Annotated in this window: 42 protein-coding genes and 8 pseudogenes (2 of these 50 running past the window's edge); 24 read left to right on the forward strand and 26 right to left on the reverse strand. The window is 59.4% G+C overall.

From position 1 onward, the window contains the following. Positions 1–444: the 5' portion of a phosphatase PAP2 family protein gene (locus CES87_RS06570; protein ID WP_128605480.1), read on the reverse strand. The gene continues 300 nt to the left of window position 1, outside the view; 444 of the gene's 744 nt are visible here — the first part of the coding sequence; its start codon is at positions 442–444; its stop codon lies off the left edge, out of view. Between the two features lie 54 nt (positions 445–498). Next, positions 499–2,448, reverse strand: coding sequence for an LTA synthase family protein (locus CES87_RS06575; protein ID WP_128605481.1), 1,950 nt, complete (start codon positions 2,446–2,448; stop codon positions 499–501). A gap of 203 nt (positions 2,449–2,651) precedes the next feature. Between CES87_RS06575 and colR the strand changes: the two genes are divergently transcribed. The 4 genes and pseudogenes from colR (at position 2,652) to CES87_RS06595 (ending at position 5,000) form a co-directional block, all read left to right on the forward strand. Next, positions 2,652–3,335, forward strand: a complete 684-nt coding sequence (gene colR / locus CES87_RS06580) for a two-component system response regulator ColR (protein ID WP_128605482.1) — start codon at positions 2,652–2,654, stop codon at positions 3,333–3,335. Then, complete coding sequence (locus tag CES87_RS06585) at positions 3,325–4,608, forward strand: HAMP domain-containing sensor histidine kinase (RefSeq protein ID WP_128605483.1); 1,284 nt, start codon at positions 3,325–3,327, stop codon at positions 4,606–4,608. Before colR ends, CES87_RS06585 begins: the two co-directional genes overlap by 11 nt. Before the next feature lie 48 nt (positions 4,609–4,656). Next, positions 4,657–4,773, forward strand: a pseudogene (locus CES87_RS32950) (InaA protein); the annotation flags it as partial. A gap of 2 nt (positions 4,774–4,775) precedes the next feature. Further along, positions 4,776–5,000 carry a hypothetical protein gene (locus CES87_RS06595; protein ID WP_128605484.1) on the forward strand — a complete coding sequence of 75 codons (225 nt, stop codon included), beginning with the start codon at positions 4,776–4,778 and terminating at the stop codon, positions 4,998–5,000. A gap of 190 nt (positions 5,001–5,190) precedes the next feature. Here CES87_RS06595 and CES87_RS06600 read toward each other — a convergent pair whose 3' ends face one another. The 7 genes and pseudogenes from CES87_RS06600 to CES87_RS06635 all read right to left on the reverse strand — a co-directional run bounded on the left by CES87_RS06600 (position 5,191) and on the right by CES87_RS06635 (position 17,167). Next, the gene (locus CES87_RS06600; RefSeq protein WP_128605485.1) at positions 5,191–8,223 is read right to left on the reverse strand and encodes a multidrug efflux RND transporter permease subunit; all 3,033 of its coding nucleotides are present in this window, start codon (positions 8,221–8,223) and stop codon (positions 5,191–5,193) included. A 14-nt stretch (positions 8,224–8,237) separates the two neighbouring features. Beyond that, the gene (locus CES87_RS06605; protein ID WP_128605486.1) at positions 8,238–9,386 is read right to left on the reverse strand and encodes an efflux RND transporter periplasmic adaptor subunit; all 1,149 of its coding nucleotides are present in this window, start codon (positions 9,384–9,386) and stop codon (positions 8,238–8,240) included. Positions 9,387–9,591: 205 nt separating this feature from the next. Continuing rightward, complete coding sequence (locus CES87_RS06610) at positions 9,592–10,689, reverse strand: DUF1513 domain-containing protein (RefSeq protein ID WP_128605487.1); 1,098 nt, start codon at positions 10,687–10,689, stop codon at positions 9,592–9,594. Positions 10,690–10,703: 14 nt separating this feature from the next. Then, on the reverse strand, positions 10,704–11,768 hold the full coding sequence (locus CES87_RS06615; RefSeq protein ID WP_128605488.1) for an imelysin family protein: 1,065 nt from the start codon (positions 11,766–11,768) through the stop codon (positions 10,704–10,706). 27 nt (positions 11,769–11,795) lie between these two features. Further along, positions 11,796–13,222, reverse strand: a pseudogene (locus CES87_RS06620) (di-heme oxidoredictase family protein). A gap of 297 nt (positions 13,223–13,519) precedes the next feature. After that, positions 13,520–14,873: pseudogene (locus tag CES87_RS06625) on the reverse strand (imelysin family protein). 244 nt (positions 14,874–15,117) lie between these two features. After that, positions 15,118–17,167, reverse strand: a pseudogene (locus CES87_RS06635) (putative bifunctional diguanylate cyclase/phosphodiesterase). Between the two features lie 953 nt (positions 17,168–18,120). Here CES87_RS06635 and CES87_RS06640 point away from each other — a divergent pair. After that, on the forward strand, positions 18,121–19,179 hold the full coding sequence (locus tag CES87_RS06640) for an IS110 family transposase (RefSeq protein WP_128605791.1): 1,059 nt from the start codon (positions 18,121–18,123) through the stop codon (positions 19,177–19,179). Between the two features lie 532 nt (positions 19,180–19,711). Here the strand turns inward: CES87_RS06640 and CES87_RS06645 are convergent. From CES87_RS06645 to CES87_RS06655, 3 genes are all read right to left on the reverse strand, one after another. After that, positions 19,712–20,308, reverse strand: a complete 597-nt coding sequence (locus CES87_RS06645) for a superoxide dismutase (protein WP_128605490.1) — start codon at positions 20,306–20,308, stop codon at positions 19,712–19,714. Positions 20,309–20,483: 175 nt separating this feature from the next. Beyond that, positions 20,484–21,086, reverse strand: coding sequence for a LysE/ArgO family amino acid transporter (locus CES87_RS06650; protein ID WP_128605491.1), 603 nt, complete (start codon positions 21,084–21,086; stop codon positions 20,484–20,486). Between the two features lie 5 nt (positions 21,087–21,091). After that, complete coding sequence (locus CES87_RS06655; RefSeq protein ID WP_128605492.1) at positions 21,092–21,493, reverse strand: ACT domain-containing protein; 402 nt, start codon at positions 21,491–21,493, stop codon at positions 21,092–21,094. Between the two features lie 95 nt (positions 21,494–21,588). On the opposite strand from CES87_RS06655, the gene CES87_RS06660 reads away from it, so the two are divergent. The 3 genes from CES87_RS06660 to CES87_RS06670 all read left to right on the forward strand — a co-directional run bounded on the left by CES87_RS06660 (position 21,589) and on the right by CES87_RS06670 (position 24,508). After that, positions 21,589–22,482: a LysR family transcriptional regulator ArgP gene (locus tag CES87_RS06660; protein WP_128605493.1), complete on the forward strand. Its 894-nt coding sequence runs from the start codon at positions 21,589–21,591 to the stop codon at positions 22,480–22,482. 54 nt (positions 22,483–22,536) lie between these two features. Next, on the forward strand, positions 22,537–23,529 hold the full coding sequence (locus tag CES87_RS06665) for an NAD(P)-dependent oxidoreductase (protein ID WP_128605494.1): 993 nt from the start codon (positions 22,537–22,539) through the stop codon (positions 23,527–23,529). A 103-nt stretch (positions 23,530–23,632) separates the two neighbouring features. After that, positions 23,633–24,508: an ATPase gene (locus tag CES87_RS06670; protein WP_128605495.1), complete on the forward strand. Its 876-nt coding sequence runs from the start codon at positions 23,633–23,635 to the stop codon at positions 24,506–24,508. Positions 24,509–24,641: 133 nt separating this feature from the next. Here the strand turns inward: CES87_RS06670 and CES87_RS06675 are convergent, their stop codons facing one another. Beyond that, positions 24,642–26,159 (reverse strand): MDR family MFS transporter, encoded by a 1,518-nt coding sequence (locus CES87_RS06675; protein WP_128605496.1) that lies wholly within the window; start codon positions 26,157–26,159, stop codon positions 24,642–24,644. 79 nt (positions 26,160–26,238) lie between these two features. Beyond that, positions 26,239–27,423 carry a 4-hydroxybenzoate 3-monooxygenase gene (pobA, locus tag CES87_RS06680; protein WP_178081400.1) on the reverse strand — a complete coding sequence of 395 codons (1,185 nt, stop codon included), beginning with the start codon at positions 27,421–27,423 and terminating at the stop codon, positions 26,239–26,241. A gap of 190 nt (positions 27,424–27,613) precedes the next feature. Here pobA and CES87_RS06685 point away from each other — a divergent pair, with 190 nt between their 5' ends. Beyond that, complete coding sequence (locus CES87_RS06685; protein WP_128605498.1) at positions 27,614–28,510, forward strand: helix-turn-helix domain-containing protein; 897 nt, start codon at positions 27,614–27,616, stop codon at positions 28,508–28,510. A gap of 23 nt (positions 28,511–28,533) precedes the next feature. Here CES87_RS06685 and CES87_RS32350 read toward each other — a convergent pair whose 3' ends face one another. Then, positions 28,534–28,710, reverse strand: a complete 177-nt coding sequence (locus tag CES87_RS32350) for a hypothetical protein (protein WP_172901564.1) — start codon at positions 28,708–28,710, stop codon at positions 28,534–28,536. A gap of 189 nt (positions 28,711–28,899) precedes the next feature. Next, positions 28,900–29,805 (reverse strand): LysR family transcriptional regulator, encoded by a 906-nt coding sequence (locus CES87_RS06690; RefSeq protein WP_218196255.1) that lies wholly within the window; start codon positions 29,803–29,805, stop codon positions 28,900–28,902. A 232-nt stretch (positions 29,806–30,037) separates the two neighbouring features. On the opposite strand from CES87_RS06690, the gene CES87_RS06695 reads away from it, so the two are divergent. Together CES87_RS06695 and CES87_RS06700 are read left to right on the forward strand one after the other, a co-directional pair. After that, positions 30,038–30,913, forward strand: coding sequence for an MBL fold metallo-hydrolase (locus CES87_RS06695; protein WP_128605499.1), 876 nt, complete (start codon positions 30,038–30,040; stop codon positions 30,911–30,913). A 45-nt stretch (positions 30,914–30,958) separates the two neighbouring features. After that, on the forward strand, positions 30,959–31,573 hold the full coding sequence (locus CES87_RS06700) for an NAD(P)-dependent oxidoreductase (protein WP_128605500.1): 615 nt from the start codon (positions 30,959–30,961) through the stop codon (positions 31,571–31,573). A gap of 133 nt (positions 31,574–31,706) precedes the next feature. Here CES87_RS06700 and CES87_RS06710 read toward each other — a convergent pair whose 3' ends face one another. Beyond that, positions 31,707–32,588, reverse strand: coding sequence for a LysR substrate-binding domain-containing protein (locus CES87_RS06710; RefSeq protein WP_128605502.1), 882 nt, complete (start codon positions 32,586–32,588; stop codon positions 31,707–31,709). A gap of 159 nt (positions 32,589–32,747) precedes the next feature. Here CES87_RS06710 and CES87_RS06715 point away from each other — a divergent pair, with 159 nt between their 5' ends. From CES87_RS06715 to CES87_RS06750, 6 genes and pseudogenes are all read left to right on the forward strand, one after another. Continuing rightward, entirely contained in the window at positions 32,748–34,385 is a 1,638-nt protein-coding gene (locus CES87_RS06715; protein WP_128605503.1) for a 5-guanidino-2-oxopentanoate decarboxylase, read from the forward strand. Further along, positions 34,382–35,839 carry an aldehyde dehydrogenase family protein gene (locus tag CES87_RS06720; RefSeq protein WP_128605504.1) on the forward strand — a complete coding sequence of 486 codons (1,458 nt, stop codon included), beginning with the start codon at positions 34,382–34,384 and terminating at the stop codon, positions 35,837–35,839. Before CES87_RS06715 ends, CES87_RS06720 begins: the two co-directional genes overlap by 4 nt. Positions 35,840–36,125: 286 nt before the next feature. Then, positions 36,126–37,228, forward strand: a pseudogene (locus CES87_RS06730) (ABC transporter substrate-binding protein). A 175-nt stretch (positions 37,229–37,403) separates the two neighbouring features. Continuing rightward, positions 37,404–38,312 (forward strand): ABC transporter permease, encoded by a 909-nt coding sequence (locus tag CES87_RS06740; protein WP_128605507.1) that lies wholly within the window; start codon positions 37,404–37,406, stop codon positions 38,310–38,312. Continuing rightward, positions 38,309–39,157 carry an ABC transporter permease gene (locus CES87_RS06745; RefSeq protein WP_128605508.1) on the forward strand — a complete coding sequence of 283 codons (849 nt, stop codon included), beginning with the start codon at positions 38,309–38,311 and terminating at the stop codon, positions 39,155–39,157. The genes CES87_RS06740 and CES87_RS06745 overlap by 4 nt, the downstream gene beginning before the upstream one ends. Positions 39,158–39,175: 18 nt before the next feature. Then, complete coding sequence (locus CES87_RS06750; protein ID WP_128605509.1) at positions 39,176–40,231, forward strand: ABC transporter ATP-binding protein; 1,056 nt, start codon at positions 39,176–39,178, stop codon at positions 40,229–40,231. Between the two features lie 120 nt (positions 40,232–40,351). Here the strand turns inward: CES87_RS06750 and CES87_RS06760 are convergent, their stop codons facing one another. Then, on the reverse strand, positions 40,352–41,293 hold the full coding sequence (locus CES87_RS06760) for an AraC family transcriptional regulator (RefSeq protein WP_128605510.1): 942 nt from the start codon (positions 41,291–41,293) through the stop codon (positions 40,352–40,354). A 338-nt stretch (positions 41,294–41,631) separates the two neighbouring features. Between CES87_RS06760 and CES87_RS06765 the strand changes: the two genes are divergently transcribed. Together CES87_RS06765 and CES87_RS06770 are read left to right on the forward strand one after the other, a co-directional pair. Further along, positions 41,632–41,985, forward strand: a complete 354-nt coding sequence (locus CES87_RS06765; RefSeq protein WP_128605511.1) for a putative quinol monooxygenase — start codon at positions 41,632–41,634, stop codon at positions 41,983–41,985. Positions 41,986–42,025: 40 nt separating this feature from the next. Then, entirely contained in the window at positions 42,026–42,256 is a 231-nt protein-coding gene (locus CES87_RS06770; RefSeq protein ID WP_128605512.1) for a hypothetical protein, read from the forward strand. Here the strand turns inward: CES87_RS06770 and CES87_RS06775 are convergent, their stop codons facing one another. After that, positions 42,257–42,886, reverse strand: coding sequence for a flavin reductase family protein (locus tag CES87_RS06775; RefSeq protein ID WP_128605513.1), 630 nt, complete (start codon positions 42,884–42,886; stop codon positions 42,257–42,259). A 222-nt stretch (positions 42,887–43,108) separates the two neighbouring features. Here CES87_RS06775 and CES87_RS06780 point away from each other — a divergent pair, with 222 nt between their 5' ends. Then, positions 43,109–43,864 (forward strand): hypothetical protein, encoded by a 756-nt coding sequence (locus tag CES87_RS06780; RefSeq protein ID WP_128605514.1) that lies wholly within the window; start codon positions 43,109–43,111, stop codon positions 43,862–43,864. Between the two features lie 136 nt (positions 43,865–44,000). Here CES87_RS06780 and CES87_RS06785 read toward each other — a convergent pair whose 3' ends face one another. From CES87_RS06785 to CES87_RS06805, 4 genes and pseudogenes are all read right to left on the reverse strand, one after another. Next, a complete protein-coding gene (locus CES87_RS06785; RefSeq protein ID WP_128605515.1) occupies positions 44,001–45,320 on the reverse strand; it encodes an MFS transporter in 1,320 nt (439 codons plus the stop codon). A 289-nt stretch (positions 45,321–45,609) separates the two neighbouring features. After that, entirely contained in the window at positions 45,610–46,935 is a 1,326-nt protein-coding gene (locus tag CES87_RS06795; RefSeq protein ID WP_128605516.1) for a sigma-54 dependent transcriptional regulator, read from the reverse strand. Further along, positions 46,920–48,694, reverse strand: a pseudogene (locus tag CES87_RS06800) (ATP-binding protein). The gene CES87_RS06795 and the pseudogene CES87_RS06800 overlap by 16 nt, the downstream one beginning before the upstream one ends. 232 nt (positions 48,695–48,926) lie before the next feature. Then, positions 48,927–50,450, reverse strand: a complete 1,524-nt coding sequence (locus CES87_RS06805; RefSeq protein ID WP_128605517.1) for a fumarate hydratase — start codon at positions 50,448–50,450, stop codon at positions 48,927–48,929. Positions 50,451–50,858: 408 nt separating this feature from the next. Between CES87_RS06805 and CES87_RS06810 the strand changes: the two genes are divergently transcribed. Beyond that, a complete protein-coding gene (locus CES87_RS06810) occupies positions 50,859–51,965 on the forward strand; it encodes a diguanylate cyclase (RefSeq protein WP_128605518.1) in 1,107 nt (368 codons plus the stop codon). Next, a complete protein-coding gene (locus CES87_RS06815; RefSeq protein WP_128605519.1) occupies positions 51,958–52,896 on the forward strand; it encodes an iron-sulfur-binding ferredoxin reductase in 939 nt (312 codons plus the stop codon). The genes CES87_RS06810 and CES87_RS06815 overlap by 8 nt, the downstream gene beginning before the upstream one ends. 8 nt (positions 52,897–52,904) lie before the next feature. Here the strand turns inward: CES87_RS06815 and CES87_RS06820 are convergent, their stop codons facing one another. Continuing rightward, on the reverse strand, positions 52,905–54,248 hold the full coding sequence (locus CES87_RS06820; protein ID WP_128605520.1) for a hypothetical protein: 1,344 nt from the start codon (positions 54,246–54,248) through the stop codon (positions 52,905–52,907). A gap of 151 nt (positions 54,249–54,399) precedes the next feature. Beyond that, positions 54,400–55,851 (reverse strand): pyruvate kinase, encoded by a 1,452-nt coding sequence (gene pyk, locus CES87_RS06825; RefSeq protein ID WP_128605521.1) that lies wholly within the window; start codon positions 55,849–55,851, stop codon positions 54,400–54,402. A 268-nt stretch (positions 55,852–56,119) separates the two neighbouring features. Here pyk and CES87_RS06830 point away from each other — a divergent pair, with 268 nt between their 5' ends. Next, the gene (locus CES87_RS06830; RefSeq protein ID WP_128605522.1) at positions 56,120–56,503 is read left to right on the forward strand and encodes a tol-pal system YbgF family protein; all 384 of its coding nucleotides are present in this window, start codon (positions 56,120–56,122) and stop codon (positions 56,501–56,503) included. 243 nt (positions 56,504–56,746) lie between these two features. Beyond that, positions 56,747–57,105 (forward strand): annotated as a pseudogene (locus tag CES87_RS06835) (PilZ domain-containing protein). A 111-nt stretch (positions 57,106–57,216) separates the two neighbouring features. Here CES87_RS06835 and CES87_RS06840 read toward each other — a convergent pair. Further along, positions 57,217–57,671, reverse strand: a pseudogene (locus CES87_RS06840) (DUF58 domain-containing protein) (it continues 876 nt past the right edge of the window).

Consider the following 57,671-nt stretch of genomic DNA (forward strand, 5'->3'; position numbering starts at 1 on the left):
GGTGTGTGGGCGAGGGCTCAGCAATTCACTGTAGGTTTCGTGACCGCCGAACTGCTCAAGGCTCCACGGGCACTGCACCGCCGTCACTGCTTTCATTGGCGTGACAAAGGAGGTTGCCAGGCCCAGAGATAACACCAGGCAGCCCAGTTCCCGCTTGAGCGGTTTGAGCCTGTCAATGAAGAACGAACCGATGAAGCCGAGAATGGACAGCACCGAGAAGCCGATGACCACTTGCTTGGCGCGGGTATGCAGGATGGTTTCAAGGAAGTAACTGTGCCTCCCGATAAAGTCCCCGACAGTCGGGTCGTAGAACAGTCTGGCGAGGTCCATGTCCAGTGAGGTCAGTTCGAGCAGTACTAAAATGATCGCCGCAATGACGGGAACGCCCAGGTACACCCATAAGTTGAGTGGGCGAGAGGCAGGGCGGACAACGGTTGATGACATGGTGGATCCTGGACAATGGAAAAAGCCCCGGGGCATCAGCCCGGGGCGATTCGGTTATCGATCGCTGACTTGCTTGGCGCCCTCCTTGGGCACCCTCCAGCCAAGCAGCTGTTGCTTGAAGCCATAACTGGCGGTTTGGTAATACGTAATAGCGCGGGTGATCAAGGGGTCACTGGCGCTGGAGCGGGACTCGCGACTGTCAGTCAAGGCGTCATCATGACGACGCAATCCCTGGCGCGGACTCAGGATCGCAAGGTCTTTGCCGTCGAACAATCCAAGATGTTGATAATTACCAACCACCACTCGCGGGGGCAACGGATTGTCCTGCAACAGGTTACGCCCAAAGAACGTCGACTCGTAATCCAGATTCAGCAGGCCCAACAAGGTTGGCGCGAGGTCGATCTGGCTGGCCAGTTGTGCAGTCTCGCGGGCTTCTATCAACTTCGGTGCATAGATGAACAGTGGAATCTGGTAGTTACTGATTGGTAGGTCTTCTTTACCGGCACTGCCTGCGGTGTGGTCAGCGACAAAGATGAAAATAGTATTGTCGAACCAGGGTTTTTGACGTGCCTGGTCGAGGAACTGGCCAATCGCATAGTCGGTATATTTCACTGCGCCGTCGCGCCCGTTACCGGATTTGATATCGATCCGATTGTCCGGATAGGTATAGGGGCGATGGTTGGACGTTGTCATCAACTGCAATAGAAATGGTTGTTGCTTTGCATGGTCGGCGTCGGCCAGCTTGAGAGTCTGTTTGTAGAGATCCTCATCAGCCATGCCCCAGGCATTTTTGAAATGAATCTCTGACTCATCGATACTGCTTTGGTCGACAACGCGATAGCCATTGCCACTGAAGAAAGCATTCATGTTGTCAAAGTAACCGCGTCCGCCATAGACAAACACACTGTCGTAACCCACGGCAACGAGCTGCTGGCCGAGGCTGGCGAAGCCGCTTTCGCGACCCACACGTTTGACGATCGAGCGCCCGGGCGTTGGCGGAATGGCCAGGGTGATGGCTTCCAGGCCGCGATCGGTGCGGGTGCCGGTGGCGTAGAAGTTGTTGAAATACAAGCTCTGCTTGCGCAGCGCGTCCAGATTTGGCGTCAAGTTGCGTTCATCACCATTGCTGCCCATGTACTTGGCGCTGAAGCTTTCAATAGTGACCAGCACGATATTGGGCTTGCGTGGCGTACCCGGATTATCGATTTGTCGACGAATGTCCTGTGGATCTTCACCAATGAAACGGGCATTGGGTTCATTCAACTCGGCGCGAATCTGTTGCGCAACGACCGCCGATGGCCGCGTGCTGTAGAACTGTGGGTAGTCCAGTTCATTGTTACGGAAAGCGGCAAAGAACTGATACGGGCCGTTGCTTGCCAGTTCGTTCTGATAAGCGTTGCCGCCCTGGGCGCGCGGGGCGTCCTGGCTGAGCAGTTGCAGGCTAAGGCCGGCGACAAGTAAAAGGCCCAGCGCATTCAGCAAGCGCCCGCGCAGGGGCGGCAATGGTGCTGCGAGCGAGGCATTGAAAGGTTTGCGCAACGCGAAACTCAGGGCCACGGCCAGCACAGCGAGGATGCTCAGCAGCTTGCCGATCGGATACGACTCAAGCAGGTTGTTCAGCACTTCGTCTGAATACACCAAGTAGTCAACCGCAATGAAGTTGAAGCGCACACCGAACTCATCCCAGAACAGCCACTCGGCCACCGAGGTGAACAGCATTGCGAACAGGCTGACGGTCAGCAGTCCCTGAAGAAACCAGTGATGACCACGACGGCGCCACAACGCTGGCGGGCACAGCAGCAGGTAGAGCCCCATGGGCAGCGCCGCGTAGGCAATGAAGCCGAGATCGTAGAGCAGACCAATGCCGAAAACCGAGAGGAACCCACTACCGGCCTCATCGAGATGGGTCAGGAGCAGAACCGCTCGGGTCAAAAGAAAAATAATCAGCCAGGAGCCGGTTACCAACAGTAGAAAGCGCATTGGCGCCGTCTTCAAGAAGTCCATTATTTGCATTCCTTATATCAATGCTATGACAGTATCAACTAATCACTATAATTATGGTGTAAATCGATAGTGAAAAACTTGTCATTCTAGTCCTTCGGTTGAGCGAGTCGATTCCTGAATTTCCCTTCCCCTAGCCGTGAGCCACACTTGGCCTTAAGCTGCGCGGGCCAAGACGGCCGCTACTGTGTACGGAGAAGATGCCCATGCGAATTTTATTGGTTGAAGACAACCGCGATATCCTGGCCAATCTGGCCGATTATCTGGGGCTCAAAGGCTACACCGTGGATTGCGCGCAGGACGGTTTGTCGGGCCTGCACCTGGCGGCCACTGAACATTACGATTTGATCGTGCTCGATATCATGCTGCCAGGCATCGACGGCTACACCCTTTGCAAGCGTCTGCGCGAAGATGCCCGCCGTGACACGCCGGTGATCATGCTCACTGCTCGAGATCAACTCGACGACCGGCTTCAGGGCTTCAAGTCTGGTGCCGACGATTACCTGATCAAACCTTTCGCCCTGTCTGAACTGGCGGCGCGGATCGAAGCGGTCATGCGCCGTACCCAGGGTGGCGGTCGCCGCACCTTGCAAGTCGGTGACCTGAGCTATGACCTCGACACGCTGGAAGTCACCCGCGAAGGCCGAATGCTGAAACTCAACCCGGTGGGCCTGAAGTTGCTGGCAGTATTGATGCAGAAAAGCCCTCATGTATTGCGCCGTGAAATTCTCGAAGAGGCCCTTTGGGGCGATGACTGCCCGGACAGCGACAGCTTGCGCAGCCATGTCCACCAATTGCGGCAGGTGATCGACAAGCCATTCGCCAAACCGTTGCTGCACACCGTGCACGGCGTGGGTTATCGCCTGGCCGAGGGGCGTAATGGAGTTTAAACAGAGCCTTGCTCAACGGATTATCATTGCCTTTGCGCTGATGAGCGCACTGGTGGCGGGCGCCTTTGCCATGGGCATTGTGGCGACCGTGCACCTGGTGGAAGAAAAACTGATCTCGGCAGGCCTGGGTGGCGATTTGCAGCGTCTGTTGCTGATGGATAACCTTTCGGACTGGAACCATCGCCCCGAACCGGACCAGTTGTTTTATTTCAGCGGCGGGCCGGGGGATTTTGCGTTGCCCAAGGATTTGCGGCACCTGGATCCGGGTTTTCACGAGGTGTTCCGCGAGCAGCTGTCCTACCACGCGATGGTCGAAATCGTCGACGGTCGGCGCTATGTACTGCTGCAGGATCAGAGCGACTTCGAAGAACGTGAGCGAGTGCTGTTTGCCGTGGTGCTGGTGGGCTTCGTGCTCAGCCTGGCGCTGGCGGTTTTCCTCGGCTGGGTCCTGGCGCGCAAGGTAATGGCGCCGGTTGTACGACTGGCCCGTCAGGTGCGTCATCGCGACCAGTTGCTGGGTTTGGCGCCCCCGCTGGCACCGGATTATGCCGCTGATGAGGTGGGTGAGCTGGCGGTGGCCTTCGACGCGACACTCGGACGCCTGCGCCAGGCACTGAGCCGGGAGCGGTTGTTCACCAGTGACGTCAGCCACGAATTGCGCACGCCGTTGATGGTGCTCGCCAGTTCCTGCGAGCTGCTGCTGGAAAACCCGGTGCTCGATCAGCGAGGCCGCGCTCAGGTCGAGCGAATCGCCCGCGCCAGTGAAGAAATGCGTGAACTGGTGCAAACCTTCCTGATGCTGGCCCGTGCCCAGCGCGAAGACGCGAGCATGTCGCCGCAGCAGTCTGTGGGCCAGGTGGCCGACGGATTGCTCACTCTGTGGCGTGAGCCGATTGAGGAGAAAGGGCTGAAGTTGATCTTCGAGCCGGGTCACTCGCAGAACACCGGTTACAACGCGACCCTCCTGCACGCGGTTATGGGCAACCTGCTGCGTAACGCGCTGCATTACACCGAATACGGGTTCATTCGCCTGACGCTGACAGACAGCGGTTTCACGGTTGAGGACAGTGGCGTGGGCATTCCCGAGGAAAAACGCGAAGCGATGTTCGAGCCTTTCGTGCGGGGCAGCGAGAAACGCGGCGAGGGCCTTGGGCTTGGGTTATCGTTAGTCCAACGAATATGCGAAAACCAGGGCTGGAGCGTCACTCTGACGACCATGGAACCCAATGGTTGTCGTTTTCAGGTGCAATTGAATACCTCGGACGTGAATTGATCTGTCTGTAAAGGGCAATCCTGGTCACCCAAGTCTCTCTGTAAAGCCTCGGCGGCCCACGACATGAAGCAGTTGCGTCGCCACTCGTCGTTCAGCCCGACGGACTGGGAAAAACTCGTCTACTTTTATAGGACGGCGTTTGGCAGCGCTATCAAAGGTTTATAGCAATGAAACTCGAAGTTGCGCGAGGTTTGTTTCTGGTAGGAGCCTTGGCGGTTGCTTCACTTGCGGTGGCTGCCTGGGAGCAGCCACGCATGCAAGTTCTAAGTTCAGTGAATGGCGATCATTGTCCGTTACCACGGGTTGCCAAGACATCCGTGGCCACTCAGCCCGATGGTGATTTATTGCTGTTCGTGTTCGGACTTTCTCAAGGACTGAGGCCGCAAAGTTGAAAAAATTGAAGCCCAAATAAAAGGCCTCGCTGATGCGAGGCCTTTTTTATGCGCGATTTTAAATATGTCGTAGATCAAATGTGGGGGCGGGGGTGCGACGGTTCGACTTGCTCGCGAAAGAGGTGTACTAGTCAACACCAATGCTGAATGACACACCGCTTTCGCGAGCAAGCCCGCTCCCACAGGTACATCAGTGTCTGGGCTTATCCGGTTTTGCCAGCAGGGTGTATACGCACGGCAATACAAACAACGTAAACAACGTGCCGATCGACATCCCTGTCGCGATCACCATACCGATATCGAACCGGCTGACCGCACCCGCGCCCGTGGCGATGATCAGCGGCACCATGCCGAACACCATCGCAGCAGTCGTCATCAATACCGGCCGCAAGCGGATGGACGCAGCTTCCTCCACGGCCTCGCGCGGTGTCAGACCTTTGTCCTTGCGTAACTGGTTGGCGAACTCGACGATCAGGATCCCGTGCTTGCTGATCAGCCCGATCAGTGTCACCAGCCCGACCTGGGTGTAGATGTTCATGCTCGACCAGCCCAGAAACAACGGGAGCAACGCGCCGCAGATCGACAGCGGCACAGTTACCAGAATCACCAGCGGATCGCGGAAGCTTTCGAATTGTGCAGCCAGCACCAGGAAAATGATTGCCAATGCCAAGGCAAAGGTGACCCACAACGCACTGCCTTCCTGCACGTATTGTCGCGACGCACCGGCGTAGTCGAACGCAAACCCCACTGGTGCTTCTTCCCGGGCGATCTGGCGCACGGTGTCGATGGCTTCCCCCATGCTGACCAGCGGTACGCCGGAAAGAATGGCCGAGTTGAGTTGCTGGAACTGATTCAATTGCCGCGGCCGGGCCCGGTCGGTCACGGTTATGAGGGTCGACAGGGCCAGCAATTCCCCCTTGGTGTTTCTGACGTAGTAGTTGTTCAGCCAGTCAGGGTTATCGCGGAAGGGTCGTTCAACCTGTGCAATGACTTTGTAGCTGCGACCTTCGATGGTGAAACGGTTGATTTCCGCTTCACCCAGTAACGTCGCCAGCGTACCGCCCAGAGCCTGCATCGACACGCCCATCTGCGCGGCCTTGGCCCGATCGATATCCACCACCACTTCAGGTTTGTCGAAAGCCAGGTCGACGTCGATAAAAGCGAACTTGCCGGACTCTACCGCGCGTTTCTTCACCCGGTCCACCACTTGCAGCAGCAACTCGTAATCCTTGGCGGTATTGATGACAAACTGGAATGGCAGACCCTCGCCAGTACCCGGCAAGGAAGGTAGGTTGAAGCCGAAAATCTGCAGCCCGGGAATGCGCTCAAGCTTGGCCTGAACGTCGGGCAGTATCTGCATCTGAGTCCGGTGGCGTTCATTCCACGGTTTGAGCAGGAAACCGCCGATGCCCGATTGCACCCCATTGAAACCGTTGATCTGGAACGAGGAGTAGTACTCGGGAAACGCCTTGAAGATCGAGATGAACTCGTCGGTGTAGGTGTTCAGGTAGTCGAGGTTGGTCGGCTGCGGGGCGTTGGCCATCATGAAAATGATGCCCTGGTCCTCATCCGGCGCCAGTTCCGACTTGGTGAACTTGAGCAGTACCGGTATGAGGCACAACACGATGACGGCAAACACCAGCACCACCGGCCGGGTATTGAGTGTGCCGTGCAGCATGCTTTGATAGCGGCGTTTGAGGCTTTCGAAAATCAGGTCGAGGCGGTGGGCCAGGCCGCTGGGGTTTTCATCGTGGCGTAACAAAAAAGCGCACATCATCGGCGAAAGGGTCAGGGCGACGATGCCGGAAATCACCACGGCACCGGCCAGGGTCAGGGCGAATTCCTTGAACAGTGCCCCCGTTAGCCCCGTCAAGAAGCCAATCGGCGCATACACGGCCGCCAGGGTGATGGTCATCGAAACCACCGGCATGGCGATTTCCCGGGCGCCTTCGATGGCCGCGTCCAGCGGTGTCTTGCCTTCCTCGATGTGACGGTGGATGTTTTCCACTACCACAATGGCGTCGTCCACCACCAGGCCGATGGCCAACACCATTGCCAGCAGCGTCAGCAAGTTGATCGAGTAGCCCATCATCTGCATGAAGAACATCACGCCAATCATCGACAACGGAATGGTGACTACCGGGATCACCACCGAGCGCAGCGCGCCGAGGAACAGGAACACCACGACTATAACGATCAGCACCGCTTCAAACAGGGTTTTCACCACTTCATCGATCGAGGCCTGGATGAACAGTGTGGCGTCGTAGGCGATTTCACCCTTGAGGTTCGGCGGCAATTGGGCCTCAAGATCCGGCATGATCTTGCGCACTTCCTTGATCACGTCCAGCGGGTTGGCGCCTGGCGTGGCCTTGATGCCGATGTAGACCGAGGGCGTACCGCCGAAAGAACTGATGGTGTTGTAGTTTTCCGCGCCCATCTCGACCCGCGCAACGTCACGCAACAGTACGCGACTGTCGCCATCGATCTTGAGTGGAATGGCGGCAAAGGCTTCGGCGGATTTGAGTTCCGTGTTGGCGTTGATGCTGGTGACCACGTACTCGCCCTTCACCTCGCCGGCGGCAGAGAGGAAGTTGTACTGGCGCACCGCGTTGGTCACGTCGCTGGCACTCAGGCCGAAACCGGCCAGCTTCACCGGGTCCAGCCACAGGCGCATGGCGAACACCTGGTTACCGAGAATCTCGGCTTCGGCCATGCCCGGCAGGGTTGCCAGTTTCGGCTGGATCACCCGCGACAGATAGTCGGTGATCTGTGGATTACTCAGCTCCTTGCTGAAGAAGCTGATGTACATCAGTACCGAAGCGTCGGCGGCTTCCTTGCTCAGAACCGGGTCTTCGGCGTCCTGGGGCAGCTGGTTCTTGACCTCGTTGGCCTTGGCCAACAGTTCGGTGAACAAACGGTCGCTGTTGGCGCCGATGCGTGCGTAGATCGATATCACCGAGAAGTTCTGGCGACTGACCGAGGTCATGTAGTCGATGCCTTCGGCGCTGGCCAGGCTCTGTTGCATCGGCTGGGTGATGTAGCCCTGGATGGTTTCGGCGTTGGCCCCGGGGTAAGCGGTAGTCACCGTGATCAGGGCGTTTTCCATTTGCGGGTATTGGCGCAGCGGCAACTTGCTCCAGGCCTGGAAGCCCAGCAGCACGATCAGCAGGCTGACCACGGTGGCGAGCACCGGGCGGCGGATGAACGGATCAGTAAAAGCCATTGGGGGTTCCTTGATCAGTCAACGCGCGGCTGGCTGTTCTTTTCGGCCAGGTTCTTGTCGTCGCTGATGGCGATGTGCGCACCGTTGTCCAGTTTGATCTGGCCGGCGGTCACTACCGTTTCGCCGTTTTGAACGCCTTTGGTGATCATCACCATTCCATCACGGCGCTCTCCGGTTTCGACAAAACGGCGTTCAGCGATCAGGACAGGTTGACCCTTGTCATCTTTTTCCACGCTGCCGTCTTCGGCTTTCTTTTGGACGGCGACATAGACCGAGTTGCCATAGAGCGTGTAAGTGATCGCACTTTCAGGCAGGACGATGCGCGGCTGCGGGTCGGGCAAAATGACCTGCAGGTTGGCAAACATCCCCGGTAGCAGCTTGCCATCGGGGTTGGCCAGGGTTGCGCGGACCTGAACGTTGCGCGTGCTGTTCTCGACTTTCGGGTTGATCGCACTGATGGTGCCGGTGAACTCCTGCGTCGCAAATGCCGAAACAATGACCTGCACCGGCTGGCCTACGGCAATCTTCGGCACCGATTGTTCGGGCACGAAAAAATCGACGTAAAGACTGCTGAGGTCTTGCAGGGTAGCAATCATGGTGCCGGTGGCCACGTAGTCGCCGACGTCCACCTGACGAATGCCGATGGTCCCGCTGAATGGCGCGAGGATGCTTTTCTTGCCCAGCGCTGCCTTGAGCTGATTGACCGCGGCCTTGCTCTTCTTCAATACCGCGGAGAGTCGGTCGAACTCGCCCTTGGAAATGGCCTGACTGCCCACCAGTTGACTGCCGCGACTGTAATCCACCTGGGCGAGCCCGAGGTCGGCCAGTGCGGTTTCGAGCAAGGCACTTTCCACGGCGCTGTCGAGCCGGACGATAGGTTGACCGGCCTTGACCTTCTGTCCGGACTCGAACTGTACATCGATGACGGTGCCGTCCGTTTCAAGGCTCAGGTCCACACCTTGCAGTGCCTTGAGGGTGCCAACGGTAGGCAGGCGCGCTTGCCATGGCTGTTCGGTAGCCTTGGCCACAGCGACGCTGATCGGCGGTTTTGGCACCGAGAAACCTTGAATCATCGTGTAGATGGAGAAGGCTTTGTACCCGGCCAGTACCAGCACGATCAGCAGCACGACACCCAACATGATCAGCATGCGGCGACGCAGCATATTTCCAGTTCCTTGGAGAAAATCAGGTGAGACAGTGGGGCACATTAACGCGAGTGGGAAGGGGATTCCAACTGACACTTATTACAGGCAGGCGCAAAACCTGTAGGAGCGAAGCTTGCTCGCGAAGGCGGTATGTCAAGGCACATCAAACTTGAATGTGCCGCCGCGTTCGCGAGCAAGCTTCGCTCCTACAAGAGCGGGTTGTTCAGATGAGGTGCAGATGGTTGTCCCAGAGCCCGGCCGGCAGCTCCAACGGTTTTGCAACCAAATCTGTCTGACGACAATCGTAGTACCGGCAGCGACCCTGGCCCGATGTCACGACAAAACCATCGGCCACTGCGCCAACCCCGGCGCAATCGGGAAGTGGCGCGTCCAGGCGTACTTCGCCGCTGTCCAGGTCCCAGATGAAAAAACGGTTGCCCCGTGGCGCGGTCAACGCCACCAGACGCAAATCGCTGTGCACCGCGACGCTCGCGGTGTAGTGCCCCATCGCCTGCAACTGATGCTCGGGAACCGGGAATGCCACGAACGGCTGACCGGGACGTTTGATCGCGAGCAGCTCCGAGTGTTCGTGAGCCGCACCCATGAATTGCTGGCCGGCAACGATGGTGCCGTCGCTGGCAATGCCCAGGTGACGCACGCTGTTCATTTGCTGGGCGAGTGTTTCCTTGCTCAGCAGGGAGCCGTCGCGGTGCATCAGCACCAGGCTCGGCTCCATGGCATTGAGGTTCATCTCGACACGGCTTTCAGCCTCGGTACGAATCCCGCCATTGGCCACCACCAGCGTTTCGCCGTCGGGCATCCACGACACCTGGTGCGGGCCAATGCCATGGGTGGAAATCTCGCCGCTGTGTACCAATCGGTCGCCTTCGAACTTGTACACACCGAGCAGGCCGCGACCCGGATCGGATGTGTCGTTTTCAGTCGCGTACAGCCAGTCTCCACTCTGGTGAATCACCGCGTGACCGTAGAAATGGCGATTTGGCTGCGACGTCACGGTTTGCAGCAACGTGCCGTCACGCAGGTCGATCAGGTAGCTCTCGGTGCCCGGACGCCGGGCGACAAACAGCGCGATCGGCAACGTCGGATGATTGATGATGTCGTGGCAGCGCTGGCCAACCAGGGTGGCAAACACCCGGGTGCCATCCAGCCGATAACCGACGGCGTAATGCTTACCGTCGGTATCGTCCCGCGCCGAGAGCAGCAGCGGGCTCTGATCCTTGCGCTTGAACAGCGTCCAGCCGCCCAGTGTCACTGCTCCCAGCAGCAAACTACCTAAAGTCAGAGCCTGGCGTCGCAGCATGGAACTCGCCCTCATCAGTCACCGTCGTTGGCGTTGAAGCCCAGTTGGATGCCCAGCGCCTTGGCCAGTTCGCCTTCGTGCAGGCGGTGGACGACGTTGAGGCTGTCGTAGATATCGTTGAGTTGCTGGCGACCGGCGTCGTCACTGAGCATTTCGGTCAGCGAGCGCTGATTGCTGGCGAACAGTTTCAGCGACGCTGCATAGGCGGCGTCGATCTTGTCAGCCAGTGGTTTTTGCGCGCTTGGCAACAGACTGCGCAGTCCTTTGTTGTCGACTCCTTCCCACACCGTTTTGGCGGCGGCGAGGCTGGCTTCCATACCCGTCAGAGATGACTGGCTGCGCCACGCGTCGGCCTGGAACGGTTGTGGAACACCCTTGGTCTGACGGCCCATCGGTGTGCCGAGTTTTTTCTTCAGGCTGTCGAGGGCGGTGACCTGCACGCGCAGCAGATCGGCGATCGCTTCGTGAGAGTCGGCATAACGCTGGTTCGGGAATTTGCTCATCTGCGCGAGCATGCCGTCGGTGTTGTTCCAGGTTTGCAGAATCTCCTCGGCCAGTTGTTTCTGACGCTCGCCAATAGCGATCAGCAGTGGGCAGTACTTGGCCTTCTGCTCGGCATTGGTCACATCAGGCTTGCTGTCGAACAGAATGTATTCGTAGGCTGACAGGCCCTGAACCACAACGCTGGACTTGGCCAGTGCAGCTGCGTCGATCTGTGGTTGCGCGGCGACCAGTTGTTCGACCTGACGGCCGACGAGGTTTTTCTTGTCGGGCCAGAACTGCACCTGCCAGGCGCGATTGCCTTCGGCCAGCGGCCCGATCAGCAGCGGTTGCAGCTCGGCCCAGGCTTTCTGTGCGTGCAGGAAATCGGCGCGGGCGGTGTCGAGGTTCTCCTTGCCTTCGCAATAGGCGAGGGCGCTGACGGCCAGTTGGCGGTCGGCTTCAACCCAGCGGGTATAGGTCGGCAGAATCACCGACTTGGCGATCGCCGCCGAAGTGACGGCTTGCGGGTCCTGCGGCGAACAGGCGCCCAGGGCTAGCGCGGCCAGGCTGGTGAACAACAATTTGGGACGGAACATGTCGGGCTCCCGCGAGTGGAATGCGTATTAAAGGGAATTCAAAAACGCCAGCAACGCGGCGCGCTGCCCGGCATTGAAAGACAAAACCTGTTGCTGCGCAGCTGCAGCTTCGCCGCCATGCCAGAGCACGGCTTCGAGCAGGTTGCGGGCGCGGCCATCGTGCAAAAACTGGGTGTGACCACTAACGGCTTGCGTCAAGCCGATGCCCCACAACGGCGGGGTACGCCAGTCGCTGCCACCGGCCTGGAATTCGCTGCGGTTGTCGGCCAGACCGTCGCCCATGTCGTGCAGCAGCAGATCGCTGTAAGGGCGAATTACTTGATTGGCCAGTTCAGGTTCGGCGGCGTTGGCGGCGGTGGTGTAATTCGGTGTGTGACAGGACTGGCAACCGGCCTGGTAAAACAGATTCTTGCCTGCCAGCACTTCAGGCGCGTTTACATCGCGGCGCGCCGGTACGGCAAGGTTACGGGTGTAGAACAGCACCAGACGCAGGATGTTGTCGCTGACTTCCGGTTCGCCATCAGGGCCGGCACCGCTCGGTGCCTGTTTGCAGGCGGTTTGCGCGTCGGTGCAGTCATCGAAGGGTCTCAGGCTGGTCGTGAGGCCCATATCACCGGAAGCCGCGTGAACATTCTGCTGATTGAGATTCGGTTGCCCGGCTTTCCAGCCAAATCGCCCGATAACAGTTTTCTGCTGTGTGTCATCCCAGACCCGGTTCGGGCGTCCGTCGATACCGTTTTTCTCTTTCGCCTGCGCCTCGGCATTCGCCAGAATGGCCTCTTCGGGGATGGCTTCCAGCAAGCCCAGGCCGATCATCGGCGGTGCAACGCGAGCCGAGAAACGGGTGTCGGGATGCATCGGGCCATAGCCCAATTGGGTAATGTTCAAGGTCGGTTTGCGCAGCTCGACTTCGGTGCCGTCCTTGAAGCGAACCGATACCGGCGTGTAATCGACTCGCACCTTGCCTTCCGGAGCGACGCCGGGCACGGCCATGTCCTGGAACTGTCCGCCATAGACCGGCTCCGGCACGACACCCTGCTGCTCGATGATTTTGGCGTATGCCGGGGCATCGGGAATCGACAGGCGCACCAGCATCGACACAGCATTCTGTGCACCAGGTGCCGGCGGGTGACCACGGCCGTCCTTGATGTGGCAGCCCTGGCAGGCGTTGGTGTTGAACAACGGACCGAGGCCGTCACGGGCGGTGGTGGTCGACGGGGCGATCACCCAGGGATTACGAAAGAAACTGTTACCGACACTGAAGTCCACGCGCCGCGATGGCGGCAGGTTGGCCGATGGCAGCGAGAAAGCATTCTGATCGGTCTTGCGCACAGTCGTACTGCCCCGGAGCGGGCTTCACCGGGTTCTGCCTTGGTAAAACGCGGGGCGTCATCGCAGGCACTCAGGCCCAAGGCCAGAAACAGTGCGCACAAGCGAAGAGACAGCGGGGGCATCAGACATCCTGCAAGACGAGTAAAACGAGGGCGCAAAGTCTAACAGGGCAGGGGAATTTGAATAAGAGGAATTATCGTTTGCTTTGATGTGGGGCGGTGATACCTGCAAACCGCGATCCCGCAATTGCCTTGGTTGCCTGTAGGCGCGAGGCTTGCCCGCGAAGGCGGCGTCACATCCAACAATTGAGGCGACTGATAAACCGCCTTCGCGAGCAAGCTTCGCTCCTACAGTGGGCAGCGTTTAGACGGATAAAAAAAGGCGATCCGAAGATCGCCTTTCTATTCAGCCAGCGTTGATCAGAACTCGTGATCAGCATTGTCCGGGTTCAGGTCGGCGATGCCCAGTTTGCCAGCGGCAGCTTCGATCGAACCGGTTTGCTTGACTAAGGACGCGATCGCGTCACGGACGATCTGGTTGCCCGCGGTGTTACCGGCAGCGATCAACTGGTCGTAGTGCTCACCCTTGTTGGCGTGATCAACCATGAGCTGGATCTTGGCTTCGGTTGCGGCCAGATCGGCTTTGAGCGCGGTGTCGGTAGCCGGGTCGGCCTTGGCCACCAGCGTCGACAGGCTGGCGCCGGTCATTTTGGTGCCGTCGACGCGGGTGTATTCGCCCAGGTACACGTTACGAATACCCTTGGCATCGTAGAAGTGCGAGTTGTGGGTGTTGTCGCTGAAGCAATCTGTTCGTCTTCCGGGGAGTTTGCTTCCAGGGAAACTTTCATGCGCTCGCCTGCCAGTTCGCCCAAGGACAGACTGCCCATGCCGAACAGCATCTTGCGCAGGCCGCTTTCAGCAGGTTCGGCTTCCAGGGTGGCGCGGTAGTTGTCGGCCACGTTCGGCTTCCAGTTACCGACCATTTCTTCCAGGTCGCTGACCAGCAGCTGGGTCACGGCTTTCAGGTAAGCGCGGCGACGATCGTTGTGGCCGCCGGTGGCATCTTTGCCTTCCAGGTAGTCCGAAGCTGGACGGTTGCCGGCGCCAGGGCCGGTGCCGTTCAGGTCCTGGCCCCAGAGCAGGAATTCGATGGCGTGGTAGCCAGTGGCGACGTTGGCCTCGGAACCACCCAACTCGTTTAGGCTGGCGAGTTTTTCCGGCGTGATGTCCTTCACGTCGACCTTATCTTCGCCGACCTGAATCTCGGTATTGGCGATGATGTTGGCGGTGGCGCCCGGGTTACCCAGCGCGTGCTCGTAGGATTTGTCGACGTAGTCGATCAGGCCTTCGTCCAGTGGCCAGGAGTTCACTGACCTTCCCAGTCGTCGATGATGGTGTTGCCGAAGCGGAACACTTCGCTCTGCAGGTAAGGAACGCGCGCAGCGATCCACGCAGCCTTGGCAGCTTTCAGGGTGTCTGCGTTCGGCTTGGCGAGGAAAGCGTCGACGGCGGTTTGCAGGGTTTTCGCGGTGGATTCGGCATCGCTGTAAACAGCGAAAACCATGTCGGCGTAATGCGCGACTACGGCTTTGGCGACGGCTTCATCGACTTTACCGGCAGCGGCAGGTGCGGCGACTGGAGTAGCCGGGGCCGCAGCGGTGCTGGCAGCTGGCGTAGGTGCGGCAACTTTTTCTTTGTCTTTACCTTCGCCGCAACCGGCGAGGGAAATAGCGATGGCCAACAGACTGGCGGTAGCCAGAGGCATACGAATCATGGCGAACATCCTGCTTCGATAAGGGGTGGTATGGCGCGCACGGCGCGCAAAGTGACACATAATGCAAATCTTTCGCATTATGTGTAAAGGGTTGTGCTTGGAAATATTTCTTATTCAGGTGGCACTTTGTAGGAGCGAGCTTGCTCGCGAAGAATTCGAGGGCGACGCTTTCATTCAGACAGCACGCGTTATCGTTCACGCCCATCGCGAGCAAGCTTGCTCCTACAGTGGCACGAACGATTTTTTATAAGATGGCTGCGTTACTGCGTTGGGCCTGTTTCAGATAAGCGCCCAATTCCCGTGCCGGCAGGGTTTGCTGTAGAAGTAGCCCTGACCTTCATGGCAGCCTTCGGAGATGATGTAGGCCTCCTGTTCGGCTGTTTCCACGCCTTCGGCGATCACCTGCATGCCCAGGCTCTTGCCCAATTGAATGATGGCGCGAACGATGGTTGCGTCGTCGTCGTCATCGAGCAGGTCCTGAACGAAGCTCTTGTCGATCTTGATCTTGTCCAGCGGCAGGCTTTTCAGATAACTCAGTGACGAGTAGCCCGTACCGAAGTCGTCAATTGCAATCAGTGCGCCGGAGCGACGCAGGCTGAGCAGGTGCTGGGCGGCGGTGCTGATGTCTTCCATCAGACCGGTCTCGGTGACCTCCAGCTCCAGGCTGCGCGGAGGCAGGCGATATATCTGCAGCAGATTGTTGACCACCCTTGGCAATTCGGCGTGGTGCAGTTGCACGGTGGAAAGGTTCACCGCCATGCGCAGGTCAGTAAAGCCCTGATCATGCCAGTCGCGTAGTTGCTTGCAGGCCTGATCCAGTACCCACTCGCCAATGGCAATGATGGTGCCGTTCTGCTCGGCCAGCGGGATGAACAGATCCGGCGGAACCATCCCATGTTCCGGGTGCTGCCAGCGAATCAACGCCTCGACGCCGACCACCCGGTGATCGCGGTAGCTGATCTGTGGCTGGTATACGAGGTAGAACTGCTCGCGGGCCAGGGCATCGCGCAGGTCTTTTTCCAGCTCGCGACGGCGGCGCATCTCGGTATCGACGCTGGCGATATAGAACTGATAGCGGTTACGCGAGCGAGTCTTGGCCAGGGTCATGGTCTGCTCGGCTTTCTGCAATAACTTCTCGGTGCTGTTGCCGTCCTCGGGAACAGGGTGATGCCAATGGTGGCACGCAGGCGGATTTCCTGATGATCGAGGGCAAATGCCGCTTCCAGGTCATCGAGGATGCTTTGCGCCAGCTCGGCGGCTTCGTAGGGTTGTTCGATGTCGGCCTGCACCAGGGCGAACTGGTCACCCCCGAGGCGGGCGAGGGCGCCGAGTCGTCCGCTATGTGCCCTCAGGCGGTCGGCCAGGGCCAGCAACAGTTGGTCGCCGGTCTGGTAGCTGAACTGTTCGTTGATGCCTTTGAAGTCATCGAGGCCGACACACAGCACAGCAACACGTCGTTGCAGTTTGCCGGCGTCGAGCAGAATCTTGTCCAGCTGCGTTTGCAATTGCTGGCGATTTGGCAGGCCGGTCAAAAAATCGTACTGGGCCATGCGCAACAGGCTGTTTTCCGCTTCGTGGCGCAGATGGGTGTTGCGCTCGATGGACTCCAGCAACTGATTGGCAGTGTTGATCCAGATTCCCAGTTCGTTTTTCTCGTGGCCCTTGAGCAACGGAATCTTGTGTTCACTGGGGCGATCCGGGTTGATTTCGGTCAGGTGCTCGATGATCCGCGACAGCGGTTTGGTCAGCAGCCAGTGATAGACCAGGTACAGCACCAGTCCCATCGCCAGGGCACGCAAGACGCCGGAAATGAAGATGATCACCGAGCTGACAATAAAGCCTTGCCCATAAGTGGCGGTGTCGAGGGTGATGCTCAAGTCACCGTAATACTCGCTGTAAGGGCCACGGCCCACCAACTGAGTGGTGAAGGTGCGTTCCTTGCCGAGGATCAGGTCGGTCAGCCAGCGACTATTGGAGTGCTGCAACTCACGGGATTTTTGCGCGAGCATGGCTTCATTGGGGTGGCCGATGGACGCCTGACGCACGGCGTCGTCCTGGAACAGGCCTTCGATTACCTGCATGCCCATTTCCCGGTCCAGGCTGTAGACGGCCTGGGTCGAGGGGTCGCGGAACATGTCCAGGATGCGTTGGGCATCGCCGGCGACGGCCTGGCGTGTTTTATAGGCGTCGAAAACGATCTGTGCGCAGCTCAAGACCACGCCGACGATCAATGCCGACAGGAGCACGACCCGGAGTAACTTCACCGACAAGCTGTTCTTGAGTTCCAGCTTCAAAGGGTTATTCCTTGTTTCATGCGGGTAGCATCAAGTTGCCATGAGTATTGGCAATCCCGTGATGGCAGTCAAAGGGACAATCATCCATGGTGGATTTTGCCTGCAGCTTGGCCGAGATGCTGTTGTCCGGGGTAATTGTCCGATTAGTACTGTGTCGGTTGTCGAGTCCTTCAACTTGAGGGGGATGTGGAGATATTTTCCTTGTGATTGATGTTAGACGGGTGTGGCGCTGGGGCAAGGGGCTGAAGGCTGGTTTCATCGTGGGAAATTGGCCCCGCTTTGTGGGGGTTCGCGATTTTCCTGTAGGAGCGAGGCTTGCCCGCGAAGGCGGCCTGACAGCCGACCTGACTTTTGTTGACCGAGTACATATCCGTTCCTGCGGTAACGGCCGCTTACGGTTTCGCCCTGACGGTCGACTCCCTTTGGCAAACGCCGGAGTGCCGGCCCAGCCCAAAGGAAGCAAAGGTCTCGCCCCGGCGTCCGGCCCCTCGCTGAGGCTCGGCGTTCCTTCGCTCCGGTATCCATCCGGGGACACTGCCCTCCGGTTGGCTTCGCTGCACCTACATGCAGCGTGTTCGACTGCGTCGAACGGCGCTGCGCGCCAATCCCCGGATGAACACCTCCACTCAGCCTACCGAAGGGGCGGATGAATCAAGATCAGAAGCTAAAGGCGAGCTAACGCTCGGCCTGATGAGTGGTGAGAAGCAGGTGTACACCAATTCGCTTTTGCCTTTGCTCTTGTAGGAGCAAGCGGGCGGCGATCCGACTTGCCCGCGATGGCGGCCTGACAGCCGACCAATTTCCAGCAGATGTACCCAATTCCTTGTAATTGGATGGACTCGCCCAAGCCAAGGCGTCAATGCGCCACGGTGGCAGTCTAAACAGCCAACGACAGCGAGGGCGAGTCCATGAAAAAGCATACTTCGATTGATCAATCCGTGTCTTCTTCCGATTTGTCGGCCTGCACAACCGTGGCGGTCGATCTGGCCAAGCAGGTCTTTCAGGTCGCCGGTGAAGACGTCCTCGGCCAGGTGCACTACGAGCAGCGGATCAAGTCGCGCGAGGCGTTTTATGAGTTTCTCCGCCAGTTGCCGCCTCATGTCGTGGTGCTGATGGAGACCGGCCCGGGGGCTCAAGCCTGGGCCCGGCAGCTGCAAGACCAAGGCAATCTGGCGCGGATTCTTCCAGCCGGTTTGGTGGCCACACATCGCAGCGGGCCTAAAAATGATCGCAACGATGCGCTGGCGATTCTGCGGGCTGGTCGCGATGAAAAGATCTGCGCAGTGCCGGTCAAAAGCGTTGCGGCGCTGGCAATGCAGGCGTTGCATCGCGCCCGCCAAGGCTATGTGCGTCGACGCACGGCGGTGAGTAATCAGATGCGCGGCCTGCTGCTCGAGCACGGCGTGGCCTTGGCGCAGGGCGATGTGGCGATCAGTCAGAAAATTCCGCGGGTACTGGAAGATGCCACCCAGCCGGTGCCGGGCCTGCTGCGTGAACTGATCGACGAACTGTTGGCCGAGTGGCGCCATTTGGGCGAACGCATCAGCGTGCTGACGGGGCGCCTGGAAGTGGCCGCCAACGCCGACATGACGGCGAAGCGACTGATGACTGTGCGCGGCATCGGCCTAGTCACTGCCACGGCACTGGTGGCCAAGGAAACCAAGCCTGAGCGATTTCCCAATGCCCGCAAGTTTGCCGCGTACTTTGGCATGGTGCCTGACCAGTACAGCAGCGGGCAAACGGTCCGGCTGGGGGACATGACCAAGCGAGGCGATGTGTATTTACGCAGCCTGATGATCCAGGGAGCCCATGCGGTGCTGCAACAACTACGACCTGATTCCCAGCAACCCGATGACCGCCGCTTGTTGCGCTGGATGAGCCGACTGGGTCGTAAGGAGGCTGCGGTCAGGCTAGCCAACCGCAACCTGCGAATCGTCTGGGTGCTTCTCCAGAATGACCAGACTTATCGTCGCCAGGCTGGTGATGGCCAGCAAGCGACGATGAGCCACTGAGCGACAGAGTTCTGCCACCGAGGTACTAACTGTCCGGCCCTTTGCTGAAAAAAATTGACCCCAGGTAAGACCGGCGTGGATTGATGCCTTAGCTCCTACTGGCCTTCGAGGCCTGACTGTAATCGGCATACCACGAGCTCTTCCAATTTTGGCCAGAAGCCGAAGACGGCTTCCTCGAATAGGCCTAATACATAGATGCAACGGGGCGGCGGTTTTTCAAAAGCGGGTAGACAGTGGGGGCGAGTCCATACATAGGAGCTGGCTTGCCTGCGAAGACGGCCTAACAGCCGACCGAGTATCTACAGCCACGCCCCCATCCATCGTTCCCACGCTCCCGCGTGGGAATGCCGCCAGGGACGCTCCGCGTTCCGTTTTTGCGAGTTGGCGCGGTGTAGGAAACCACCAGAAGTTTCCCACGCAGTTTTCAGGTTGCCTGCTCGCGAAGGCGGCGGACAAGCACCACTGTTCCTTCACTCATTTCCTTCCATAAAAAAACCCGGCAAAAGCCGGGTTTTTTTGACTGGCATCAAGCTTAAGCTTTGAAGGTTTTGCCTTCGAACTGCTCAGCCACGAATTTCCAGTTGACCAGGTTCCAGAACGCTTCGACGTACTTCGGACGCAGGTTACGGTAGTCGATGTAGTAAGCGTGTTCCCAGACGTCGCAGGTCAGCAGTGGGGTGTCGCCGTTGGTCAGCGGGTTGCCGGCGCCGATGGTGCTGGCCAGGGCCAGGGAACCGTCAGCTTTTTTCACCAGCCAGCCCCAACCGGAACCGAAGGTGCCGATGGACGTCTTGCTGAACTCTTCCTTGAACTTGTCGAACGAACCGAAAGCCGCGTTGATGGCTTCAGCCAGTGCGCCGGTAGGTTGACCGCCAGCGTTTGGCGCCAGGCAGTTCCAGTAGAAAGTGTGGTTCCAGACCTGAGCGGCGTTGTTGAAAATACCGCCCGAAGAAGACTTGACGATTTCTTCCAGGGTCTTGCCTTCGAACTCGGTGCCTGGCACCAGGTTGTTCAGGTTCACGACGTAGGTGTTGTGGTGCTTGTCGTGGTGGAATTCCAAGGTTTCCTTGGAAATGTGCGGCTGCAGGGCATCGTGTGCGTAAGGCAGCGGCGGCAATTCGAAAGCCATGATGATTCTCCTAATCAGGTCAGTTGCGGTGAGCGCAAGGCCGATCACGGGCGGCCAGACAAGCGCCGGGGAGTTTGTACTCTTTGCGGCGCAGGGTCGGATCATAGCACCGGGGGTGCGGCATAACCACGCAACAACTGTGTGGAATAGAGGTTCCAGAGCAGTTTGGAATAAATCAGCCGGCAGTGATCAGTTGGAACGCTACAGCGAACATCATTACCGCCACCAGCAGGTCGAGGATTCGCCAGGTGCTCGGACGAGCAAGCCACGGAGCCAGCCATGCGGCACCGAGCGCCAAGGTGAAAAACCACATTAAAGACGCGCTGGCAGCACCGACCACATAGGCGCCGGGTTCTGTCTGTTGTGCGCCAAGAGAACCGATCAACAACACGGTGTCCAGATACACGTGCGGATTGAGCAGGGTCACGGCCAGGGCACTGAGCATTACTGCTCGCAGCGAACGTACGGTCTGGTTTTCACCCTGTTGCAGGCTCTGCTTCGAAAAGGCCCGGCGCAACGCCTGGCTGCCATACCACATCAAAAATACAGCACCACCCCAGCGGGCGACCGCCAGCAGGGTCGGGTTCTGCGCCAGCACCGTCGCCAGCCCGAACACTCCGGCAGCGACCAGCAACGCATCACAAGCCACGCAGAGCGCCGCGACGGGCAAGTGGTGCTCACGGCGCAGGCTTTGGGCCAGCACGAAGGCATTTTGAGTTCCGATCGCCATGATCAGTCCGAAGGCCACCAACAGGCCATTTACATAGCTTTGCCACATGGTCGCTACTCCGCGTTCGCTGCCAGGTCGCGCAGCACTTGCATGGCGCGTTCGGCGTCGGCCTGGCCGACGAACAAATGGTCGTGGTAGTAACCGGCGATCACGTTGCAGCTGATGCCGGCCTTACCCAGTGCCGTGGCGAATGCGGCGGTCAGGCCGACGGCTTCGAGGGCCGAGTGCACATTCAAGGTGATCCAGGCCGCGACGTAGTCGAAACTGAAACCGGCCCGTTCGGCGTGGGAACGTTCGAGAATGAGCGTCAGACCTTCTTGTTCGCGAAAGCTGCCGATGATTTCCAGGCCCGAAGGCAACTGTCCGTCGCGCAGGGTGCAGAACACGTATTCGCCAGCGTTGAGTTGCGGGCTCATGCTGCGCAGCAGCGTTGCCAATGAAGTTTCGCCAGCCATGTGGGTAATCCTGTTCAAGAGTTCTTGCTGGTCATTCTCCAGTGTCAGGCTGTATAAGAAAAACCAATAGTGCTGATCGCTCATTAGGAAAACTGATGTTCGACTATAAATTGCTTTCTGCTTTGGCCGCGGTGGTCGAGCAGGCGGGTTTCGAACGGGCCGCCCAGGTGTTGGGTTTATCGCAATCGGCGATTTCCCAGCGCATTAAATTGCTCGAAGCGCGGGTGGGGCAACCGGTGCTGGTGCGTGGCACGCCTCCGTCGCCGACCGAGATCGGCCGGCGTTTGCTTAACCATGTGCAGCAGGTGCGTTTGCTTGAGCGCGATTTGCAGACTCTGGTACCGGCACTGGACGAAGAAGGTCTGCCGGAACGCCTGCGTATCGCGCTGAACGCCGACAGTCTGGCAACGTGGTGGGCGCAGGCCGTAGGGGATTTTTGCGCGGACCAGCATTTGCTGCTGGACCTCATCGTGGAAGACCAGACCGTCGGCCTCAAACGCATGCGCGCAGGGGAGGTGGCGGCCTGCCTGTGTGCCAGTGAGCGACCGGTGGCCGGCGCCCGCAGCGTATTGCTGGGGGCGATGCGCTATCGCGCGTTGGCCAGCCCGGCCTTCATCGCCCGGCATTTTCCACAGGGTGTGCGTGCCGATCAGTTGGCGCGCACACCGGCGCTGGTGTTCGGCCCGGATGACTTCCTACAGCATCGCTACCTTGCGTCCCTCGGTGTCGACGGCGGATTCGAACACCACTTGTGTCCATCGTCCGAAGGCTTTATCCGTCTCACCGAAGCCGGACTCGGCTGGGGGTTGGTGCCCGAACTACAGGTTCGCGAGCAACTGGAACGTGGCACTTTACTAGAGCTTTTGCCAGATAAGCCGATTGACGTGCCGCTGTACTGGCATCATTGGCGCAATGGCGGGCAGTTGCTGGGTTTACTCACCGATCAATTGGTACGTGCGTCGAAGCAATGGTTGGTGCCGTTGGACTGACGGGTAGCGTCAAGACCTGACGCAATACGTAAAACGAAATATTCGGAGCAATACATGAAAATTCTGGTCACCGGCGCAAGCGGCTTCATCGGCGGACGCTTTGCGCGTTTCGCCCTGGAGCAGGGCCTGGACGTGCGGGTCAACGGTCGCCGGGCCGAAGGTGTCGAGCATCTGGTGCGGCGTGGCGCCGAGTTCGTCCAGGGCGACTTGAGCGACCCGGAATTTACGCGCGGGCTGTGTTCCGACTTCGAGGCCGTGGTGCATTGCGCTGGAGCCGTCGGCCTGTGGGGACGTTATCAGGACTTTCATCTAGGCAACGTCCAGGTCACCGAAAACGTGGTCGAGGCTTGCCTGAAACAGCGGGTCCGGCGCCTGGTGCATTTGTCCTCGCCGTCGATCTACTTCGATGGCCGCGATCACTTGGGCTTGACCGAAGAGCAGGTGCCAAAACGCTTCAAACATCCCTACGCCGCGACCAAATACCTGGCCGAGCAAAAGGTTTTCGGTGCTCAGGAATTCGGCCTCGAAACCCTGGCCCTGCGCCCGCGTTTCGTCACAGGTGCCGGTGACATGAGCATCTTCCCGCGCCTGCTGAACATGCAGCACAAGGGGCGCCTGGCAATCATCGGCAATGGCCTGAACAAGGTCGACTTCACCAGCGTGCAGAATCTTAATGAAGCGTTGCTCAGCAGTTTGCTGGCCAACGGTTCAGCCCTGGGCAGGGCCTACAACATCAGTAACGGAACGCCGATTCCGTTGTGGGACGTGGTCAATTACGTGATGCGCAAAATGGAAGTTCCACAAGTTACTCGCTACCGTTCCTACGGTTTGGCCTACAGCGTCGCAGCGCTCAACGAGGGCGTGTGCAAGTTGTGGCCGGGTCGTCCTGAACCGACCCTGTCACGACTGGGCATGCAGGTTATGAACAAAAATTTCACCCTGGACATCAGCCGCGCCCGGCATTATTTGGATTACGACCCGAAGGTCAGTCTGTGGACTGCCCTCGATGAGTTCTGCGGTTGGTGGAAGGCCCAAGATACTCGCTGAACAGCCCCACACTGAACCGACTTCGGGGTTGAGGGTCAATCGGTGCGGCGGTGGGGGTTATACTCGCGCATCAAGCCATCACCGTTTCACAAAGGTTGACTCAATGTCCATGCGTAACGATGCCCACGACGACTTCGATAATGTACCCAGCCTGCGTGTCGACAGCCTCGACGACGATGACTATGTACCCACCAAGCGTACTTCCGTGCATTCGCGCACGCCGCCCGTGGTCAAGGTCAAGAGCCCAAGCACCGGGCCGTTGTGGGCGCTGGTCGGCGCGTTGTTTTTTGCGTTCGCGGGCTTGGCCTGGTGGAGCTTTCAGCAGATTTCGCTGATGGAACAACAATTGGTGGCGACCCAGGAAAGTTTCGCGCGCATCAGTGAGGAAGCGGCGGGACGTTTGCAGGACATTTCCGGCAAAGTTGTCGCGGGCCAGACCAACGTCACCAGCGACAGCGAAGCCTTGAAGCTGCAAATCAAACAGCTGGAAGGCAGGCTGCTGGATCAGAGCAAGCAGCAACAAGGTGTCGCCGGTCAGACCTCGGACTTGGACAAACGCCTGGCGCAGATGACCGCGCAAACCACCGATCTGGACAAGCGCATGGCGCAGATCACCGCTCAGAGCACCGAGCAACAGACCGCCAACACTCAATTGCAGGCCCAGATCAAAGCCTTGAACAGCGAGCTGACCACGCTGAAAAACGCCCCGGCGGAAACGGAGAAATTTGACGCCCAGCTAAAAAGCCTCGGCGCCGACATCACCGCATTGAAGAAGCAAGGCAACCCGAACGCTGCCATCGATCGTATGGAACAGGAGATCGTCATCCTCAAAAGTCAGCAGGACAATCGCCCGGCACCGGCTCAAGGCTCGACTAATACTGCGGAATTCGACGCCTTCCGTAGTCAGGTCACCCGCAATATCAACACCCTTCAGGCGCAGATCCAGAACCTGCAACAGCAACTGCGTGCAAGGCAGTAATTAGCCGGGACGCTGAACGTCGGAAGTCCTCGGTGTTTGGTCTGACGCCTTCGCGGGCAAGCCTCGCTCCTACAGTGGATCGCGCAGACCTGTAGGAGCGAGGCTTGCCCGCGAAGGTGGCGACTCGATCTATCTACCGGACCTTGTCTTCGCGCCCCCGCAACAACATGTTCGGCATGGCAATCGCCGCCGCCAGCCCCAGCAGCGACACCGCCGCGCTGACCATCAGCAGATGCCGGAAGGTCAGCAGCAGTTCGGCGCGCAAGGCGTTTTGTGCATCCCCGGGCGCGGCGTTCAGGCCATCCAGCAAGACATTCCCCGAATGCCCCTCGTTGATCAGCGACGAGCTGGCCAGGTGCACGAAGCTCGAATCCTGCAACAGCGCCAGCAGCAGCGCCGACATCAACGCCACACCCACCGCTCCGCCCAGCGAACGGAACAGGTTGGTGGTGCTGGTGGCGACGCCGATGTCGCGCTGTTCCACGGAATTCTGCGTGCCCACCAGCGAGGTCGGGAATTGCATGCCCGAGGCTATCCCGCTGAGCAACATGAACAGGCTGCTCAGCAGAAAGGCCTGGGGCGGGCTGAACGCCATGCCGAGGATCGAGATCGGCATCAGGATGGCGCCGGTGAGAATTTGCGGTTTGTAGCGCCCGGTCACGGATGTGCGGCGTCCGGCGAAATACGCGCCGATCGGCAAACCCATCGCTAGCGGCAATAGATGCAGTGCTGCGCTGTCGGCGCCGGCGCCAGTGACGCTCTGGAAGCGCAACGGCATCAGCACGATCAACGAAATGGCCTGGAAACTGGTGAAGAAAATCGTGCACCAGCACAACAGGGCGTTGCGGTTGGCGAACAGGTGCATCGGCAGCAACGGCTCCCGTGCACGCCGCTCATGCCAGACAAACACTGCCAGCACCATCACCGCACACGCGAAGAGGCCGAGCACTTCGTGGCTGTTCCATGGATGTCCCTGGCCGACCTGAGTGATACCGAGCAGCAGCGCGGTCAGTCCGATGATCATCAACAGCGTGCCGAGGTAATCGATGACCGGTTTGCGTTGCGGAATCGGCAGACCCACCAGCGTGCGATTGGCCACCAGCCACGCGCCCAGGCCCAGCGGCAGGTTGATCAGGAACACCCAGCGCCAGGACAGGTATTCGGTCATGTACCCGCCGAGCACCGGCCCGGCCACGCTGGCCACCGCGTACATGCTGCTGAAGTAACCCTGATAGCGACCACGCTCGCGCGGCGGCACGATGTCGCCAATGATCGCCTGGTTGACCGAAATCATCCCGCCCGCGCCGATGCCTTGAATTATCCGTGCCAGCACCAGTTGTTCCATGCTCTGGGCCATGCCGCAGAACACTGACGCCAGGGTGAACAACCCCATGCCAAACAGCATCAACTTGCGCCGCCCGTACAAATCACCCAGTTTGCCGTAAATCGGCACCGCCACTGTCATCGCCACCATGTAACCGGAAATCACCCAAGCCAGCAGGCTGACATCCTTGAACTGCGCGGAAATGGCCGGCATCGACACGGCGACGATGGTCTGGTCCAGCGCGCCGAGGAAAATCGCCAGCATCAGGGCGATCAGCACGCTGCGGATGGCCGGTTTGGGCGTTTCAGGGTGGTTGAGATTGGTCACGGGAGAACCTGCGGGCAATGAGGGTCCCGCAAGAGGCAAGGGCGAGCGGGGATGCTCGCCAGTGTAAGTCGGTAGGAAGCTATTCGATAGCCTCATAAGGAAGCCCGACGTAATTTTCTGCAATAGTTTTTCGACCCGCTTCGGAGTCGACGAAGTAGTCCAGTTCCGACTCGGCGATGCGCTGGCTAAAGGCATCGTGCTCCTCGAAACGGTGCAGCATCGAGGTCATCCACCAGGAAAACCGTTCGGCTTTCCACACCCGGCGCAGGCAGATTTCGGAATACTTTTCGAGCAAATCGATACGGCCCTCGCGGTAGACCTTCAGCAGAATATTGAACAACGTACTGACATCGCTCGCTGCCAGGTTCAAGCCCTTGGCGCCGGTGGGCGGGACAATGTGCGCGGCGTCGCCGACCAGGAACATTCGCCCGTACTGCATCGGTTCGACCACGAAACTGCGCAGCGGCGCGATGCTTTTTTCGATGGACGGCCCGGTCACCAGTTTTTCAGCCAGGGCCACCGGCAGACGGGTTTTAAGTTCATCCCAGAAGCGTTGGTCAGACCAATCCTCAACCTTTTCATCCGCCGGGACTTGCAGGTAATAACGGGTGCGCGTCGCCGAACGCATGCTGCACAGGGCGAAACCTCGTTCGTGGCGAGCGTAGACCAGCTCCTCGTGAACCGGCGGGGTGTCGGCGAGGATGCCCAGCCAGCCAAACGGATAGACCCGCTCGAACACCTTCAGGCACTCGGCGGGAATCGACTGCCGCGCCACGCCATGGAAACCGTCGCAGCCGGCAATGTAATCGCAATCGAGGCGATACAACTCGCCGTCCTTCTCGAAGGTGACGAAGGTTTCTTCGGTTTTCATGCCGTGGGGAACAACGTTACTCGTCTGGTAAATCGTCTGCGCACCGACCTCCCGACGAGCGGCCATCAGGTCGCGGGTGACCTCGGTCTGGCCGTAGATCATTACGGTTTTGCCGCCGGTCAACGCTTGCAGATCGATGTGCACCTGGCGCCCGTCGAGGGCCAGTTCGAAGCCGCTATGGACCAACCCTTCGGCATCCATGCGCTGACTCACGCCAGCCTGGCGCAACAGCTCTACCATACCTTGTTCAAGGACGCCGGCACGGATGCGTCCGAGCACGTAATCCGGCGCCTGACGTTCAAGGATCAGGGTGTCGATACCGGCGTTGTGCAACAATTGGCCGAGCAACAGACCAGAGGGACCGGCACCAATAATAGCCACTTGAGTTTTCAGCATTTTCATTGTTTTTATGACTCGCAAGCTCCACGCGACCAGGGTCGGTGAATTATTTTTATGGATCGAGTGCTTGCATTTTTCACTTGCGGGTCTGTCAATTGAAGGTGAAAACTGAGCCGATACCTGTACATTCTGCCAATCGGTGCGATTATCGCCCGTCATCTATTCCGAGGCCTGGATTGAAGTGATGAACAAGCCTGACCTGCCATCCATTCCGGTGTTCAAGCTCTACGGTGAAAGCCTGGATTGGCCGACCCCGGACTTGCTGCACTGTGAAACCATTTCCAAACGCAGCCGCGAACATCAGTGGGAAATCAAACCTCACCGCCACGCCGATTTATGCCAGTTGCTCTTCGTATTCAAAGGTCAGGCAGAGCTTGAAATCGAAGGCAAACGTACACAACTGAGCGAACCGGCAATTCTGGTCATGCCGCCGTTATCGGTGCATGGCTATCGTTTTTCCGAAGAGGTCGAAGGATTTGTCGTGACCCTGGCGGCGCCACTGGTCGCCCATCTCCAGGCGCAACTGGGTAACTCGGTGAATGCCTTGGCCCAGGCTGAAAGTTATCCGGCCGGTAAGGACAGTGAGTACCTCAACAGCCTGTTTTCTGCTCTGCAAACCGAATACACAGGCCACCAACCGGCGCGGGAAATGCTCATGCATTCGCTGGTCAGCGTGATCATGGTGTGGGTCAGCCGTCAGGTGATCCAGCGACACTCGGCTACCCAACGGCCGCAGCGTGCCCGGGAGTATCTCAACGGTTTCATTCAACTGGTGGAAGAGACCTATCGTCAGCACGTCAAGGTCGAAGACCTGGCCCATCGACTGGGCATTTCCGTGTCCCACCTCAATGGCACGTGCCGCGAACTGGCGGGGCAACCGGCGTTGCAGATCATGCACGAGCGGCAGCTGCTGGAGGCCAAGCGCTTGCTGACCTATACCAGCATGACCATTTATGAAATGTCCGACGTGTTGGGGTTCTCTGATCCGACCAACTTCACGCGCCTGTTCCGACGCCGGGTCGGGATTTCGCCCAAAGCCTTTCGCGACCGCTTGAAGGCCGATCAGGACAATCAGACCTGATCGGCCGTTTTCAACGGCCTTCGTCAACGCAGGGCGTTGAGGGTCGCGTTGTGGGGAATGCAACGCTCGAAGTTGCAGCTGGCGTAATCACGGGGCAGGTTGCGCAACTGCTCCACTCGCCAGGCTGCAGCGCCATACAGCCCGAGCGTGACCGCGCAGGTGATGAAAATCGCGAGATATCTTCTTGTTTTGATGTTCATGGCGTTGACCTCTGAACGCATACCCTTCGGTATTACTTTGAGCATAGGTCAGCGTCAGTGAGTTGCCAGCAAACCAGAGCACTGAAACCCCCTGTAGGAGCCGGCTTGCTGGCGAAAGCGGACAGTCAGTCAGCACAATGTTGGATGTGATGACGTCTTCGCTGGCGAGCCAGCTCCTACAGGGGTTAGTTACAGGCCGATATCCCAGGCTGGCTCTTCGGGAAACCTGACCACCAGAAAGTCCAGCAGGCTGCGCAACGCCGCCGGCATGTGTTTGCGTGAGGCGTACACCGCATACACGTTCATCTGCCGTGGTTCGGCCCGAGGCAACAGGCGAACCAGTTCACCGCTGTGGATGTGCACGCCGGCCTGATAAGTGGGTAGCATCGCCACCCCGGCACCGGCCATGGCCGCGCGCAACAGTGTGCTGGCTTCGTTGGCGCTGATGTTGCCTTGCACCGGCACTGAAACCTGCTCGCCGTCCTGCTCGAAATGCCAGAGGCTTTTGCCGAAGTAGGAGTGGGTCAGGCAGTTGTGCTGGCTCAGCTCCTCGACCCGCTGCGGCGTCGGGTGCTCGCGCAGGTAAGCGGGGGAAGCGCAGATCACCGAACGGCAGACTGTCAGTCGGCGGGCGATCAAATTGGGGTCCAGATCAGTGCTGGTGCGGATCGCCAGATCGATGCGCTCATCCACCAGGTTCACTGTGCGGTCGAGCATCTGCATGTCGATGCTGACGCCGGGGTAGCGTTTGACGTACGCCGCCATGGCATCGGCCAGTTGCGCCTGACCGAACGAGGTGCTGACGCTGATGCGCAGCTGGCCGCGCGGTGCCTCATCCGGCTCGCTGACGGCGGCTTGCAGGTCGTTGCACAGCTCAAGCATCTGCCGACAACGGGGCAAGGTTTCGCTGCCAGCGGCAGTCAGGCTCAGTTTGCGGGTGGTGCGGTGCATCAGGCGCGCGCCGACCCAGTCCTCCAGTTCCGCCAGATACCGGGAAACTACAGGCCGCGACAGCTCCAGATGATCAGCGGCGGCCGACTGGCTGCCGAGGTCAACCACCGTGACGAACACTCGCATTGCTTGTAGACGATCCATGATTTGCCCGATTTCAGAAACAAACTATGTTCCAGCATCGCATTTTTTGTACTGACTTAGGCAACTAAGCTCTGCTCCCATGTGCTTCTGGCTTTCTGTAGGAGCGAGCTTGCTCGCGATGGTCGTCAACGATGACGCGGGACATCAGACAGCCCGTGTCGTCCATGCATCCATCGCGAGCAGGCTCGCTCCTACAGGGGGCGGGTTCTAAATTCAGATAAAGGTGTGAACAATGATCGGCTTCACCTCACTCAAACGCATTTTCCTGGCCACCACCCTCGGTTTTGCCGCCCACGCCAGTGCATCGACGCTGACGCTGGATGTCTACAACCCTGGAGACAAGGCGATTTTTCCGGTGACCTCGGTGCTGGTCAGCGGTGAGAAAGACGCGATCCTGGTGGACGCGCAATTCGGTGAATCCCAAGCCGAGCAGGTGGTGGAAAAAATCCGCGCCAGCGGCAAGCATCTGACCACCATCTACATCAGCCACGGTGACCCGGATTACTACTTCGGCCTTGACACCCTGACCGCTGCATTCCCCAAGGCCAAAGTGCTCGCCTCGCAGCCGACCGTTGATCACATCAAGCAAACCGTCGCCGGCAAACTGGCGTTCTGGGGACCGAAGATGGGTGCCGAGGTACCGGCCAAAACCATCGTGCCGGACGTGCTCAAGGGCGACAGCCTGATCCTCGAAGGGCAGAAGTTGCAGGTGGTCGGCCTGGAGGGCAAACAGCCAGATCGCAGCTTCGTGTGGATTCCGTCGATCAAGGCCGTGGTCGGTGGTGTGGTCGTGGCAGAAAACATCCACGTGTGGATGGCCGATACCCAGACCCCGCAGTCTCACGTCGAATGGTTGGCTACGCTGCACGCTATCGAAACCCTGAAACCGAACACCATCGTGCCGGGTCATTACCTGGGCGAGAGCGCACGGTCCCTGGCCGCTGTGCAGTTCACCGCGGATTACATCAAGGCCTTCGACGAAGAAACCGCCAAGGCCAAGGACTCTGTCGCGTTGATCGCCGCGATGAAAAAACGCTTCCCGACACTGGGTGAAGAAAGCTCACTGGAGCTGAGCGCCAAAGTCGCCAAGGGCGAGATGAAGTGGTAACCCGTTTTAACTGAAATCGAAGCAGCCCAACCCCTGGAGAACTTCATGAGCAAAATCGCAATTATCGGTGCTACCGGTCGTGCCGGTAGCCAACTGCTGGAAGAAGCCCTGCGTCGCGGTCACAGCGTCACCGCCATCGCCCGTGACACCTCGAAGATCACCCCGCGTGCCGGCGTGGTCAGCAAAGCTGTCGATGCGCTGGATGCTGCAGCGTTACAAGCGGCAATCGTCGGTCATGATGTGGTGATCAGTGCGGCGCATTTTTCGACGCTGCCAGCCAGCGCTGTCATCGGCCCGGTAAAGCAGGCCGGGGTTCAACGTCTGCTGGTGGTGGGCGGTGCCGGTTCGCTGTTGTTGCCGGACGGCACTCGCGTCATCGATAGCGCAGGCTTCCCGCAGGAGTACAAAGCCGAAGCGGGTGCCGGTGCTTTGTTTCTTGAAAACCTGCGTCAGGAGCAGGATCTGGACTGGACCTTCTTGTCGCCATCGGCAGAGTTTGTCGAAGGCGAGCGCACGGGAAAATTCCGGATCGGCAAGGATGATTTGCTGGTGAGCAGCGAAGGTCGCAGCTGGATCACGTTCGCCGATTTTGCGATTGCGCTGCTGGATGAAGTGGCAGCGCCGAAGCATTCGCGACAGCGTTTTACTGTCGGGTATTGAGTACACAGATCGTTCCCACGCTCTGCGTGGGAATGCCTCAACGGACGCTCTGCGTTCGGCTTTTGATTTGGGACGCGGAGCGTCCCGGGCTGCATTCCCACGCAGAGCGTGGGAACGATCAGCGAGGGGGGCGTCAGCGTGATTGAGCCTGCTCCACCAGCCACCCCATCAACTCACGTAACTTCGGCGAAGGCGCGGGTTTCTCCGGGAAAACCAGGTAATACGCCAGCCCCGTTTTCACCTTCAATTCGAAGGGCATGACCAGCCGTCCGGCATTCAGGTCATCGCCAATCAGCGACCAATCGCCAATTGCCACACCGGTTCCCTGAGACGCCATCGACATTGCAAGATCCAGGGTTTCGAAGTGCTGACCCTTGCTCACATTGCTTAAGTGAACATCCGCCGAGGCCAGCCAGACTTTCCAGTCGCGCTCATCCCGCGTCGGGTGCAGTAGCAAGTGCTGTTGCAGATCCGCCGGTGTCTGCAATGCCAGCGGCCCTTCCAGCATCGGTCGGGAACACACCGGCGTCAGTTGCTCATCGAACAGGTGACAGGACGCCAATGAGCTATCCGGCGACGGGCCGTACATCACCGCCGCATCGAATTGCTCACGATGAAAGTCCACGCCATGTTTGACTGTGGTGGTCAGTTCCACTGGTACGTCTGGCCGTTCTTTTTGCCACTGCAACAGCCGGGGCAACAACCAGCGCATCACGCAAGTTGGCGCCTTGAGTTGTAAGGTTTCGCGCTTCTCGCCGATCTGCTCCACCGCCTCGTCGATCAAGCCGAAAATCTGCTGCACCCGTGGCAGCCACTCTCGTCCTTCGGCCGTGAGGTCCAGGCCTCGGGCTTGGCGAATGAACAGCTCATAACCCAGATGCTCCTCCAGCCCGGCGATCTGCCGACTCACCGCGCCTTGGGTGATGAACAGCTGTTCGGCAGCTCGGGTGAAGTTGCAGCACTGCGCGGTAATCAGAAAAGTGTGCAGCGCCGGCAGGGGAGGCAGTCGTTTCATTGGGATCCAAGGTATGACGTGAGGACATGGCTAGTATGACTTTTTATCCATTGTTGCGGCTACGTGTCGCCCGTTCCAATGAGGCCATCCCTGGACCTGCGAATCCATCATAAACACAGCGCAGGCCCGGCGTCTCAATCGAACAAGAAGGGCAATGACATGGCGACGTGCGGCGAAGTATTGGTCAAGTTACTCGAAGATTACGGAGTCGAGCAGGTGTTCGGCATTCCAGGCGTTCATACCGTGGAGCTGTATCGCGGGTTGGCCCGTTCGAGTATCAACCATGTCACTCCGCGGCACGAACAAGGCGCCGGTTTCATGGCCGACGGCTATGCCCGCACCAGCGGCAAACCGGGTGTGTGCTTCATCATCACCGGCCCTGGCATGACCAACATCACCACCGCGATGGGCCAGGCTTACGCCGATTCGATTCCGATGCTGGTGATCTCCAGCGTACAAACCCGCAACCAGTTGGGCGGTGGTCGCGGCAAGCTGCACGAGCTGCCGAACCAGAGCGCGCTGGTCGGCGGCGTGGCGGCGTTCTCCCACACCCTGATGTCGGCGTCCGAATTGCCGGGCGTCCTGGCCCGGGCCTTTGCGCTGTTTCAGGCGGGTCGTCCGCGTCCTGTGCACATCGAAATTCCGTTGGACGTGCTGGTTGAAGAAGCCGATGACCTGCTTACCAGCCTGCCGGTAAATATTGATCGCGCGGGTGCTGCACCGGCCGCCGTGAGCCGCATGACCGAGCTGCTGGCCGGCGCCAAGCGTCCGCTGATTCTCGCCGGTGGCGGTGCCATCGATGCCGCCGCGGAGCTGACCGAACTGGCCGAACTGCTGGACGCGCCAGTGGCCCTGACCATCAACGCCAAAGGCATGCTTGAGTCCGGCCACCCGTTGCTGATCGGTTCGACCCAGAGCCTGGTCGCGACCCGTGCGCTGGTCGCCGAGGCCGACGTGGTGCTGGCCATCGGCACCGAACTGGCCGAGACCGACTACGACGTCACCTTCGCCGGTGGTTTCGAGATTCCCGGTAAGCTGCTGCGCGTCGACATCGACCCGGATCAGACCGTGCGCAACTACCCACCGCACGTCGCGCTGGTAGCCGACTCGCGCAACGCCGCCCAGGCCTTGCTCAGCGCGTTGTCGCACAAGTCGCTGGCCGAGCGTGGCAGCGATTGGGGTCAGGTGCGTGCCGCCCGTTTGCGTGAAGAACTGGCCGCTTCCTGGGATACGCCAACCCTGGCCCAGACCCGTTTCCTGGAAACTGTTCTGCACGAATTGCCGGACGCCGTTTTCGTCGGCGATTCGACCCAACCGGTGTACACCGGCAACCTGACATTCAACCCCGAGCGCCCGCGTCGCTGGTTCAACTCGTCCACCGGCTACGGCACCCTCGGTTACGCCTTGCCGGCGGCGATTGGCGCCTGGCTCGGCGGCAGCACTGAAAGCGGTGCGCGTCCTCCGGTGGTGTGCCTGATTGGCGACGGTGGCTTGCAATTCACCTTGCCGGAACTGGCCAGCGCTGTTGAAGCGCGCACTCCGGTGATCGTGCTGCTGTGGAATAACCAGGGTTACGAAGAGATCAAGAAATACATGGTCAACCGCGCCATCGAGCCGGTGGGCGTAGACATCTACACCCCGGATTTCATCGGTGTCGCCAAGGCCCTGGGCTGCGCCGCCGAAGCGGTCAACGATGTCGAGCAACTGCGCAGTGCCTTGCGTGTGGCCGCTGATCGCCAGGGTCCGACCTTGATCGAAATCGATCAGACCGCATGGACCAAGGCGGTGTCGAAATGACTTTCCCAACGACTATCGACGGTCTGTTCATAGACGGTAAATGGTCGGCCGGCAGCGAACATTTACGCGTGATCAACTCGGCGACAGAAGCCTTGTTGACCACCGTGAATGGCGGTGACGAACGTGCTGTCGATCAAGCCGTCAGCGCCGCGACCAACGCCTTCGCCGACTGGTCGAAAACCAGCGGTGCCGAGCGTGGCGCGATCCTGCGCAAAATCGCCGCGGGCGTGCAGGCCGGTCGTGACCAGTTGATGCATTTGCAGTCGAGCAACAACGGCAAGCCACAGTTCGAAGCGGCCATCGATGTCGATGACGTGATCGCCACCTTCGAGTATTACGCGGGTCTGGCCGAAGGGTTGGACGCGAAACAGGACAGCGTCGTCGAGTTGCCGAGCGATGACTTCAGCGCACGCCTGCGCCGCGAACCTTGTGGTGTGGTTGGCCTGATCGTGCCGTGGAATTTCCCGATGGTCACCACCGCATGGAAGCTCGCCCCGGCCCTGGCCGCTGGTTGCTGCGTGGTGCTCAAACCGTCGGAAGTGACGCCGCTGCCGGAACTGCAACTGGCGACGATCATTGCTGATGCAGGCTTGCCTGCCGGTGTGTTTAACGTGGTTTGCGGCACTGGCCTGGCCGTTGGCGCGCCGCTGTCGGCGGACCCGCGAATCGCCAAAATTTCCTTCACCGGCAGCAACGCTGTAGGCGTGCAGGTCATGCAACGCGCGGCGGAAACCGTGAAAGGCGTGAGCCTGGAACTGGGCGGCAAATCTTCGCTGCTGGTGTTGGCCGATGCCGATATCGAGCTGGCGGTTGAAGTGGCTTGCGGTGGTGGTTTCTTCAACGCCGGGCAAATGTGCTCCGCCACGAGCCGCGTGCTGGTCGCCGATGAACTGGCCGATGAATTCCTGATTCGTTTGAAGGCCCGCGCCGAAGCGATTCGTGTGGCCGACCCGTTCGACCCGAACGTGGAAATGGGCGCGCTGGTCAATCAGGCGCAATACCAGCGCGTGCTTGGCCACATCGATCGCGGTTTGAGTGCCGGCGCCAAGCTGATTTGCGGCGGCAATCGTCCAGCGGACCTGCCGCGCGGATATTTTTTGCAGCCGACGATTTTCACCGAGGTGCCCCTCGATAGTGCGCTGTGGTGTGAAGAGATTTTCGGCCCGGTGATCTGCGTGCGCAGTTTCGCCTCTGAAGCCGAAGCGATTGCCCTGGCCAACGACAGCCAGTTCGGTCTGGTCGCCAGCGTCGTCACGCGTAATGCCGAAGCGGCTGATCGCGTCGCCAACGCTTTGCAGGCGGGGCTAGTGTGGATCAACGCGCCGCAGGTGATCTTCCCGCAGACCGCCTGGGGTGGCTACAAACAGAGCAGCATCGGTCGCGAATTGGGACCGTGGGGCTTGCAGGCTTTCCAGGAAATCAAACACGTGATTCGCGCCGTCTGCCCCCTCTAACTGTAGGAGCGAGCTTGCTCGCGATGGACGTTAACGATAACGCGGGGCATCAGGCAGCCCGCGTCGCCCATGCGTCCATCGCGAGCAAGCTCGCTCCTACAGGAGGCATGCGCTGGCGTCATGGCTTCAATGAATTTTTTTCGATAGTCAGGTGTTTGCACGACCTCAGGATGAACCCGTCGGCTCAGCTAACGCCCCGTAAATATGGGACTTTAAGCAGATCTGGCCGCGCGGATGCAACGGTTGCGACCAACCTCATAATCTACAAAAACAAAGGGAGTCCGTAATGGGCGAGCACGATCTGAACAGACGTCAATTCATCAAAACCGTGGGCGTAGCCTCGGTTGCCGCAGCGGCCATGAGCATGCCGTTCATCAAGGCCAATGCCAGCGACACCCGTTTTCAAGGCAAGACCCTGCGTCTGTTGACCTGGTCCGATGACACGGGCCTTGCGGCATTGCGCAACATCGCCGCGACGTTCGAAGACAAGTATGGCTGCAAGGTTATCGCCGACCGCACCGGCAGTACCTCGGAGATGGTCGCCAAACTCAAGGCCGGCGGTGATCGTCCGCAGTACGACGTCATCACCCTGGCAGGCGTCGGCGCCGAAGGTCTGGCCGCCGCTAATCTGCTGGAAAAACCCGACCTCAACCGCATTCCCAACCTGGTCGACGTACCGGAGAAATACCGCACCGGCGCCAATGGCCACGGTATCGGTTACCTGCTCTGGTGCAACAGCCTGGTTTACAGCACCCGCACCCTGAAGAAGCGCCAACCAGTTACGCTTCCCTGTGGGACGCCGAGCTGGCGCCGAACATCTTCCTGCCGCCGCCGAACTGGACCGAGGCCATGGACTTGATCATCATCGCCGCCAAACTGGCCGGTGGTGACGAGCACAACATCGAACCGGGCTTCAAGAAGCTCGCCGAGCTCAAGGACCGCGTGGTGACCCTGGGCGAAAACCCGAACCAGATCGCCGAGCTGTTCCGCACCGGCTCCCTGGACATGGGCGGCCTCTACGCACCGGCATTCTTCCCGAAACAGATCCGCGATCCGAACTACGGTCTGAGCGCCACATTTGGCATGAAGGAAGGTTTCTACACCGACCTGATGCAGTCGGTGATGCCGAAGAACCGTCCGGGCGATACCGACCTGGCCTATGCCTTCATCAACCACTCTCTGGACCCGTTGGTGCAGGGCAAGATGGCCGAAGACATCTACAACGGTCCGGTCAACGCCAAGGCGATCATCTCCGCCGAAGCGCGCAAGAGCCCGTACATCCTCACGCCGGAGCAGATTGCCGAGAAGGCGATCATGCACGACAACGCCTTCCTGGCCACCGTGCATGACCAATGGATTCGTCGTTACACGGAAATCTTTTCTTCCTGATCTTCGACCACTGAAGATCCCCTGTAGGAGTGAGCCTGCTCGCGATCGCGCGCTGACATTCACCATCAATGTCAGCTGATAGACCGCTATCGCGAGCAGGCTCACTCCTACAAGGGGCCGGGGTGGTCTGAAGATCTGTGTTTGTCAGCTGCTTTCCATTGACGAGACCCTTGCTATGGAACACCAACCTCTGACCCATCCGGTGAGTGCCGCCCCCGTGCGCGCCAATCGGGGTGTTTCGCCTACGGCGCGCGCCTGGTTTTTCCTCTCGCCGTCGATGCTGTTTCTGGGCGTGCTGATTGCCGCCAGTCTGCTGGTGCTGCGCATGAGCGTGGGCACCAAAGGCGCGGAATGGTCCGGGTTCAGCCTGGCCAGTTACGCCCAGTTGCTGGAACCGTACTACCTCAAATCCTTGCTGCTGACCCTGCGTCTGGCGCTGATCAGTGCGGTGATCGCGGTGGTGCTGGCGATCCCGGTGGCCTACACCATGTCGCGCCTGACTTCACCGTTCGTGCGACGCATTTTCCTCGCCGCGGTGCTGTTGCCGTTGCTGGTCAACCTGCTGCTGCAAAGCTATGGCTGGCTGGTGATTCTCGGCCCGGGCGGAATGCTCAACCAGACGCTAATGGGCCTGGGCCTGATCAAGCGTCCGATCATGCTGCTGTACAACCAGAACGGCGTATTGATGGGCCTGGTGCAAACCGCCTTCCCGCTGGCCGTGCTGCCGATTGCCAGCGCCATGCGCGGCGTAGCCCGCAGTTACGAAGAAGCGGCCGCCACCCTCGGCGCCAGTCGCTTTCAGGTGTTCCGCCAGGTGGTGCTGCCCATGAGCCTGCCGGGGATCATCACCGGTGCGACTTTGGTGTTCGCCTACAACGCCAGCAGTTTTGTGGTGCCGTTGCTGCTCGGTGGCCGACGCGTGCCGATGCTGGCGGTGATGGTGCATGACCAGATCGCCCCGCTGATGAACTGGCCCGCCGCGTCCGCTGCCGGGGTAGTGCTGATCGTAACCACGCTGGCAATCATGACGTTGTCCGAATACATCACAGGCCGTCGTCGGCGCATGCTGGAGGCTTCGCAATGAGTTCCCTGACCAAGAAGCGCCACTCGCTGTTGCCGGGTGAAACCGGCAAGTTCGCCGGCATCCTCTCGGGCTTCATCCTGCTGCTGGCAGTGCTGCCGATCCTGACCATGATCGTCATGTCCTTCAGTGGCGCATCGAACCTCGACTTCCCGCCGAGCAGCTACAGCCTGCAGTGGTACAAGGCCGCATGGCACACCTTCGTGTCGCCGGACGCCAGCGATGTGCTGAGCTTGGGCAAAGCCATGACCACCAGCCTGATGGTGGCGTGCCTGACCATGATCTTCGCCACGATCATCGCGGTGCCGGCGGCTTACGCGTTGACCCGTTGCGAGTTCCGTGGCAAAGCCGTGGCGCTGCAACTGATGTCGCTGCCGCTGGTGTTCCCGATGGTGGTGCTGGGGCTGGCGTTGTTGCTCGTGTTTGACAGCCTGCCGTTCCAGATGACCACTTCGCGGCTGGTGATCGCCCATGTGATCCTCGCCCTGCCGTTCGTGGTTAAAAACTGCACGGCGGCCATGCTGTCCATCGGCAGCGAAGTTGAAGAGGCCGCGCAAATGCTCGGTGCCTCACCGCTGCGGGCGATTGTCGACGTGGTAGTGCCGTTGATGAAGTCGGGGATTCTGGCGGGCATGCTGCTGGCGTTCATCGTCTCGTTCAACGAATTCACCGTGACCTATTTCCTCTACACCATCGACGTCATGACCGTGCCGATCTGGATGTACAGCCGCACCGTGTCTTCGCTCGACCCAACCGTATTTTCGTTTGCCGTGCTGATCGTGCTGATCGACTTTGTGCTCATTTGGGCACTTGAAAAGTTGGTCGGTGAAGGTGGCGTTTCGTTCTGATTTCTTGAGGTGGTTCTTATGTCTGGTCTGATTCTGGAAAACGTCGAGAAATATTACGGCTCGGCCTGCGCGGTAAAGGATGTGAACCTGCATTTGCCCGAAGGCAAACTGGTGTGTTTCCTGGGGCCCTCGGGCTGTGGCAAAACCACCTTGCTGCGGATGATCGCCGGGCTTGAAACCCTAAGCGGCGGCGAGATTCGCCTGGATGGTGAGGACATCGGCCACACCCCGGCGCATCTGCGCAATTTCGGCATGGTCTTTCAGTCTCTGGCACTGTTCCCGCACATGACCGTGGGGGAGAACATCGCCTATCCGCTGAAACTGCGCGGGGTCAGCAAGGCTGACCAGCAGGCGCGGGTGGTGGAGTTGCTGGAACTGATTCAACTGCAACCGATGATTGATCGCCCGGTGGCCAAACTCTCCGGCGGCCAACGTCAGCGCGTTGCGATTGCCCGGGCGATTGCCAACCACCCGAAAATCCTCCTGCTGGATGAACCGCTGTCGGCGTTGGACGCCAAACTGCGCGAGTCGATGCAGGTGGAAATCCGTCAGCTGCAACAGCGCCTGAACATCACCACCATCATGGTGACCCACGACCAGCGCGAGGCCATGACCATGGCCGACATCGTCGTGGTATTGGGTGAGCACCGGGTGCAACAGGTCGGCACGCCGATCGAGATTTATCGGCATCCGGCCAACGAGTTCGTCGCCGACTTCATCGGCTCCGGCAACATCTTCCCGGCCACGGCGCTGGGCAACGGCAAGGTCAGCCTGCCGGGTGGCGATGCGCTGCAAGTGCCGATCTGCAGCAGCATTGTGGTGGGGGAGAAGGTGAAGATGCTGATTCGCCCTGAAGACCTGCAACTGTCGCCGGCACAGGCGACAGCGGGCAACCGCTTGCTGGGCAAAGTGACGTTCGTGCGCGATATCGGCGCGACCATCGAAACGACAGTGGAGTGTTCTGGCGTTTCGTTTACCGCGTTGAGCACGCCGTGTCAGGGGATTGGCTTGAGCATCGGGCATCCGGTGTCGGTGACGTTGCCGGCGGAGGCTTGCCGCGTACTTGGAGCGTGACAGGACACAGTCCCTGTAGGAGCGAGGCTTGCCCGCGAAGAACGATAACGCGGTTTGTCAGGTTCACCGCGTTGACTTCTTCGCGGGCAAGCCTCGCTCCTACAGGGTGTGTGAATCCGACTACACCGACAACCGCAACCGCGCCAAATCCCTCAAAGGCGGAGCCCCGAACAGCCGGCTGTACTCCCGGCTGAATTGCGAAGGGCTTTCATACCCGACCCGATACCCCGCCGCCGAGGCTTCCAGCCCTTCGGCCAACATCAAGCGCCGCGCTTCCTGCAGGCGCAGTTGCTTCTGATACTGCAAGGGGCTCATCGCCGTCATCGCCTTGAAGCGGTGATGCAATGTCGACACGCTCAGGTTCACTTCCTTCGCCAGATCATCGATGCGCAGCGGTTGCTCAAAATTGCCGTTGAGCCATTTGATTGCCTGGCTGATGCGATGGCTCTGACTGTTGGCAATGGCGATTTCGTAGAGCCGATGGCCCTGCTGACTGCGTAGCAGCCGATAGAGAATTTCCCGCCGAATCAGTGGCGCGAGCATGGCGATGTCTTTCGGTGTATCGAGCAACCGCGTCAGGCGCAGTACTGCATCGAGCATCGCGGTATCGAGACGCTCCACATACAGCCCGCGCCCGGTCGGCCGAGAAGGCACGCCCATGGGGCCGGCGTCGGCGATCAACGCGGTGATTTCTGCCGGGTCGATATCCAGCCGCACCGCCAGGATCGGTTCTTCGGCCGAGACGTTCACAACCCGCCCGCTGAGCGGCATCGAGACCGAAACCACCAGGTAATTCAGCGGATCGTAATTGAAGTACTCGTCAGCCAGCCGAACTTCCTTGCGCCCCTGGGCCATGATGCACAGCGCCGGTTGCGCGAGAACCGGGGCGAAGTCGTGGTTCTGGCTGTGGCGCGACATGAACAGCGAGTCGACAGCGGTAGCATAATTGCCATCTTCGGCGGTGTTGCGACGAATGATCGCTGCCAGCTCTGCACGTTGTTTTTCCATCTCGGCATCCAGCGGGTCTGGCTGCTGGTGTGGAAAGTGATCGAGCGACGACATGCAAGGCATCCTCGGCAGGGCAGGAGTGATGGGGCAGAGCATATGTTTGTGCAAGCCGCAGCGGTAGACACATTCTGTCAAATGCTTGCCTGATTCTGCACGGGGTCGCTCATATGCCAGCTCATGATCAGCGTGCAGGTGGGCAGCGCCTACACAAACCTCGTATGGCAGAACCGTGACATTGTTTTACACACTGTTACAGGCTGCCTGTGCAGTTTCGCAGGATTGTGCAACGCACCGGCAGGAATCGACTAACGACACACGCGCATCGGCCTTTAACCTTTGATCCTGTCGCAGCCCGTCCATGGCTGCCACGCGACTCCCCGGGAGGGTTGAACATGTCAAAGCAGATCCCCGTCAGTCATATGGCCTTTGTTCGGGCACGCGCCGGACGTTCGCAAGAGCTGGGTATGCGCCTGAGCGCGCTGATCGAGCCGTCCCGCTCCGCGCCAGGCTGCCTGAATTTTGCCTTGCAGCATTCACAATGCGATCCGCAGCTGTGGCTGGTGTCCGGCTTCTGGGTCAATCAACAGGCCATGACCGCGTACTTCAATACCCCGTCCATGGAGGTTTTTGCCGAGCTGGTGCAGGAACTGGTGGTCAACAGCCTGGATTTTCATACCTTCAAGGAAGTATCGGCGGCGCAGGCCCTTAGACAGTCCGGGGCAGCGGTACACAAACTGGCTGGTTGAGGGTTTAATGCAGCATTCTCAATCAGCCAGGATGCGCGACATGGCACGCAAAGCCTTTGAAACCTTCGAAGCAGTATCGGCCGTAGTCCCCCGCGAAGGCGGGTATTACGCGGCAATCGCCACCAAAGCCATCGGCGGCTCGGGTGCGCCTCGTTTCAATAAGTTGCTGGAAGAGCAGACCTTCAAGACCGCCACAGAAGCGGACGAAGCCGCCGCATTGGAGCTGACACGCCTCAAAGGCGTCAGCGAAGACGGCGAGCTGGTCTGGTAGCTACTTTTTCGCCCCCGGGCGATACATCTTGAACAACGCCTCAGGCCCCAGCTGGAAATAATCCGCCGGCCCGCCGCCGCGCAGAATCGGTTCTGCCGCGGCGGTGTCGTACACCCCATCCTTCAACAGCCACTTGGCGATATGCACGGCGACCACTTCGCCGAGGATCAGCCAGCTTGGCACTACATTCCCGTCCGCGCGCTGCAACTGAATGATCTGCGTGACCTTGCACTCGAAGGACACCGGGCTTTCGGCGACCCGTGGCACCTGAATGATTTTCGAGGCAACCGGGGTCAGTCCGGACAGCTCGAATTCGTCCACCTCTGCCCCGACCATGGCGCTGCTCTGGTTCATCTGCCCGGCCAATGGCCGTGTGGCCAGGTTCCAGGCGAACTCGCCGGTCTGTTCAATGTTGTTCAGGCTGTCTTTACGCCCAACGGTGGAAAAACCAATGATCGGCGGGATGTAGTTGAAGGCGTTGAAGAAGCTGTAAGGCGCCAGGTTCAAGCGACCGTTGGCATCCTGTGAAGAGATCCAGCCAATGGGGCGCGGGCCGACGATCGCGTTGAACGGATCGTGGGGCAGGCCGTGGCCGTTGGCGGGTTCGTAGTAGTGGATGTCGTCGGGCATGGGCCAGTGTTCCTGAAGGCTTCAATCGGAGGAGAGCCATAGTGCAAGGACAGGCATTATTTTTCCAGTCAATGGAACCCCCTGTAAGAGCGAGGCTTGCCCGCGCTTGTGTGACAGATTTTTCATAAAGCGCTTACCCAATTTTCACCGCCCTGCCTCCAGTCTGCGCACCGCGCTTTAACCCTGAGAAATGGTCGTCATGAATACTGGAGCTGTATCCCGATGAATAAATTGCCTCAAATCACCTTGGCGTTCTGGGTGATGAAAATCTGTGCGACGACTCTGGGGGAAACTGCCGGTGATTTGCTATCGATGACCCTCAACGTCGGTTACGCCGTCAGTTCGTTGATTTTGATCAGCGTCTTTGTTCTGACATTAGTCACGCAACTGATGTCGAAAACCTACAAGCCGGTGCTGTACTGGATCGTGATCCTGTCGACCAGCACGGCGGGCACCACCATGTCCGACTTCATGGACCGTACCCTCGGACTGGGCTACGCCACGGGTTCGATGATCCTGATTGCGATTTTGATAGGGATTTTTGCCGCTTGGCGCCTCAGCGGGGATTCGTTGAACGTGACCAAGGTCCAGACCTTCCGTGGCGAGATGTTCTACTGGATGGCGATTTTGTTTTCCAACACCCTGGGCACCGCACTCGGCGATTATCTGGCTGATGATTCGGGGCTTGGCTTTGCCGGTGGCGCGCTGTTGATCGGGTCGACCATTGCGCTGGTGGTGTTGCTCAAATACTTCACGAAGATTTCGTCGGTGCTGTTGTTCTGGGTGGCGTTTGTGCTCACTCGACCATTCGGCGCGACGCTGGGGGATTTCCTGACCAAGCCTCATGAAAAGGGCGGCCTGGATTTCGGCACCATTGGATCGTCGCTGGTATTGGCAGGGATTCTGGTGGTGTTGATTGCGGGGGCTTCTTACGCACAGAACAGGTATGGGAAACAGGCGACTGCCGAATTGATTTGATACCGAGTTGCGGCCTTCGCGGGCAAGCCTCGCTCCTACAGGTTTGATGGCATTCACATATTTTGTGATCAACTCAATCCTGTAGGAGCGAGGCTTGCCCGCGAAGAGGCCGGTACAACCGACCTCGATGTGCCTGTCAGTCAGTAACAATCCGCGAATGCTTACGGGTGTCTTTCATGGTGATGTACACCAGCAACGACACGGCGATGCACGCGGTGACATACCAGTAGTAGCCGGTTTCCATGCCGATGCTCTTGAACCACAGCGCGATGTATTCGGCGGTACCACCGAAGATCGACACGGTCAGCGCGTAGGGCAGGCCAACGCCCAGGGCGCGGATTTCGGTGGGGAACAGTTCGGCTTTGACCACCGCGTTGATCGAGGTGTAGCCGCTGACGATGATCAGCGCCGCCATGATCAGGAAGAACGCGCCCCACCAGGACTGGATGGTGTGCAGGGTCATCAGGATCGGCACGGTGAAAATCGTACCCAGCACGCCGAAGGCGATCAGGATCGGACGTCGGCCGATCTTGTCCGACAGACCGCCGATGATCGGTTGCAGGCACATGAACAGGAACAGCGTGGCGGCAGAGATGGTGGTGGAGTCGGAAATGCTCATGCCGACGGTGTTCACCAGGTATTTCTGCATGTAGGTGGTGTAGGTGTAGAACGCCAGGGTACCGCCCATGGTCAGGCCGACCACGGTCATCAGTTCCTTCGGATGACGCATCAAGGTGCGCATCGCGCTTTCCTTGGCCTTTTCCTTCTTGGTGAACGACTCGGTTTCTTCCATGCCGCGACGCAGGTAAAGCGCGACCACGGCACACAGCGCGCCGATGGCGAACGGGATGCGCCAGCCCCAGGCATACAGCTGTTCAGTGGTTAGTGTTTGTTGCAGCACGATCAGTACCGCCAGCGCGATGAGCTGGCCGGAGATCAAGGTCACGTACTGGAAGCTGGAGTAGAAACCCCGACGTTCCTTGGTCGCCATCTCGCTGAGGTACGTCGCGGAGGTGCCGTACTCGCCACCGACCGACAGGCCTTGCAGCAGGCGGGCGAACACCAGCAGGATCGGCGCACCGATGCCAATGGTTTCGTAACCGGGGCTCAGCGCGATCAGCAGCGAGCCAAAGCACATCAGGTACACCGAGGCCATTAGCGCTTTTTTGCGCCCGACCTTATCGGCGTACAAGCCCATCAGCCAGCCACCGATAGGGCGCATCAAAAAGCCCACGGCGAAGATTGCGGCGGTATTCATCAGTTGTGCGGTGGAAGACCCGGCGGGAAAAAAGGCCTTGGCAAAATACAGGGAGAAGGCGGCATAGACGTACCAGTCATACCACTCGACCATGTTGCCGACGGAGCCGCTGAAGATCGATTTGATACGGCTGGCGGTGGTTCTTGGTTTGGCGGTCGCGGCAGCCGACCCAAGGGGCAGGGCGTTGGAGTTATCCATTGAAGGATCCTTCGTTTAATTGTTTTTGTGGAGCGCGTTTAAACGCAGCCTGCAGGGGCTATAGCAGGAGCTGTGCCAAGAGGAAGAGGGTTGGTTTAGAGGGGTGTTTAAGAGTTGTTGAGCGGAAATCCGCTTATTGCCTGTTGGGTAGCTAGCGGATTTCCGCGCACCGGGTGATTCCTGTAGGAGCGAGGCTTGCCCGCGAAAAACGATAACGCGGTTGGGCAGATACACCCCGGTGACTTCTTCGCGGGCAAGCCTCGCTCCTACGGGACGGTGGCGAACCGGGTCAGAAGAACATCTCCCTGGTGAGCCCATGCCGCTGCATCTTTTCATTGAATGTGCGACGCGGCAGTTGCAGCTCCTCAAGCACGGCTTTGACATCACCCTTGTGCCGCGTCAACGCTGCGCGCAGGCACTGTGCTTCAAAGGCTTCCTGTTGCGCCGCCAGTGACTGCCCGGGTTCGATGCCCGCTGGTACTGGCTCGCCAAGCCCCAGAACCTGGCGCTCGGCCACGTTCGCCAGTTCTCGCACATTGCCCGGCCAGTCGTGGCTCAACAGATGGCTCAACTGCGGCCCGCTCAATGGTGAAGAGGCGCGACCCAGACGTTCGGCGGCATGACGAGCAAACGATTCGTACAACAGTGGAATGTCTTCGCGGCGGTCGCGCAACGGTGGCAGACGCAACTCGGCCACGTTCAAGCGATAGGCCAGGTCTTCGCGAAAACGCCCGGCCCGCGCTTCGTCGAGCAGGTCCGGTTTGGTCGCGGCGATGATGCGCAAATCCACGCGGATGCTCTGGTTCGAACCCAGGCGTTCCAACTTCTGCTCTTGCAACACCCGCAGCAATTTCACCTGCTGCGCCAGGGGCATGCTTTCGATTTCATCGAGAAACAACGTACCGCCATCGGCGTATTCAAGCTTGCCGATGCGCTTGCCCTGGGCGCCTGTGAACGCGCCGCTTTCGTGGCCGAACAACTCGGCTTCAAACAGTTGCTCGGGGATGGCCGCGCAGTTCAACGCGACGAAGGGTTTGTCGGCGCGCGGCCCGAAGTCGTGCAGGCAACGGGCAACCAGCTCCTTGCCGCTGCCGGTTTCGCCGCGGATCAGCACGTTGACCGGCAGCGCTGCCAGGTCCAGCACTTGCCCGCGTAGGGTCTGCAAGCCACGGGATACGCCGAGCAGCGTGGCATCGAGTTTGGCGCGATGATCAGCCTGTTCATGCAAAGCGCGGTTTTCCAGGACCAGCCGGCGCTTGTCCAGGGCGCGGCGCAGGCTGCCGAGCAGGGTTTCGGGGCTGAAGGGCTTTTCCAGAAAATCGTAGGCGCCATCGCGCATTGCATCGACGGCCATGGGTACGTCGCCGTGGCCGGTCAGCAGGATCACCGGCAGGTCGGCATCGCGCCGTTGCACCTCAGCCAACAATTCCAGCCCCGTCATGCCGGGCATGCGCACATCGCTGAGAATCACTCCGGCAAAATGCTTCGGCAGTTGCGCCAGACACTCGTCGGCACGGCTGAACAACTGCACCTCGAAACCCGACAGGCTCAGCCATTGTTCGACGGCACTGCGGATGCTGCTTTCGTCGTCGACCACCATCACTGAGTTGAGCATGAGCCATGGGCCTCCAGATCGATGGGCAGGGTGAGGGTAAACACCGCGCCATTGGCGTGATTGTCGGCCGTCAGGCGACCGCCGGATTCGTGAACGATAGCGAAAGAAACCGCCAGGCCGATCCCCAGGCCATCGCCCACCGGTTTGGTGGTGAAAAACGGATCGAACAACTTGGGCAGATTTTCCTCTGCGATACCGCTGCCGTTATCGATGACGCTCAATCGCCACAATTGTTCGTCGGCTTGCAGGCGGACTTCCAGGCGCCTGCAGGGTTTGTCCTGCATTGCATCCAGCGCGTTGCGCAACAGATTGATCAGCACCTGCTCCAGCCGAATCGCATCGCCGCGCACCCAGGCCGGGCGCGTCAGGTGCAGCACGGTGCTGACCTGTTCGTCGCGCAATCGTGTGTCGAGCAGTTGCAGCGACTGGTCTACCACCGCCGTGAGGTCCAGGCGTTCGCGCAAGCCGCTGGGGCTTTTGCGGGCGAAGGTTTTGAGGTGACCGGTGAGGGCGGCCATGCGGGTCAGCATCTCGTCCACCGGTTTAAGCGCCTTGTAGGCGTCATCGACCCGGCCGTGATCGAGCAGTAGCCTCAAAGTAGCAAGCTGCATGCGCTGCGCAGTCAGCGGCTGATTGATCTCGTGGGCCAGCGCTGCCGACATCTGGCCGAGGGCGGCGAGTTTGGCCGATTGCACCAGACCGTCCTGGGCAGTGCGCAGGTCGCGGGTGCGTTCTTCCACCAGTTGTTCAAGCTCCTCGCGACTGCGCTGGCGCAGTTTGGCCAGACGCCAGCGCTGGTTGAGAAACAGCAACAGGAACACCAGGGTCAGCCACAATCCGGCTGCCGCGAGTGCGGCGTTGCGGCTGTCTTCGAAGGCGACCTGGGGGCGGCGCAGCAGGTGCAAGGTCCAGCCTTCGGCGGCCAGCGGCAAGGATTCCCACAGGTAGTCGGCATTGCCGTCCGGACCATTGACCCGTGCCAGTTCACTGTTGTCGTCGAAGTGGCGCAGCGATTGGTATTCAAGCGGTGTCAGCGGCTGCTTGTCGTATTGGCGGGTGGTCTTGAGTTCGACGTGATCGCTGTCGCTCAGCGGTTTCAAGTGGCGGTAACGCCAGCCCGGCTGGTTGGCGATGAAGATGATCTCGCGGGCGTCGCTGACCAGCAGCGTGTCGTTGCCCTGGCGCCATTCGCGTTCCAGTTCGGGAAACTCCAGCTTCACCACCATGGCGCCGAGAAACTGCCCATCGTCGTTGGTTACGGCGCTGGACAGGAAATAACCCGGAATGCCGCTGGTCACCCCACGGCATAGAAGCGTCCGGTGCCTTGGGTGCGGGTCTGGTTGAAGTAGGGACGAAAGCCGTAGTTGTGTCCGACGTAACTGCTGGGCAAACGCCAGTTGCTCGCTGCCACGGCGAGGCCGGTGCGATCGAGCAATTCCAGGGTGGAGGATTCGGCGGCACCGTTGATTTTTTCCAGTTTTCGGTTCAGCACATCCTGTTGCTCGAGGCTTACCGGCCCTTTGAGCGCGTCACGCAATTGCGGGTCCAGCGCCAGTACCGAGGGCAGGGCACGGTAGCGCTCGATCAGGGTATGCAGGGACGTGGCGTACAGTGCCAATTGCTGATTGGCGCGGGCGGCGTCTTCGACCAGAGCCTGACGCTCGGCGTGACGCATCGCCAGCGTGGCGGCAAGGGCTGCACCGGCGAGGATTAAAAAGGTGTATAGCGTCAGGCGCAGGGGGCGAGAAAACTCAGACATGCCGGGCATTACACAGTAGAGACGGTGGGGCGCACCATAACAGAAGCGCCTGCCGTTGTAGGAGCGAAGCTTGCTCGCGAAGGACTTAAGAACAACCTGTTTAATCAGGATAAACGCGTAATCGTTCCCGTCCTTCGCGAGCAAGCTTCGCTCCTACAGGGGGTATGAGTGGGCAATAAAAAGGCGACAGAGGATTCCCCCTGTCGCCTTTTTTGATGGTCAGTCGAAGCGCTTACTGCACTTCCACCGCCAAACTTTCACTGATCTTTTTCTGCCAGATGGCAGGACCGGTGATGTGTACCGACTCGCCTTTGCTGTCGACCGCAACAGTCACAGGCATGTCTTTGACGTCGAACTCGTAGATCGCTTCCATACCCAGTTCGGCGAACGCGACCACGCGAGACTTCTTGATCGCTTGCGCCACCAGGTAAGCCGCGCCGCCCACTGCCATCAGGTAAACGGCTTTGTGGTCCTTGATCGCGTCGATGGCGGTCGGGCCACGCTCGGATTTACCGATCATGCCCAGCAGGCCGGTTTGCTCGAGGATCTGACGGGTGAACTTGTCCATCCGCGTGGCAGTGGTCGGGCCAGCCGGGCCAACCACTTCTTCGCGTACTGGATCAACCGGGCCGACGTAATAGATGAAGCGACCTTTGAGGTCCACCGGCAGGGTTTCGCCCTTGTTCAGCATCTCGACCATGCGCTTGTGCGCGGCGTCGCGACCGGTGAGCATCTTGCCGTTGAGCAGGACAGTCTCGCCCGGCTGCCAGCTTTGCACTTCTTCCGGGGTCAGGGTGTCGAGGTTGACACGACGGGCCGACGGACCGGCTTCCCAGACGATTTCCGGGTAGGCGTCCAACGGTGGCGCTTCCAGCGAGGCCGGGCCGGAACCGTCGAGCACGAAGTGCGCGTGACGGGTGGCGGCGCAGTTCGGGATCATGCATACCGGCAGCGAAGCGGCGTGGGTCGGGTAGTCCATGATCTTCACGTCGAGCACGGTGGTCAGACCGCCGAGGCCCTGGGCGCCGATGCCCAACTGGTTGACCTTCTCGAACAGCTCCAGACGCATTTCTTCGATGCGGTTCTGTGGGCCGCGAGCTTTCAACTCGTGAATGTCGATGGATTCCATCAACACTTCCTTGGCCATCACTGCGGCTTTCTCGGCGGTGCCGCCGATGCCGATGCCGAGCATGCCCGGTGGGCACCAGCCGGCGCCCATGGTCGGAACGGTCTTCAGAACCCAGTCGACGATCGAGTCGGACGGGTTGAGCATGGCCATTTTCGATTTGTTCTCGGAACCGCCGCCCTTGGCCGCCACGTCCACTTCCACGGTGTTACCCGGAACGATGGAGTAGTGAATAACGGCAGGGGTGTTGTCCTTGGTGTTCTTGCGAGCGCCCGCCGGGTCGGCGAGGATCGAAGCACGCAGGACGTTTTCCGGCAGGTTGTAGGCGCGACGAACGCCTTCGTTGATCATGTCGTCCAGGCCCATGGTCGCGCCATCCCAGCGCACGTCCATGCCCACGCGGACAAACACGGTCACGATGCCGGTGTCCTGGCAGATCGGACGGTGGCCGGTGGCGCACATGCGCGAGTTGATCAGGATCTGCGCTATCGAGTCGCGGGCTGCCGGGGATTCTTCACGCAGGTAGGCCTCGTGCATCGCCTGGATGAAATCCACGGGGTGGTAATAGGAAATGAACTGCAGGGCGTCGGCAACGCTCTGAATCAGGTCGTCTTGCTTGATCACGGTCATGAGTCGCGCTCCTCTAAAAGACGGGAACATTCAATAAGGTGCTTGCAGCTTGGGTGCATCGGTCGGTTGCAAGCACCTTTCAAGGCACGCCGGGCATGCTGGCGCGACGCTAAAAAGGCGCGGCAGTATACCGCGCCTCGCTCATGGGCACACCCGCCGGTAGTCAATCGTTGGTCGCATATATGCGCATAACTCCTGTAGGAGCTGGCTTGCCAGCGAAAACGTTCCTCCAGTCGATGCAAGTGGCGCCTGAACCACCGCCTTGGCTTGGGCGAGTCCATCCAATTACAGGGATAGTGAGCTGCGTCCGAAAATTGGATGGTCATTTATCGGCCACGCCACTAAAGTGACATCCAGTCTGTAGAGTAGGACGCTCTATCAGTCTCCTTTCATTCGGTGAGTCAACGATTGACCCATAACGCCATCCAGCGACTGTTACTCAAACGTTTTGCCCTCGCGGCCGGCACCTACGCCCTGGCATTGCTGTTGCTGTGGCTGGCGTTTTTCACCGGTCACTATCAGGACTCGCTGTTGGGCGTGGCCGTCGGCAGCGCGCTGGTGGTGATCAGTCAGGCGACGCTGTTCGTGGTGTTCTATTGCGGCTACAGCCTGCGTTTCGCCGACCCCAGCCTGACCGAGGTCCAGGTGTTGTTGGGGTTGGGGTGGCAAACCTGGTTGATCGCCCATCTGGGCGATGCGCGCGGGGCATTCCTGGTTTTTTATGTCTTGATTCTGCTGTTCGGGTTGTTCCATCTGTCCCGTCGATCGTTCCTGCGCTGTGCCCTGCTGGTGTTCGCAAGTTTCAGCGCGATCACGCTGTGGGAGGGCTATCACTTCCAGCTGCCCGACCCGGCACTGGCGGCGTTGCAGGTGTGCGTGCTGTTGATCGTATTGGTCTGGCTGGTGCTGTACGCCGGTTATGTTCAAGCCTCGCGCCACCGCATGCGTCAGCGGCGTTTTGCGTTGCAGGCGCACCAGGACACCTTGCGCGGGATGATGCGCCAGCTCGAAGACCTCGTCGCCACCGACGAATTGACCGGCCTGTTCAATCGCCGGCATTTCCTTAGCCTGGCCTCCCGCGAGCTCAATGCCATGGATGCCGGTGTGGTGCACGGCCTGGCGCTGATCGACCTCGACCATTTCAAACGCATCAACGACATGCACGGCCATGCCGCTGGCGATCAGGTGCTGCAAGCCTTTGCCGGCGTGGCTACCGCGTGCTTGCGCGAGGGTGACGTTCTGGCCCGCTACGGCGGCGAAGAATTCGTGGTGCTGCTGCCCGATTGCGATGCCGATAGTTTGACCTCGTGTTGCGAACGGCTGCGCATCGCGTTCACCGATGTCGAGTTGCTCGGTCTGAATGTGCGCAACCTCAGCCTGTCCGCCGGCATGACCCTGCTGGCGCCAGGGGACGACCTTGACGATGCCTTGCAGCGGGCCGATCAGGCGCTATATCGCGCCAAGCGTGACGGTCGCAACCGTTGTGCGGCAGCGTGGGAAAACGTCGATGCCTGAGTTGCGCGTCGGCGACCGCCATTGGTTGGTGGCGGGGGGCAGCAATCTGCTCGATGCACTGAATCAGAACGGCGTGGCGGTGCCCTATAGCTGTCGCGCCGGCAGTTGCCATGCGTGCCTGGTGCAGTGTGTGCAAGGACTACCGAGCGACAGTCGTCCCGATGCCCTGAGCGTGGAGCAACGCCAGCAAGGCTGGCGTCTGGCGTGCCAGTGCCAAGTGGTCGAGGACTTGCAGGTGCACACTTTCGACCCGCAGCAGGACGGTCGTCCCGCAGAGGTTGCTGCCGTCGATTGGTTGAGCGCCAGCGTGCTGCGCTTGCGTCTGACCCCGCAGCGTCCGTTGCGCTATAGCGCCGGCCAGCATCTGGTGTTGTGGGCGGGTAATGTGGCGAGGCCGTACTCCCTCGCCAGCCTGCCGGAAGACGATCGCTTTCTGGAGTTTCACCTCGATTGTCGCCTGCCGGGGAAATTCAGCGATGCGGCCCGTCAGTTGAATATCGGCGATCCGATTGGTCTCGGCGAATTGCGCGGCGGGGCGTTGCACTACGACCCGGACTGGCACGACCGACCATTGTGGCTGATGGCTTCCGGCACCGGACTGGGGCCGTTGTTCGGTGTGCTGCGTGAAGCGTTGCGCCAGGATCACCAAGGCGCAATCCGCGTCATTCACCTGGCCCATGATGCCAATGAGCACTATCTGGTCAAGCCCTTGCAGGCCATGGCCGCCAGCCGCACGAACCTGAGCATCGAGCTGTGGACCGCGGCCGAGTTACCGGCGGCTTTGGCGCAACTGCGGCTTGTTTCACGGCAAACCCTGGCCTTGCTCTGCGGAGCTCCCGACAGTGTCGATGCCTTTGCCCGACGCCTGTATCTGGCGGGATTGCCGCGCAATCAACTGCTGGCCGATGTCTTCCTGCCCCGAGCGAGCTAGTGATCCAGTCATTGTAATGGTCTGTGTCCAAGGTAGCGGGCCATGATCGGGTTATATGCCACCGTCTCGTCATGCAGGACTTCTCCGCCAACCAGCAAATTGTCCGCGTGCTCCACGCTTACACTTCTGTAGTCACCCTGATGTCCATCAACGATGACCACGCCTTCTGTGCCGAATGTCCTGTCGAGTTCTCCTGTACTCAAAAAGCGAATGAGCACGGGGTGTCGTTTGTCATCGCTTGGGAAGCATCGCCCGGTAACGACAATGTGTTGTCGCGAGTCGATTGCCATTGCCAAAGGCGTGACATCAAGGTCCTTGAGTCTGTGCAACACCGGTTTCCCATTGCCGAATTTCCGGTCCGGCGTTCCCTTGCTCGTCAGTTTGAGCAGCATCAGTTGTTGGTCGAGTTTGCCAATCGCCAGAGCACCCGGTGTGATGCTGTCTGCAGGAACAAGCATCAAGGCATGGATGTTCGCGGCGGGGTCATCCAGCACATAGATGCCGTTATTGCCGAATCTGCGATCTGGCGTGCCATTCATATGTAAACGTCCGATAACCGTCGGGCCCTCGTCAGTTGAGCTTCGACCGGCATATATGATCTTTCCGTCGGGCTGCTGGCTCAATGCGCTGAGCTTCAGTGGGGCATTGCCATGGGTCAATTTGAGGAACCCCAGGCGGTTGAAGTACCGATTGAGAAAGCCATTGAGATTGAGCGACACCAGATAAGAAACGCCGGGTTCGTCCTCTGAACCGAATCGATAAAAATGAAAGATGACGGTGTGGTTTATGCTGCGATATAGGGGGCCGATTCCTGGCGTACTCGTGGGGGCTGTAAAATTGCTCGCCTCTTTGGTGCCTGCCGAATCGTCACTGGTTTGGGACTCAAGGAGGTCAATGGCATCGACAATGAGTTTGCCGCTTCGGTTAAAGCTCAGGTCGGGCTGTCCAATATCATCATAGCGCGCTGCGGCGGGGTAAAATTTGCGGTTGCGACTGTTGTATACGGAACCTGTGACCATTATTTTCTTCTGGTCGCGACCGACGGTATAGACGTTATCCGCCAAGGATTGAAGCTCGCTTATCTCGGAAAAACCGTCCAGCACAACACCGTTCTTACCGAAAGAGCTGTCGATATGACCGGCGCTGTCCAGGCGCGTCAGGCCGTAGTCATTGTCCGATCGAAACATAAAAAGTGTATTTAACGCGCCCATCTGGCAGTGGTCTGCCCCATAGCACTCTTGAGGCAGATGTACCTGGCCACTCTGGCCAAAGGAAGTGTCTAACGACCCAGGCCTTTCTGCGGCTCTTGTTTTTGGCGTGGTTGACAGGTTGCGGGTGATAGGTGTTGGCATTTCTATTCCGTTGGACCGAGGGTTGGTTCAAGGGAAAATACGCAGGTATTCTCAACGTCGATACTGTCAAAGTTGACAGTTCGATAAACCGAATAGTAATAAAAACCCCGTCGTTATAAGCGACGGGGCTTCGGTTTCGGACCTGTGACAGTTAGACCATAGGATCGCCAACATGCAGGATTTTCATGCCGTTGGTACCGCCGGTGGTGTGGTAGCTGTCGCCCTTGGTCAGGATGACATAGTCGCCTTTTTGCACCACGCCACGTTTGACCAACTCATCGATCGCCGCCTGGCTGACTTCGTTCGGGGCCAGGGAGGCCGGGTCGAACGGAATGGTGTACACACCACGGAACATCGCCGCGCGGGCCTGGGCTTCGCGGTGTGGAGTGAACGCGTAGATCGGCACCGAGGAACGGATGCGCGACATGATCAGTGGGGTATAGCCACTTTCGGTCAACGCGATGATCGCCTTCACACCCGGGAAGTGGTTGGCCGTGTACATGGTGGCCAGGGCGATGCTCTCGTCACAGCGCTGGAATTCCTTTCCGATGCGGTGGCTGGAGGTCTTGCTGGTCGGGTGTTTCTCTGCGCCGACGCAGATACGCGCCATCGCTTGCACCGCTTCAAGCGGATACAGGCCAGCAGCACTTTCTGCCGAGAGCATCACGGCGTCGGTGTAGTCGAGCACGGCGTTGGCCACGTCGGACACTTCGGCGCGGGTCGGCATCGGGTTCTGGATCATCGACTCCATCATCTGGGTCGCCACGATCACAGCCTTGTTGTGGCGGCGTGCGTGCAGAATGATTTTCTTCTGGATGCCCACCAGCTCTGCATCGCCGATTTCCACGCCCAGGTCACCACGGGCAACCATGACGGCGTCGGAGGCATTGATCAGCGCGTCGAGGGTGTCGTCGTCGGCGACGGCTTCGGCGCGTTCGATCTTCGCCACCAGCCAGGCAGTGCCGCCAGCCTCGTCGCGTAGTTGACGGGCGTATTCCATGTCGGCGGCATCACGCGGGAAGGACACAGCGAGGTAGTCGACTTCCATTTCCGCAGCGAGCTTGATGTCGGCCTTGTCTTTTTCAGTCAGGGCCGGAGCCGTCAGGCCGCCGCCGCGACGGTTGATGCCTTTGTGGTCCGACAGCGGACCGCCGATGATCACGGTGCAATTGAGTTCGGTGGCGGTGGCAGTTTCAACGCGCATTACCACGCGGCCGTCGTCGAGCAGCAGCTCGTCGCCCACGCCGCAGTCCTTGACCAGATCCGGGTAGTCGATGCCGACCACTTGCTGGTTGCCTTCGGTCAGAGGATGGCTGGTGGAGAAGGTGAATTGATCACCGATCTTCAGCTCGATCTTCTTGTTGGCGAATTTGGCGATACGGATTTTCGGGCCTTGCAGGTCACCCAGCAGGGCGACGAAGCGGCCGTGCTTGGCGGCCAGGTCACGCACCAGCTTCGCGCGAGCCTTGTGCTCGTCGGGGGTGCCGTGGGAGAAGTTCAGGCGGGCGACGTCCAGGCCAGCCAGAATCAGCTGTTCGAGAACTTCCGGCGAGTTACTGGCCGGGCCAAGGGTAGCGACGATTTTGGTACGACGGACGGACATGCAAAGACTCCTGAGTTCAAGCGCTGAGTGAGGCTACTATGGTCCGAAGTTGTAGTCATTGTTCGTTTGCACTACTTATTCGTTTCTTTTTCGAATTGAACATCCCTGAAACCTTGTAGGAGCACAGCTTGCTGGCGATGGCGTATTTGAGATCGCCTTCGCCAGCAAGCTGTGCTCCTACAGGGCATCTTCCTCGCCACTCGGGCGCCGTTTGGACTGAAGATTTTTCATCCCGGGTCGATACAGCGTTCAAGACAGGAGATTCCCTATGCGATTCGTGCTCATTGCCGCCCTTGCCCTTAGTGTCGTAAGCGTCGCGGGCTGCACCCGATTTTCGATGGACCATCATTTGAACAATGCCTACAGCGCCTATGACCGGGGCAATTGCGAGCAGGTCATGCTCGAGTTGTCCAAGGTCGAGCGCGCAAGTCGCGCGCGGCCTTATGTGTGGCCGGAAGTGTCGATGATGCGCGGTCAGTGCCTTGAACGGCAGAAAATGTTTATCGATGCCGCCCAGACCTATCAATTCATCATCGCCTCGTATCCGCAAAGCGAATACGCCTACCGCGCTCGCGCCCGCCTGGAAACATTGCAGAGTCTGGGCCACTATCCGACCCGCAGTGCCGCGGCGGTGCATCCAACACAGTTCTGATGGCAGCTATTATCATTTGGCTGGCCGACCGGTGGTGGTGAGCTATAGTCGAATAAACCGGTTTAGAGCCTTGTTTCTAAACTGACGCAACACCTGTGATCGGCAGGAGTAAGCGACAGCGGTTGATGGACTGTCGCACCGGGATCGGGGAGAGTGGGCCGCTTATGCCTGGGTATCAGCAGGCGGGCCTGTTCCGAAGCATTAGTGCGGCCCTGCTTAAGGGCCTTGCGTAGCGAATTCAGCATGTTCACTGACCGCCGGATCGAGCGGCATCAACTGCCGTATTTTCTGAAAGTGTTCAACAGCGTCACTGACAAACCCATCGGCTTTCTGGGTAACGTGTCCGAAGATGGGCTGATGCTCATCAGCCAGTTGCCGATGATGATCGGCGCGGACTTCGATTTGCGCCTGAAAATCCCCGCCAGCGATGGGTGCCAGCAGGTCATCGATCTGCTGGCGTGTTGCCTGTGGTGCCATGAAGACGAAACTCCCGGCACTATGACGCCGGGTTCAGCCTGCAACGGGCACCGCCGGAGTATGGGCAACTGGTGGAGGCGTTGAGGCAGTACTTCAGTTTTCAGACATTGCCCGCGTCTGCCTGAGCACAAATCGTGTGCCAGATGATGTCCTGTAGGAGCCGGCTTGCTGGCGATGGCGTCCGTGAAATCGCCATCGCCAGCAAGCCGGCTCCTACATAGTTATGTCGCGCAAGATCAAACACTGCCGCTGCGCTTCCAGCTCAAGTACTGCGTCACCAGTTGCGTGCCCAATTCCCCGGGCCGTGCATCCAGTACCGGAACGCCATGAGCGCCTAACCGCTCATGCAGTTCAGCCCGTGCATTCAAGTAATCCACCGTGCCGCAATAGGTCAATGCCTCGGGCAAGGTCTGTACCGGTGTTTCCCGCAAATTGTCGAGCACGTCCTCGCGCAGGCTGGCGACCAGCACCCGATGCTGTTTGCTCAGGCGTTTGATGGCAGTCAGCAGTTCTTCATCGTCTTCATCGCGCAGGTTGGTCATGAGCACCACCAGCGCCCGGCGTTTTTGTCGGGCGAGCAGTTGTGTAATGGCCGCTTGATAATCGGCGCTGCGTTGGCTGCTATTCAGGTCGTAGACCGTGTTGAGCAGGACATTGAGTTGCCCGCTGCCTTTGACCGGGGCGAGGTAGC

Source organism: Pseudomonas sp. ERMR1:02 (assembly GCF_002277815.1).
Lineage (GTDB): Bacteria > Pseudomonadota > Gammaproteobacteria > Pseudomonadales > Pseudomonadaceae > Aquipseudomonas.

Excerpts from the sequence above, each read along its gene's own strand:
- CES87_RS06575 (WP_128605481.1), bottom strand. The coding sequence starts at position 2,448 with ATGGACTTCTTGAAGACGGCGCCAATGCGCTTTCTACTGTTGGTAACC.
- colR (WP_128605482.1), top strand. The coding sequence starts at position 2,652 with ATGCGAATTTTATTGGTTGAAGACAACCGCGATATCCTGGCCAATCTG.
- CES87_RS06585 (WP_128605483.1), top strand. The coding sequence starts at position 3,325 with ATGGAGTTTAAACAGAGCCTTGCTCAACGGATTATCATTGCCTTTGCG.
- CES87_RS06595 (WP_128605484.1), top strand. The coding sequence starts at position 4,776 with ATGAAACTCGAAGTTGCGCGAGGTTTGTTTCTGGTAGGAGCCTTGGCG.
- CES87_RS06600 (WP_128605485.1), bottom strand. The coding sequence starts at position 8,223 with ATGGCTTTTACTGATCCGTTCATCCGCCGCCCGGTGCTCGCCACCGTG.
- CES87_RS06605 (WP_128605486.1), bottom strand. The coding sequence starts at position 9,386 with ATGCTGCGTCGCCGCATGCTGATCATGTTGGGTGTCGTGCTGCTGATC.
- CES87_RS06610 (WP_128605487.1), bottom strand. The coding sequence starts at position 10,689 with ATGCTGCGACGCCAGGCTCTGACTTTAGGTAGTTTGCTGCTGGGAGCA.
- CES87_RS06615 (WP_128605488.1), bottom strand. The coding sequence starts at position 11,768 with ATGTTCCGTCCCAAATTGTTGTTCACCAGCCTGGCCGCGCTAGCCCTG.
- CES87_RS06645 (WP_128605490.1), bottom strand. The coding sequence starts at position 20,308 with ATGGCTTTCGAATTGCCGCCGCTGCCTTACGCACACGATGCCCTGCAG.
- CES87_RS06650 (WP_128605491.1), bottom strand. The coding sequence starts at position 21,086 with ATGTGGCAAAGCTATGTAAATGGCCTGTTGGTGGCCTTCGGACTGATC.
- CES87_RS06655 (WP_128605492.1), bottom strand. The coding sequence starts at position 21,493 with ATGGCTGGCGAAACTTCATTGGCAACGCTGCTGCGCAGCATGAGCCCG.
- CES87_RS06660 (WP_128605493.1), top strand. The coding sequence starts at position 21,589 with ATGTTCGACTATAAATTGCTTTCTGCTTTGGCCGCGGTGGTCGAGCAG.
- CES87_RS06665 (WP_128605494.1), top strand. The coding sequence starts at position 22,537 with ATGAAAATTCTGGTCACCGGCGCAAGCGGCTTCATCGGCGGACGCTTT.
- CES87_RS06670 (WP_128605495.1), top strand. The coding sequence starts at position 23,633 with ATGTCCATGCGTAACGATGCCCACGACGACTTCGATAATGTACCCAGC.
- CES87_RS06685 (WP_128605498.1), top strand. The coding sequence starts at position 27,614 with ATGAACAAGCCTGACCTGCCATCCATTCCGGTGTTCAAGCTCTACGGT.
- CES87_RS32350 (WP_172901564.1), bottom strand. The coding sequence starts at position 28,710 with ATGAACATCAAAACAAGAAGATATCTCGCGATTTTCATCACCTGCGCG.
- CES87_RS06690 (WP_218196255.1), bottom strand. The coding sequence starts at position 29,805 with ATGGATCGTCTACAAGCAATGCGAGTGTTCGTCACGGTGGTTGACCTC.
- CES87_RS06695 (WP_128605499.1), top strand. The coding sequence starts at position 30,038 with ATGATCGGCTTCACCTCACTCAAACGCATTTTCCTGGCCACCACCCTC.
- CES87_RS06700 (WP_128605500.1), top strand. The coding sequence starts at position 30,959 with ATGAGCAAAATCGCAATTATCGGTGCTACCGGTCGTGCCGGTAGCCAA.
- CES87_RS06710 (WP_128605502.1), bottom strand. The coding sequence starts at position 32,588 with ATGAAACGACTGCCTCCCCTGCCGGCGCTGCACACTTTTCTGATTACC.
- CES87_RS06715 (WP_128605503.1), top strand. The coding sequence starts at position 32,748 with ATGGCGACGTGCGGCGAAGTATTGGTCAAGTTACTCGAAGATTACGGA.
- CES87_RS06720 (WP_128605504.1), top strand. The coding sequence starts at position 34,382 with ATGACTTTCCCAACGACTATCGACGGTCTGTTCATAGACGGTAAATGG.
- CES87_RS06740 (WP_128605507.1), top strand. The coding sequence starts at position 37,404 with ATGGAACACCAACCTCTGACCCATCCGGTGAGTGCCGCCCCCGTGCGC.
- CES87_RS06745 (WP_128605508.1), top strand. The coding sequence starts at position 38,309 with ATGAGTTCCCTGACCAAGAAGCGCCACTCGCTGTTGCCGGGTGAAACC.
- CES87_RS06750 (WP_128605509.1), top strand. The coding sequence starts at position 39,176 with ATGTCTGGTCTGATTCTGGAAAACGTCGAGAAATATTACGGCTCGGCC.
- CES87_RS06760 (WP_128605510.1), bottom strand. The coding sequence starts at position 41,293 with ATGTCGTCGCTCGATCACTTTCCACACCAGCAGCCAGACCCGCTGGAT.
- CES87_RS06765 (WP_128605511.1), top strand. The coding sequence starts at position 41,632 with ATGTCAAAGCAGATCCCCGTCAGTCATATGGCCTTTGTTCGGGCACGC.
- CES87_RS06770 (WP_128605512.1), top strand. The coding sequence starts at position 42,026 with ATGGCACGCAAAGCCTTTGAAACCTTCGAAGCAGTATCGGCCGTAGTC.
- CES87_RS06775 (WP_128605513.1), bottom strand. The coding sequence starts at position 42,886 with ATGCCCGACGACATCCACTACTACGAACCCGCCAACGGCCACGGCCTG.
- CES87_RS06780 (WP_128605514.1), top strand. The coding sequence starts at position 43,109 with ATGAATAAATTGCCTCAAATCACCTTGGCGTTCTGGGTGATGAAAATC.
- CES87_RS06785 (WP_128605515.1), bottom strand. The coding sequence starts at position 45,320 with ATGGATAACTCCAACGCCCTGCCCCTTGGGTCGGCTGCCGCGACCGCC.
- CES87_RS06795 (WP_128605516.1), bottom strand. The coding sequence starts at position 46,935 with ATGCTCAACTCAGTGATGGTGGTCGACGACGAAAGCAGCATCCGCAGT.
- CES87_RS06805 (WP_128605517.1), bottom strand. The coding sequence starts at position 50,450 with ATGACCGTGATCAAGCAAGACGACCTGATTCAGAGCGTTGCCGACGCC.
- CES87_RS06815 (WP_128605519.1), top strand. The coding sequence starts at position 51,958 with ATGCCTGAGTTGCGCGTCGGCGACCGCCATTGGTTGGTGGCGGGGGGC.
- CES87_RS06820 (WP_128605520.1), bottom strand. The coding sequence starts at position 54,248 with ATGCCAACACCTATCACCCGCAACCTGTCAACCACGCCAAAAACAAGA.
- pyk (WP_128605521.1), bottom strand. The coding sequence starts at position 55,851 with ATGTCCGTCCGTCGTACCAAAATCGTCGCTACCCTTGGCCCGGCCAGT.
- CES87_RS06830 (WP_128605522.1), top strand. The coding sequence starts at position 56,120 with ATGCGATTCGTGCTCATTGCCGCCCTTGCCCTTAGTGTCGTAAGCGTC.